Origin of the sequence: Bradyrhizobium sp. INPA03-11B (assembly GCF_040446015.1) — a bacterium.
GTDB lineage: Bacteria > Pseudomonadota > Alphaproteobacteria > Rhizobiales > Xanthobacteraceae > Bradyrhizobium > Bradyrhizobium macuxiense_A.
Window position 1 is genome coordinate 1 of the sequence record NZ_JASGSR010000034.1, and the last position, 54428, is coordinate 54428.

Sequence of the window (54428 nt, forward strand, 5' to 3'; positions counted from 1 at the left end):
GGGAGATCTGCCTCCTCAACGGCGACAACATCCCATTCATCGCGCGCCGCTCAAAGACTTCTTCAACAGCCTGCTAGCTCGCATTCCCGCGCCACCTGGACGGACGCCGGCGCCCGGTCGCGCGCGAACGGCACCAGCAGCAATCCTGCGATCGCCACGCAGGCAAGCATCGCCCATGCCTCGTTGACGGTGAGCGCGAGCGACGCCCGTTCGACCAGCGGCCGGACGAACGCCACCGTGGCATCGTCCGGCGGCCCCGGCGGACGGTTGATCAGCAACATCGGATCGAGCCCGATCGCCTGTGCCGCGTTCACATCGCCTGCGAGCAAGCGTGCACGAAAATCCTCGCCATAGATCGGGCTGCGCCCGAAGAGGATCGTGTCGATCAGGGCGATCCCGATCGCGCCACCCAGATTGCGCATCAGGTTGAACAGTCCGCTGGCGTCGGCAATTTCGGCCTCCGGCAGGCTGCCCAGCGCAAAACGCGTCGGCGGCAGCAGGCAAAACATGATCGCGACGCCGCGCACGACCTGCGGCCAGAGCATCTCGCCGAAATCGGCCGTACGTGGCTGGAAGGCGCTCAATCCGAGACCGAGCGCGAACAAGGCAAAGCCCGTGCCGGTCAACACCAGCGCGCCGACGCGACTTTCGAGGAAGGCCGCCAGCGGCGCGGCGACGAGCTGCGCGGCTCCCGTGACCAGCATGATGGTGCCGATCTCGAAGGCGTCATGGCGGCGGACAAAGCCGAGGAATACCGGCATCAGATAGGTCGATCCGTAGAGGCCGATGCCGAGGCAAAAGCTCAAGGCGCAACCGATCGCGAACGAGCGCCGCCGGAACAGGGTCAATTGCGCGATCGGATCCGCCGCGCGGAGCGTGCGCCGGATCAGCAGCGCCATCCCGGCAATGCTTCCGATCAGCAGGCTGAGGCAGAGCATCGAGGCCCAGCCGCGCTGCGGCGCTTCCTTCAGCCCGATCATGAAGCTTGCAAGGACCGCTGCGAGCAGGATCAGCGACGATTTGTCCAGCCTTGAGAACGCGCGAAGGTGCATCCCCTCCTTCGGAAGCAGCAACGGCGTGACCAGGGCCGCAATTATCCCCGGAACCAGATTGATCAGGAACAGCCACGGCCACGACCAGGTTTGCGTGATCCAGCCGCCGACAACGGGTCCAACGGTCGGCGCGAGCACGGCGACGGCGCCGCCGATCGTGGTGGCGACCGGATGCAGGCGCGCCGGAAACAGCGTGAACACGGCGGAGAATACCGCCGGGATCAGAACGCCGCCGGAGAATCCCTGCAGCACGCGGAACGTCAGCAGCACGGCGAAGCCGCCGCTGAAGGCGCAGCCGACGGACGCGACGATGAACAGGCTGACGGCGATGACGAACAGCCATCGCAGCGATAGCGCATGGGTGAACAGTCCGGTCAGCGGGATCGCGATCACCTCGGCGATCAGATAGGCGGTCTGGATCCAGCTCATTGCCGAAGGCGAGATCGCAAGCGCGCGCTGGATCGTCGGCAGCGAGGTTGCCACGACCTGGATGTCGAGGATCGCCATGAACATGCCGAGGCACATCAGCAGGAAGCCCGCCCAGGTCGCAGCCGATGGGCTGTCGGCTGGGTGATCTGCCCGCTCGCTCATGGCGTGCTGACGCGTGGCCAGTCGGAAACCGACAACGCACGGCTCTCGGCGCGAATTCGGACGGCGAGCACCGCACAATTGAGGACGGTGAAGATCAACGCCAATACGGGCAGGTGCAGTGCGAGCGGAAGCAGCGCGATTTCAGCGACGACGACGGCATAGTTGGGATGCGGAAAGTACCGGTACGGCCCGGATACGACCAGCGGCGCACCCGGCAACACGATGATCCGCGTGGTCCATCGCGGTCCGAGCGCGGCGAGGATCCACAGCCGCAAGCCTTGCAGTGCCACGAAAGCCGCTAATGCAGCCAGGTTGACATCCTGGTTGCGGCCCCAGATCCACAGCGCGGTCAGCCAGCCGGCGTGAAGCAGCACGATGAGCGGGTAGTGACCGGCGCCGACCTCGATCGCGCCTTGCGCCAACAGCCGCTCCGTGTTGCGACGGGACAGCGCGAGCTCGCCGAGGCGTTGCAGCGTGACCAGCGCAAGGATGACCGAGGCGAAGCTCACGCCGCGTGCCTCAGCGCAACGCAGCTGAGGGTGAAGCCTGGCCCGAGCGCGGTGAGCAGCGCGCGCGACGGCAAGCCCTTGGCGCGGGCGCGTTCGAGGACAAACAGCACCGTCGGGGCCGACATGTTGCCGCAAGCCGCGATGACATCGCGTTCGTGATCGAGCGTGCCCTGATCGAGCGCGAGCGCCCGCTCCAGCGCGGCGATGACCTTGGAGCCGCCGGGATGACAGAGGAAGCGGTCGACGTCATCGGTCGTCAGCTGCATCCGCGCGAGAATTTCGGCAACGGCGGGTCCAACATGGTCGCGGACGAAATCCGGAATGGTGCGCTGAAAGACCACGCCGAATCCTTCCGGATCGACCGTCCAGCCCATGATGCCGAGCGTATCCGGCCACAGCTTTTCGCCGGCCGCCTCGATCCGCGTCGCACCGCCGTCGCCGGCGCGCAGCACGATCGCCGCGGCGCCATCGCCGAACAGGCTGGCGGCAACGATATTCGCCTTGGTCAATTCATCATGGCGGACCGCGAGCGTGCAGAGCTCGAGCGCGACCAGCAGCACATTCGCGCCCGGCCGCGCTTGCGCCAGCCGCGCCGCGATCGAGAGGCCCGACACGCCGCCCGCGCAGCCGAGGCCGAACACCGGCACACGCGACACATCCGGCCGCAGGCCGAGCTTGCCGGCGACGCGCGCCTCCAGCGTCGGCGTGGCGATGCCGGTCGAGCACACCGTCACCACGGTATCGATGTCGCTGCCGGTCAGTTCGGCGCGCGCGAGCGCCTTGCCGGCGGCATCGACGAACAGCGCCTCCGCGCCTTCCAGGAACGCCTGCGTCCGCTCCGGCCAACCGCGCCGTTCGAGATACCATTCGATCGGCTTCACGCCATGGCGATGCTGGATGCCGGTGTTGGCGAACAGGCTGGAGAGCGTCTCGAACTCGGGATAGCGGTCGGCGAGAAGATTGCGCGCGGCCTGCAGGACTTGCCCTTGATGGAATAGATGCGGTGGAACCGCCGTCGCCATGGAAACAAGTGCGGCCGTCTGCTTGGTCTCGATCATCGTGGCTCCAGTTCCCCCGGTTGTGGAACCACGCGACGTGCAAAATATTTCAGGCGCCGGCGAGATAGAGGGAGCGCGGCAGTCACTATAAATTGACCCCGGCAGCGACAGCCGCGCCGTTCGGCAATCAGGACGCGGCGGCGCCCGGCTTGCGCAGCAGATTCCTGATGAAGCCGAGCGGCACCGGCGACAGCGGGCCCTGCGGCGCACGCGTGATCAGGGCCACAATGAACAGCGCCGCGATCGCGAGCCAGAAGCACAGCCAGAAGCCGTCAATGTAGGCGAGCGTGTTGGCCTCGCGCTGCACCAGCGCCGCCAGCCTGCCGACGGCCCGCGCCATCGCCGCCCCGACGCCGTGGCCGGAAAATTCACCGGCCAACCGCTTCAGCAAGTTCACGACGTCGACGTCGCCGTTCTGGACGTGCTGTCCGAGATAGTTCGAATGGATCTGCTCGCGAACGCGCAGCCACGTTCCCATCAGGGCCACGCCGATCTCGGCACCGCCGAGCCGCATGATCTGGATATAGGCCGCGAACGCCGTCGCCCGCGACGGATCCGAATTGGACAACGCCATGATGATGATCGGCAGCAGCGTGAACGCCTGCCCGATCGATGTGAGCAGGACGATGCCGACGAAATCCTCCCGTGCCCAGACGTGGCTCAGCTGCGTGCCCCAGAGATTGGCGGCCGCGAAGGCCGAGAATCCGAGCACCACGACGATGCGTGGATCGAGGTGGCGGAGCAATAGGATCGAGATCGGCACCAGCACGAACATCGGCAGCGCGCCGTAGATGAACAGCAGCACGCCCGACTGCTCCGGCCGAAGCGCGCCGATGGCGCCGAGGAAATTCGGCACCAGCGACGAATTCGACAGGCTGGTCAGCGTGTACAAGAGGATGACGATCAGCGAGAGCCCGATATTGCGCGAGAACAGCACGTTGAAATGCGCCCAGGGCCGGGGCGCCACCATCTCGTTGATCATGAAGGCGGTGATCAAGAGCCCGCCGCCGATCAAGAGCGCCATCACGGTGCCCGACGACAGCCAGTCCAGCCGGTTGCCCTGGTCGAGCCCGGCATAGACCATCGCGACGCCAGCGCCGAGCAGCAGCATGCCGCCCCAATCGGCATGGTGCAGCAGGTCGCGATTGACCGGCTCGTTCGGCGTGCCGAGATAGACCATCAGGCCCATCAGCGGCGCAATCACCACGCCCTGCCAATACAGCCACTGCCAACCGAGATGCTCGACATAGAAGCCGACCAGCGAGCTCGACGAGTCGAGCGCAAAGCCGACGCGGATCGAATACAACGCGATCGCCGGCACCCACCAGCGGATCGGCAGGTTGCGCAGGATAATCATCAAGGTCGCCGGCACGAAGGTGCCGAGCAGCATGCCGTGCGCGATGCTGAGCGCAATCAGCGACGTGTAGTCGTGCACGAACGGGATGGTCAACGAGACCACGGCATAGACCAGGCTCGGAATGCCGAGCACTCGGCGCAGGCCGAACACGGTGGCAAGCCAGGCGACCGCAGGCGCGACGAAGATCTGCGAGCCGATCGCCGCGGTCGAGAGCCACGCGCCCTCGTCGAAGGTGAGCGAGAACGCGCCGCGCAAATCAGGCAGCCCGACCGTGGTCAGGCGGCTGTCGAAATTCGCCAGGAACGCGCCGAGCAGCACGGCAACGACCGCGAACACCGGATAGCGCGCGACGTCGCCGCGCGAGACCGGACCGCTGTGACGGTCGTCATTATTTTCCGGCATTGGCGACCGCCTCACCGGTATTGATCCGCGTCACCACCGACATACCGGGCAGCAGACGTTCGAGCAACGGCTGGCCCTTGTCGAACTGGATGCGCACCGGAATGCGCTGCACCACCTTGGTGAAGTTGCCGGTGGCGTTGTCGGGTGGCAGCAGCGCGAATTGCGATCCGCTCGCCGGCGCGATGCGCTCGACGGTGCCGCGCAACCTCTGGCCCGAGAACGTATCCACGGTGACCTCGACCGGTTGGCCCGGTCTGACGTTGGTCAGCTGGGTCTCCTTGTAGTTGGCGATCACATAGACGTTCGGCAGCGGCACGACATTGACCAGGTTGGTACCGATGTTGACGTAGTCGCCCGGCTGCACCTGGCGCTCGCCGGTGACGCCGTCGAACGGCGCGGCGATCCTGGTGTATCCGAGCTTGAGCTTGGCCGATGCCAGCAGCGCCTTGGCGGCGTCGAGGTCGGCGGCGCGCTGCTTCTTGGTGCCTTGCAGGACCTCGAGCTGATGGCGCTGCGCGGCGATCACCGCGCGGCTGGCCTTCACGTCGGCCTGCGACTTGGCGTAAGCCGCAGTGGCCTGTTCAAGGCGCTGCAACGTGCCGGCATCGGTTTGCGACAACGAGTGCTGACGCTCTTCCTCCTGCCGCGCCAAAGTCTCCTGCGCCTCCGCGGACAGTCGCGACGCTTCAGCCTGCGCGATGGTCGCGTATTGCAGCTCGACCTGGTTGTTGAGGTTGTCGAGCGCGGCCTGCGCACCGACCACGCCGGCCTCGGCCTGCGCAACCTGCGCCCGGTAATCGGCAGGATCGATCTGCACCAGGAGATCGCCGGCCTTGACGCGCTGGAAATCGGAGACGGCGACCGTGAGCACCTCGCCTGAGACGCGGCTGGAGAGCTGGGTGAGTTCGGCCCGCACATAGGCATCATCGGTGGTCTGGATCGTGGCGGCGCCGACCCACGCGTTCCAGCGGCTGGTCGCGATCGCAACGAATGCAAGCGCTACGAGCACTGCGAACAGAGGGATAGCGAAGCGGCCCCAGAAGCCCTTCGTCGCAGATTTCGGCGTGGCTGGCGCTGCCGCCGGAGCGGCGGTGGTCTGGGTGGCTTGTGACGGACCGTCTTGAACCTGCTCTGCCACACCACACTCCCCTCAAGCACGCACCGAAACCAGGGACGAACCTAGTAACACATGATCACGACCATGGCTCAGACGGTCTTCTCCGGCCACCGGCAGAGATCATTGATCAGACATACTTCGCAACGCGGGCCGCGGGCGAGGCAGGTGTAGCGGCCATGCAGGATCAGCCAGTGATGGGCGTGCAGCATGAACTCCGTCGGGATCACCTTCTCCAATCCGAGCTCGACCTCGAGCGGCGTCTTGCCGGGCGCGAGGCCGGTGCGATTGCCGACGCGAAATACGTGGGTGTCGACCGCCATCGTGTGCTCGCCGAACGCCATGTTGAGCACGACATTCGCGGTCTTGCGGCCGGCGCCGGGCAGCGATTCGATCTCAGTGCGGGTGCGCGGCACCTGGCTGCCGAATTCGGCGATCAGCTTCTCGGAAAGTGCGATGACGTTCTTGGCCTTGTTGCGATAGAGCCCGATGGTCTTGATGTACTCGCGCACTTTGTCTTCGCCGAGCTCAACCATTTTCTCCGGAGTGTCGGCGACCTCGAATAGCGGCCGCGTCGCCTTGTTGACGCCGGCGTCGGTCGCCTGCGCCGACAGCACCACCGCAACCAGCAGCGTGTAGGGGTTGAGGTGCTCGAGCTCGCCCTTCGGCTCGGGATTGGCTTTGCGGAACCGGTCGAAGACCTCGTAGACCTCCTCCGCCGTCCATGGCTTGGGCTTTGCAGCTTTCTTGGCGGCCTTTGCCGGCGCTTTCTTTGCCGCGCGTTTGGACAGCGGCTTTGCCGCTTTCGCGACTTTCTTCTTCGGCGCCGACCGAACGCTTGGCGTGCTGGCGCGTTGAGAGCGGATGATTTTGGCCATGAACGGGATATACTGATACGTCATGACCGCAGGCAACGACTTTGATCCCGCGAGAGACGCCGAGGCGACCGGCACCGAGGCCGAGCCAAAACTGTTCTCGGCGCTGCTGACGCCGCATCGCTCGCTGAACCGCACCGGCTTCATCGTGCTGATGTCGCTCGTCACCGTGATCAGCTTCATCGCCGGCGCGGTGTTCTGGTGGCTGGGCGCCTGGCCGATCTTCGGCTTCTTCGGGCTCGATGTGCTGGTGATCTACTGGGCCTTCAAGGTCAATTTCCGCAGCGCCAGGGCGAGCGAGGAGATCACCGTCACGCCGTCGGAACTGCGGGTGCGCCGGATCAGCCACCGCGGCCATGTCGCCGAATGGGTGCTCAATCCGCTGTGGGTGCGGTTCGAGCAGATCTCGCATGAGGAGTTCGGTATCGAGCGGCTTTACCTGGTGTCCCGGGGCCGCCGGGTCAGCGTCGGCAGCTTCCTGAGCCCGGACGAAAAGGCTAGCTTTTCCAAAGCCTTGACCGCCGCGTTGAACACTGCCAAGCGCGGCCCCACTTACAACCCCATCACCTAAGCGCGCTTGTCGGAAATCGGGTGGTTTGGATGCGCCATGGCTCTTAAATCAGACACCATGATGACACTCGCCATACATGACCAGCGCCTGGCCAAGCCGGGCCTCCAGAACGCCGCGCTGCGCGACTACGATTCGGTGCGGCGCGCCATCGCGTTCATCTCGGAGCATTGGCGGACCCAGCCGACCATCGAAGCAATGGCCGATGCCGCCGCCGTCACGCCGGATGAACTGCACCATCTGTTCCGCCGCTGGGCCGGGCTGACGCCGAAGGCTTTCATGCAGGCGCTGACGCTGGACCACGCCAAGAACCTGCTGCGCGATTCCGCCAGCGTGCTCGACGCGGCCCTCGACTCCGGCCTCTCGGGGCCGGGACGGCTGCACGATTTGTTCGTCACGCATGAGGCGATGTCTCCCGGCGAATGGAAGACCGGCGGCGGCGGCATGACGCTGCGCTACGGCTTCCATCCGTCGCCGTTCGGCACCGCGATCGTGATCGCAACGGACCGCGGGCTCGCGGGGCTTGCCTTCGCCGATCCCGGCGACGAGCAGACCTCGTTCGCGGACATGAAGCGGCGCTGGCCGAACGCAACCTATGTCGAAGACACCGACGGCACCACCGCAATGGCGCAGCGCGTGTTCGATACAAGGTTGTGGCGGGCCGACCAGCCGCTGCGCGTCGTCTTGATCGGCACCGACTTCGAGGTGCGGGTGTGGGAAACGCTGCTCAAGATCCCGATGGGCCGCGCGGTGAGCTATTCCGACATCGCCTGCAACATCAACAGCCCGAAGGCCTCGCGCGCCGTCGGCGCCGCGGTCGGCCGCAACCCGGTGTCGTTCGTGGTGCCCTGCCATCGCGCCCTCGGCAAGAGCGGCGCCCTGACCGGCTACCACTGGGGCATCACCCGCAAGCAGGCGATGCTGGGCTGGGAAGCCGGCCAGGTGGGATTGCACTGATCGCCGCTAGAGCGAGACCGTACGGTCTCTCGCCGTCACCCTGAGGCGCTCGCGTAAGCGAGCCTCGAAGGGTCGACCGCCCGGCTGGTGGCCGTACATCCTTCGAGACGCGCTTCGCGCTCCTCAGGATGACGGATCACACGTTGCCTACCCCGCCAGATCGACCTTCGACGCAACGGTGGAATCGGCGTTGAGGCGATAGACCACCGGCGCGCCGGTGGCGAGTTCGCGCTTGAGGATCTGCTCCGGCGAAAGCTTCTCCAGCACCATGATCAGCGCGCGCAGCGAGTTGCCGTGGGCGGCGATCAGCGTGCGCTGGCCGCGCAGCACGCCGGGCAGGATCTCCTGCACATAATAGGGCAGCGTGCGCGCCAGCGTGTCCTTCAGGCTTTCGCCGCCGGGCGGCGGCACGTCGTAGGAACGACGCCAGATCAGCACCTGGTCCTCGCCCCATTTCTTGCGGGCATCGTCCTTGTTGAGGCCGGAGAGATCGCCGTAGTCGCGCTCGTTGAGCGCGAGATTCTTCGTGGTCGGCAGTCCGGTCTGGCCGATCTCCTCCAGCATCAGCTTCAGCGTGTGCTGCGCGCGGGTGAGGTCGGAGGTGAAGGCAACGTCGAACGACAGGTCCTGCGCCTTCAGCTTGCGGCCGGCGTCCTTGGCCTCACGGATGCCCTGCTCGGTGAGATCAGGGTCCTTCCACCCGGTGAACAGGTTCTTCAGATTCCAATCGCTCTGACCGTGACGAACGAGCACAAGAAGTCGATCACTCATTTCAGATTCCGTTTCGCGTTAGCTGGATTTGATCTCGACGAGCGATCTCAGTCACTCAACCCGAGAACGTCGGTCATCGAATACATGCCGGGCTTCTTGCCGTGCGCCCACAGCGCCGCCTTCAGCGCGCCCTGCGCGAACAGCGCGCGATCCTCGGCATGATGGGAGAGCGTGATGCGCTCCGAGGGGCCGGCAAAGATCACGCTGTGATCGCCGGCCGCGGTGCCGCCGCGCAGCGAGGCAAAGCCGATGTCGCCGGCACGCCGTGCGCCGGTCAGGCCGTCGCGGCCCCGCGCCGAGTGCTGATCGAGCGCGATCTTGCGGCCGGCGGCGGCGGCTTCGCCGAGCATCAAGGCGGTGCCCGACGGCGCATCGATCTTCTGCTTGTGATGCAGTTCGAGAATTTCGATGTCAAAGGTCTGGTCGAGCGATTGCGCGACGCGCTTGACCAGCGCCGCAAGCAGATTGACGCCGAGGCTCATATTGCCCGACTTCACCACGATGGCGCGGTTGGTGACGCTGCGGATCACCGCGTCGTCGGACGGCGACAGGCCGGTGGTGCCGATGACGTGCACGAGGCCGCGCTCGGCCGCGATCGCGACATTGGCGATGGTGGCGGCCGGCACGGTGAAATCCAGGATGCCGTCGGCGCCCGCCGACATCGACCACAGGTCGGCCGACAGTTTGACGTCATTGGCGGGAAGGCCGGCGAGCACGCCGGCGTCCTTACCGAGCAGTTCCGAGCCCGGCGCTTCCAGCGCGCCGACCAGCACCGCCCCCGGGGTTTCGGAAATCACCCGGGTCAGCGTACGGCCCATCCGGCCGCCGGCACCCGCAACGATCAAACGCATGTCAGCCATGGCTCACCTCTCCACGCGATATAGCGAGCCGTGGCAGTTCCGGCAACCGAACCGGCCGCCCGCCGGTCAGGGCTGCGGGCCGTCATAGCCCTCGATGATGATGAGGTCGGCGATCGAATGCGGCTGCCGGACCTTGATGTTGGCCTGGTATTCCGGGGAATTGTAGCAGGCCATCGCGGTTGCGTAGTCGGGGAATTCGATCACGACGTTGCGGGAGCGGCTCTGGCCCTCGACGCAGTTGAGCTGGCCGCCGCGGACCACGTAGCGGCCGCCGAATTTCTTGAAGATCGCAAGGTTGGCGACCGCGTAGGGCTTGTAGCCCTCGTCGTTGTGAACGTCGACGCGTCCGATCCAGTATCCCTTCGCCATCTGTGTTCTCCCGTGTTGTTGGTTCAGGCGAGCGCCTGGGCGATCTCGGTGTGAATGGCTTCGGCGGCGGCCTTCGGATCGGCGGCTTCCATTACCGGGCGGCCGACCACCAGATAGTCGGCGCCGGCGGCAATCGCGCGGGCCGGCGTCATGATGCGCTTCTGGTCGCCGGTCGCCGAGCCCGCGGGGCGGATGCCAGGGGTCACCAGGTTCATCTGATCGCCGACGATCTTGCGCAGGGCAGCGGCTTCCTCGGGCGAGCTGACGAGGCCGTCGACACCGAGCGCCTGCGCCTGCCTGGCACGCGCTTCGACGAGATCGGAGACGTTGAGGCGATAGCCCGCGGCGTGAAGGTCGGCATCGTCGTAGGACGTCAGCACCGTCACCGCGAGGATCTTCAGGCCGGAGCCGGCGCGGGCCTCGACCGCTGCCTTCATGGTCTGCGGATAGGCATGCACGGTGAGGAAAGTCGCGCCGAGCGAGGCGACGCTCTCGACGCCGCGCGCAACGGTGTTGCCGATGTCATGCAGCTTGAGATCGACGAAAACCTTCTTGCCGCTGCCCGCAAGCTGCTTCGCCAGCGCGAGACCGCCGGCGTAACCAAGCTGATAGCCGATCTTGTAGAAGGTGACGCTGTCGCCGAGCCTGTCGATCATCGCCTCGGCCGCAGCGACCGACGGCACATCGAGCGCCACAATCAACCGGTCTCTCGGCGCGATCCCTGGAGCGATCTTGGCTGGCTGCATGTCACCTCACATCATGCGTTGGGAATGGTCGATCAGCTGCCGCACCAGCGCGCGCATCGTGTCGATGTCGCCCTGGTGCTTCAGGTGATCCATGTCGTCATAGGCCTGCTCGGCGAATGACAGCGCGAGCTGGTTCGGGATCACGGCGGCGTGGCACGCCGACAGGATCAGGCGCAGCGCCGCCAGCGCGCGCGTGCCGCCGAGCCGGTTGCCGGATGCCGCGGCGATCGCGAACACACGCTCGCGGAATACCTGACCGCGGGCCTCGTGCGGATCCTGCACGCGGCTCACCCAGTCGATGGTGTTCTTCACCAGCGCCGGCACCGAGGAATTGTATTCCGGCGTCACGACCAGCACGCCATGATGGGCGCCGATCATCCGCTTCAGATTGACGGCGTGCTGCGGCACGCCCGATTTGGCCTGCAGGTCGCCGTCATAGATCGGCAGCGGAAAATCGCCGAGCGAAATGCGGGTGACGTCGGCCCCCAGCAGCGCGAGCTCGTGCGCCAGCACGGCTGCCAGCTTCGCATTGAGCGAGCCTGATCGAAGCGATCCCGGGATCACGAGGATTTTCAGCGCGGACATTCTGCAATCGCGGTTAGGGCGCGTGCCCGGCACGATTGCACCGAGCGGTCAGCCCTTGCGATACACCCAGACCCGCGCGGGCGGAAGGTTCATCCAGATCCGCTCCGAGGCCTCTGTGGACACGCCGGGCAGCGATTTCGGAATCGGGGGCGCCACCGAATAGGTGAACTGGACGAAGGGCGCGCCCGGTGCGAGCGCAATGAAGGCGTCGCGGATCAGCTTCAGGCGGGTCAACATCGGCTTGGTGACGAGCGGCAGGCCGGAGACCACGGCCGAGGCCGGAGACTTCATGACGTCCCACAACGTGTCGCGAAGCCTGTAGGCGTCGCCCTGGACCACCTTGGCCTGCGGATAGCGTTCGCGCAGCAACGCGCAGAAGCCGGGATTGTACTCAACCAGGACGAGACGCTTCTGGTCGACGCCGTGCTCGATCAGCGCGTTGGTGATCGCCCCGGTGCCGGGCCCAAGCTCGATGACCGGCCCTTCGGCTTCGGGATCGACATATTGCGCCATGGTGCGCGCGAGCAGCCGTCCGGACGGCATCACCGCGCCCATATGCAGCGGCTTCTCGATCCATGAACGGAGGAAACGAACCTCGTCGTCGAGACGGAGGGGCTTCTTCGACGCACGCACGGACGATTGCAGAGGCATGTCGCTACCAGGCGGGACCGCGCACAATCGAGCGGTTGTCAGAAAACAGTCATAAACACGTATAGATCGAAGTCGTTACGGTCAAGCATAACGACTGCGGCTAGACGGAGCGGCTCCCGAAGAAGTCCTTGACCTTAGAGAAGAAACCCGCTGCCTCCGGCTGGGTTGCGCCGGACGAGAGTTTTTCGAACTCCATCAGCAATTCTTGCTGCTTCTTGGTCAGATTCTGCGGCGTTTCGACCACGACCTGGACATACATGTCGCCGGTCTGACGCGAGCGAAGCACGGGCATACCCTTTGATGCGATGCGGAATCGCCGGCTGGACTGGGTGCCGGCCGGCACCTTCACCTTGGTCTTGCCCTTGTCGATGGTCGGCACCTCGAACTCACCGCCGAGCGCTGCGGTCACCATCGAGATCGGCACGCGGCAGTGCAGGTCGGCGCCGTCGCGCTGGAAGAACTGGTGCGTGGTCAGCGACAGGAAGATGTAGAGGTCGCCGGGCGGTCCGCCGCGGACGCCGGCCTCGCCTTCGCCGGCGAGCCGGATACGGGTGCCGTCCTCGACCCCCGGGGGAATGTTGACCGACAGCGTGCGCTCGCGCGTCACCCGGCCGGAACCGGCGCAGGAGGCGCAGGCGTCCTCGATCATCTGACCGCGGCCCTGACAGCCGGGGCAGGTCCGCTCCAGCGTGAAGAAGCCCTGGGCCTGCCGGATACGGCCGGCGCCGCCACAATGCGAGCAGGTCTTCGGCTTGGTGCCGGCCTTGGCGCCGGTGCCGGAGCAGGATTCGCAGGTGACCGAGACCGGGATCTCGATCTGCGCGGTCTTGCCCTGGAAGGCCTCCTCGAGCGTGATCTCCATGTTGTAGCGCAGGTCGGCGCCGCGCTCGCGGCCGCCGCTGCCGCGGCGCTGCCCGGCCATGCCGAACAGATCCTCGAAGATGTCGGAGAAGGAGGAGGCGAAGCCGGCGCCGAAGCCGGGGCCGCCACCGCCCATGCCCTGCTCGAAGGCGGCATGGCCGAAGCGGTCATAGGCGGCGCGCTTGTCGCCGTCCTTCAGCACCTCATAGGCTTCGTTGATTTCCTTGAACCGGACTTCGCTGGTGGCGTCGCCCGGATTCTTGTCCGGATGCCATTTCATCGCGAGCTTGCGGAAAGCCGATTTCAGCTTGGTCTCGTCCGCGTTCCGCTCGACCTCGAGGGTCTCGTAATAGCAGCGCTTGGTGGACATCCTTCAATTCCGTCCGAAGTTCATCGCGATCGCCGAAGATTGCGCCAGAGAATGCGCCGAGAATCGCGTCAAGGATTGCGCCTGTCTGGAAGATGCAGCGATCGCCTTAAAGAAAAATGACCCCCACTCCTCCGAGACGCTTGGCGTGCTCATTGGTGTGAGGGTCATGATCGCAAATCCGCTTAAGCAGACTTCTTGCTGTTCTTGTCGTCGTCGACCTCGGTGAACTCCGCGTCGACAACGTCATCCTTCGCAGCGTCCTTGGCCGCATCGGCCTCGGCCTGCTGCTTGTACATGGCCTCGCCGAGCTTCATCGAAGCCTGCGCCAGCGTGTTGGTCTTGGCCTTGATCGCCTCGGCGTCGTCGCCCTTCAGCGCTTCCTTGAGGTCGCTGACGGCGTCTTCGATCGCACGGCGCTCGGTGTCGGCGATCTTCGAACCGTGTTCGGCCAGCGCCTTCTCGGTCGAATGAACCAGGCCGTCGGCATGGTTCTTGGCGTCGACGGCCTCGCGGCGCTTCTTGTCCTCGGCCGCGTTGACCTCGGCGTCCTTGACCATCTTGTCGATGTCGGCCTCGGACAGACCGCCGGATGCCTGGATCCGGATCTGCTGTTCCTTGCCGGTCGCCTTGTCCTTGGCCGAGACGTTGACGATGCCGTTGGCGTCGATGTCGAAGGTCACCTCGATCTGCGGCATGCCGCGCGGAGCCGGCGGAATGCCCATCAGGTCGAACTGGCCGAGCATCTTGTTGTCGGCCGCCATTTCACGCTCGCCCTGGAAGACGCGGATGGTCACGGCGCCCTGATTGTCTTCGGCGGTCGAGAACACCTGGCTCTTCTTGGTCGGGATCGTGGTGTTGCGGTCGATGATGCGGGTGAACACGCCGCCCAGCGTCTCGATGCCCAGCGACAGCGGGGTCACGTCGAGCAGCAGCACGTCCTTGACGTCGCCCTGCAGCACGCCGGCCTGGATCGCAGCGCCGATCGCGACGACTTCGTCCGGGTTGACGCCCTTGTGCGGCTCCTTGCCGAAGAACTGCTTCACGACTTCCTGGATCTTCGGCATGCGGGTCATGCCGCCGACCAGCACCACTTCGCCGATCTCGCCGGCGGTCAGGCCGGCATCCTTCAGCGCCTTGCGGCACGGCTCGATGGTCTTCTCGACGAGATCGGCCACCAGCGCCTCGAACTTGGCGCGGGTCAGCTTCATCGTCAGATGCTTCGGACCGGTCTGGTCAGCCGTGATGAACGGCAGGTTGATTTCGGTCTGCGTGGTCGACGACAGCTCGATCTTGGCCTTTTCAGCGGCTTCCTTCAGACGCTGCAGCGCGAGCTTGTCGTTGCGCAGGTTGATGCCCTGCTCCTTCTGGAACTCGTCGGCGAGATAGCCGACCAGGCGCATGTCGAAGTCTTCACCACCGAGGAAGGTGTCGCCGTTGGTCGACTTCACCTCGAACACGCCGTCGCCGATCTCGAGGATCGAGACGTCGAAGGTGCCGCCGCCGAGGTCGTACACGGCGATCGTGCCGGACTTCGACTTGTCGAGACCGTAGGCGAGCGCGGCAGCCGTCGGCTCGTTGATGATGCGCAGCACTTCGAGGCCGGCGATCTTGCCGGCGTCCTTGGTGGCCTGACGCTGCGCGTCGTTGAAATAGGCGGGAACGGTGATGACGGCCTGCTCGACCTTCTGGCCGAGATGCGCCTCAGCGGTCTCCTTCATCTTCTGCAGGATGAAGGCCGAGACCTGCGAGGGCGAATAGGTCTTGCCGTCGGCTTCGACCCAGGCATCGCCGTTCGATGCTTTGACGATCTTGTAGGGAACGAGCTTCTTGTCCTTCTCGACCATCGGGTCGTCATAGCGGCGGCCGATGAGGCGCTTCACCGCAAAGAACGTACGCTCGGGATTGGTCACCGCCTGGCGCTTCGCCGGCTGTCCGACGAGGCGCTCGCCGTCGTCGGTGAAGGCAACGATCGACGGCGTCGTCCGCATGCCCTCGGCATTCTCGATCACCTTGGCGTTCTTGCCATCCATTACGGCGACGCACGAATTCGTGGTGCCGAGGTCGATCCCAATGACCTTACCCATGATTTTGATATCCTCTTTGCTACGGCAGGTTGGTTGGGCCCTGACGGCGCTCCGTACCGAACCCCCAGACGTTCACATACTCGCGATATTGCGACGGTGAGCCTGATATAGGAGAGAGGGTCCTGCCCGCAAGGACTGGACGCAACGTTGAGGCCTGAAAAGACTGACGTTTGAAAGATTGTGTCAGCCCGACTGCGGCGCCGGTTCAAGCCCGATCCAAGTTAACAAATCGGCAATGATGGGGCGGGCCGTCGACCGCAAACGTTCGCGGCACGGCGTCAGCGCTGTTGAGTGAACGCTCACAAACGTCGTATGCGAGAGCGGCGCACGGGTCGAGGGCGCGCTGTTTGGCCGCTGGCGGCCGTTCGTTGGAAACGTCGGGAAACTGGAAAGTGCCAGCCAATCGGGGCGAAAAGCCCACGGAATCGAGCCTGTGGGCCCGGAGCGGAGATTTGGCGGCCTGTTGCAGGGTCATCAAAACCGCTAAAAGCGGTCCGACTGAAAGAGGCCATCCAGCCTTGCACCGGCCCCGTTGCGCGGCCACCAAGCAAAACCGGTAGATCCCCCATGACGCCTTTTCGAGTTCTCGTTGCGGTTGCCTTGCTGATTGCTGCCACCTGTCGTGGCTTTGCCGCCGACGTGGTGTTTCCGCCGGGTGCGCATGTCGGGATGAAACCGCTGGTGGGCCTCGTCCGCGCCAAATCGTTCATCGGCTTCGAGACCGAGGATCAGGGCGTCAAGGTCCTGATCGCCGACCTGCCCGCGGACGCCTACAACGAGGTCGTGACCGCCTTCAAGGCCAACCCGGCCGGCACCGGAAACATCAAGCCCGAGAGCCTCGAGACGCCGGCCGGCCTCGCCTACTACACCGTGGAGAGCGCGCGCGACGGCGCCAGCAATGTGCGGCGCTATTCCATGATCCTGCCGGGGCCGACCTTCTCCGGCTATGTCGCGGTGCAGGTGCCGGAGAACGCGAGCAAGATCTACACCGACGCCGCGGTCCGGCAGATGTTCGCCTCGGCCCAGATCCGCAATGAGGTGCCGGTCGACGAACAGCTCGCCATGATGCCGTTCAAGGTCACCGAGCTCGGCAGCTTCAAGAACATCCGCATGCTGGCGCCGGGCGCAGCGCTGCTGATGGCCGACGGCGACGACAAGGTCCTCGAGACCAAGCCCTTCATGCTGCTTGGCGTCATCGCCTCGGCCCCGGCCACGCCCGACGACCGCGGCCGCTTTGCCCAGCAGATCGCGACCACAATCCCCGGCGTGCGCGACGGGCGGATCACCATGTCCGAACCGATCCGGATCGACGGCCAACCCGGCTTCGAGACCAGGATCGACGCCGTCAGCGGCAAGGACAACACCCCGGTGACCATCGTGCAGTGGCTGCGGTTCGGCGCGCAAACATCGGTGCGGGTCATCGGCAGCTCGCCGCGCACCGATTGGGAGAAGGCCTTCCCGCGCTTCCGCGCGGTGCGCGACGGCATCCAGCCGCGCGGCTGATCGGCCGTTCGCAGCCCGGTCGGAAAAATCCCACTTTCGTCGTTCGCCGAACGGAACTAGCCTCCTCGCGCTGTATCACGCAAAGCGAGGAGGGGCGCGATGTTGGATCGACGACGGATCGTTGCAGGCCTTGGTACGATGGCGCTTGCGACGCTGGTTCCAAGAAGTCTCTGGGCCGCCACCATCAAGCCCGACGACGGCTCCGCGCTGCTGGTGATCGACGTCCAGAACTGCTTCCTGCCCGGCGGCAGCCTCGCGGTGAAGGACGGCGAGCAGGTCGTGCCCGTCATCAACAAGATCGCCAAGAGCTTCGCCAATGTGGTGATGACGCAGGACTGGCACACGCCGGGTCACGTCTCGTTTGCCTCGGTCCATGCAGGCAAGAAGCCGTTCGAGACCGTCGACCTCGCCTATGGCAAGCAGGTGCTGTGGCCCGACCACTGCGTGCAGGGCACCGACGGCGCAGGGCTGTCGAAGGACCTCGCGATCCCGCAGGCCGAGCTGATCATCCGCAAGGGTTTTCACAAGGACGTCGACAGCTACTCCGCCTTCACCGAAGCCGACGGCAAGACCACCACCGGGCTTGCCGCCTATCTGAAGGCGCGCAACGTCGAGCGGGTTTTCGTGGCCGGACTCGCCACCGATTTCTGCGTGGCATGGACCGCGCTCGATGCGCGCAAGGCCGGCTTCGAAACCTATGTGGTGGAGGATGCCTGCCGCGGCATCGACACCCAGGGATCCCTGGCCAAGGCCTGGGCCGACATGGACGAGGCCGGCGTCAAGCGCATCCAGTCCTCGGATATCGCGTAAGCCGCCGCCTCCTGCGAGGACTGCATGGCAGAGTTCGCGGCACCCGTCGCATTTGAGTTCGTGCAGCGCGCCCCGTCACTGCGCACGGCAGGGCTGATTGCTGCGATGACCGGCTATCGCGAGACCGCGGCCGGCCGGTTCGCGCAGCGGCAGACCGCGCCGCTGATCGTTCCGCTGATCATCAGCTTCGGCACCCCGTTCCTGATCGCGCTCGGGCGGGAGCCGCAAGCGAGCGACCGCCAGCACAGCTTTGCTGCCGGTCTATATGCAGGACCGGTCTACATCGAGTCCGATGGCCACGCCGCCTGCGTGCAGGTGGATTTCACCCCGCTTGGGGCCTACAGCTTCTTCGGCGGCGCCGTGACCGAGCTGGCTGGGCGCATGATCGAACTCGAGGACGTGCTCGGCCGTGATGGCTATTGGCTGCGCGAACGCCTCCGCGCCGAGACCTGCTGGCAGCGCCGCTTCGACCTGATCGAGGACTTCGTGCTTCGCCGCGCCGGCCACGCGCCATCTGACGAAGTCGCGTTCGCCTATCGAAGACTGGCGCACTCGGCCGGTGCCATCAGCATCACGGCACTCGCCGGCGAGATCGGCTGGAGCCGCAAGCATCTGGTCGGCCGGTTTCGATCAGAGCTCGGCATCGCGCCCAAATCGCTGGCGCGCATGATGCGGTTTCATCGGGCGAGCCGGCTTGCGCAAAGCGGATCCAGGCTCGGATGGGCGGGGATCGCGGCGGAAAGCGGCTATGCCGACCAGGCCCATCTCGCCCGCGAGTTCGTCGCGTTCGCAGGGGAACCGCCGACCGCCTGGGCACGTCGCCAGGCGCTGACCAACGGCCGGCTGGTTCGTGTCGAGGACTGGTAACAAACCTTCAAGCCGAAGCCGGATTGTCTCGTGCAGAGTGGCGCCATCAGCCAAGGAGGCCACGGCCATGACGCACGATATCGAACCGCCCCGCATCTACCCGACCCTGCGCTGCAAGGACGCCGCGGCGATGATCGCCTGGCTGACGACCGTGATCGGATTCACCGAGCACGTCGTCTATCGCAACGGCGGCGTGATCCACCATGCCGAGCTTGCCTATGGTTCCTCGCTGCTGATGTTGGGCCAAGCTCGCGACGATGCCTATGGCAGGCTGGTCGGAGACCTCAGCGGCCGCCGCACCGATTCGATCTACATCGCCGTCGACGATCCCGACGCCCTGCACGCGAAGGCGAGGGCTGCGGGTGCCAAGATCGAAATGGAACTGCGCGACACCGAATACGGCAGCCGTGATTTCGCCTGCCGGGACCCGGAAGGAAATCTCTGGAGTTTCGGCACCTATTGGCCGAAAGCGCATGAGAAGCCGCTGCCGTGAAGCCACGACAGCGCGCTTAGGTTCGCGGATTGGACGGATCAGACCGTGATGTCGGCGCTCGGTGCAGCCTTGGCGCCGCCCTTGGAGACGCCGACCAGCGCCGGACGCAGAATGCGCTCGCCGATCATGTAGCCGGCCTGCACCACCTGGACCACCGTGCCCGACGGCACCGACGCGTCAGGCACCTCGAACATCGCCTGCTGGAAGTTCGGGTCGAACTTCTCGCCGATCGGATCGAACTTCTTGACGCCGTTCTTCTCCAGCGCGTTGAGCAGCGAACGCTCGGTCAGCTCGACGCCTTCGATCAGCGCCTTCAGGCCGGGATCGGCGGCTTCCTTGGTCTCGGCCGGCACGGCGTCGAGCGCGCGCTGCAGATTGTCGGCGATATCGAGCACGTCGCGGGCGAAGCCGGTGATGCCATAGGTCTTGGCGTCGGCAACCTCGCGGCGGGTGCGCTGACGGAGGTTCTCCATCTCGGCCAGCGTGCGCAGCGTGCGGTCCTTCGCCTCGGCGAGTTCCTTGGTCAGCGCCTCGGCCGACCCCACCTCGGGATCGTCAGGCATGATGTAGGGCTTCGAGACCACGGGCTCACCCGTCGGCGCCGAATTCTCGGTGTTGTCATTGGCCCGGTTCGGATCGGTCATGGCTTGCCTTCTCGAAAACTCGCGTCGGTTCAAATCTTGGGGATTGGCTGCCCGGCATATCGTGCTTTAGGCGGCGAAAATCAAGCGCAACATACCGGTTTCGGGCACAGGGATCTCCGGTTGGGGTGAACGAAACCCATCAAATGAAAGCGAAATCCGCACCAGTCAACCGCCCAGCATCTTGCTGACGATGCGCGCGGCATAATCGACGGTCGGGATCACCCGTGCATAGTTCAGCCGCGTCGGCCCGATCACGCCGAGCACGCCGACGATCCGGCCCTGGGCGTCACCGTAGGGCGCGATGATGGTCGAGGAACCCGACAGCGAGAACAGCTTGTTCTCCGATCCGATGAATATCCGCACGCCCTCACCGCGCTCGGCGCGGCCGAGCAGGTCGATCACGCCGCGCTTGGTCTCGAGATCGTCGAACAGCGACTTGATCCGCTCGAGATCGTCGAGCGCGTGCAGGTCCTCGAGCAGATTGGCGTGACCGCGCACGATCAGCTGGCGGTCCTCGTTCTCGCCGCCGGACCAGCTCGCGATGCCGGCCGCGACGACCTTTTGCGTGAGCTGGTCGAGCTCGGCGCGATTTTGCGTCAATGCCGTCTCGAGCTCGAGCCGTGCTTCGGCCAGCGTCCGGCCGCGGATCCGCGCATTGAGGAAATTGGTGGCTTCGGTCAGGGCCGAAGATGGAACGCCCGGCGGCAGCGCCAGCACGCGGTTTTCGACCTGGCCGTCTTCGCCGACCAGCACGACCAGCGCCTTCTCAGGCTCCAGCCGCACGAATTCGATGTGCTTCAGCCGTGCATTCGACTTCTGCGTCAGCACCACAGCCGCGGCACGGGTCAGCCCAGACAGCCGCGTCAACGCTTCGCCAAGCGCCGCCTCGACGGATTGCGCACGGCCGACGGCGGCAAGCTGGGTCTGGATCGACTGGCGTTCGGCCTCGGTGAGGTCGCCGACCTGCATCAGGGCGTCGACGAAGAAACGCAGGCCGAGCTCAGTCGGCAACCGGCCGGCCGAGGTGTGCGGCGCATAGATCAGGCCGAGCTGCTCGAGATCCGACATCACATTGCGGACCGAGGCCGGCGACAGCGGTAATGCGATCAGGCGCGAGATGTTGCGCGAGCCGACCGGCTCGCCGGTCGCGAGATAGCTTTCGACGATTTGACGAAAAATGTCGCGCGAGCGCTCGTTGAGCTGGGCGAGCCCGGCATGCGGGGCAATCAGGCCAATCGGATCGTGGTGAGTCACACTCCAGTCCCTCACAATTACTGCCTAATTTGTCGATCCGGAGGGCCGGTGACAAGCGTGCATTCGGCCTTCTGGTACCGGACCAATCCGGAGCCGAAAACCCTTGCCAAAACCCTCGCCAAGACCCTTGCCGCTGCCCCCTGCCCCTCCTACAAGCACGCCCAGCCATATCTGTCGGATTTTTGGAGGATTTCATGCGGCCAAGCCGCCGTGCGCCCGATGAACTGCGCCCCGTGTCGCTGGAACGCGGCGTCGTCAAATATGCCGAGGGTTCCTGCATGGTGAAGTTCGGCGACACCCATGTGCTGGTGACCGCAACGCTGGAAGAGCGGTTGCCGCCGTGGCTGAAGGGCCAGGGCCGCGGCTGGGTCACCGCCGAATACGGCATGCTGCCGCGCGCCACCCTGGAACGCACCCGCCGCGAGGCCTCCGCCGGCAAGCAGGGCGGCCGCACGGTCGAGATCCAGCGGCTGATCGGCCGCTCGCTGCGCGCCGCCGTCGATCTCGAAGCGCTCGGCGAGCGCCAGATCACGGTCGATTGCGACGTGATCCAGGCCGATGGCGGCACCCGCACCGCCTCGATCACCGGTGCCTGGGTGGCGCTGGCCGACTGCATCAACTGGATGAAGACCCGCAACATGCTGAAGACCAACGTGTTGCGCGACAATGTGGCGGCGATCTCCTGCGGCATCTACCAGGGCACGCCGGTGCTCGACCTCGACTATGCCGAGGATTCCGAGGCCGACACCGACGCCAATTTCGTCATGACCGGCGATGGCCGCATCATCGAGGTGCAGGGCACCGCCGAGAAGACGCCGTTCTCGGAAGGTGAATTCCTGGCGCTGATGGCGCTGGCGCGCAAAGGTGTCGCGCGTCTGGTCGACTTGCAAAAGATCGCGGTCGCGTAGTCTGATTGGTCATGCATCGCCGAATCACCGGAAGGCTCGTCATCGCCACCCATAATCCCGGCAAGCTTGCCGAGATGCGGGAACTGCTGGCGCCGCATGGCGTCGAGGCGGTGTCGGCGGGCGAGCTCGATCTGGCTGAGCCCGAGGAGACCGGCGACAGCTTTCGCACCAATGCGGCGATCAAGGCGATCGCGGCGGCCAAGGCGACCGGACTGCCGGCCTTCGCCGACGATTCCGGCCTCGTGGTCGACGCGCTCGACGGCGCGCCCGGCATTTACTCGGCGCGCTGGGCCGGCGAAGGCAAGGATTTCATGGCGGCGATGACGCGGATCGAGCGGCTGCTGCAGGAGCGCGGTGCCACTGCGCCGGAGCAGCGCAAAGCACATTTCGTCTCCGCGCTGTGCGTGGCCTGGCCGGACCATCACCTCGAAGAGGTCGAGGCCCGGGTCGATGGAACCCTGGTTTGGCCGCCGCGCGGCACCGCCGGATTCGGCTATGATCCGGCTTTCCTGCCGGATGGGTACACGCGGACCTTTGGCGAGATGAGCAGCATCGAGAAGCACGGCCTGCCGCCGCTCGGGCTCGGCCTGTCACATCGCGCCCGCGCCTTCGTGAAGCTCGCGGAGATCTGCCTTGAGCCACGCTGACCGAGAAGCTTTCGGCGTCTATGTGCACTGGCCGTTCTGCCTGTCGAAATGCCCGTATTGCGACTTCAACAGCCACGTGCGGCATGCGCCGGTTGACGAGGCCCGCTTCGTGCGCGCGTTCGCCCGCGAGATCGAGACCACGGCGGCGCGGGTGCCGGGGCGCGAGGTGTCCTCGATCTTCCTCGGCGGCGGCACGCCGTCGCTGATGCAGCCGCAGACCGTCGGCGCGGTGCTCGATGCGGTCGGCAAGCATTGGCAGGTCGCGCGCGACGTCGAGGTCACGCTCGAGGCCAATCCGACCAGCGTCGAGGCGACGCGCTTTCGCGGCTATCGCTCAGCCGGCGTCAATCGCGTCTCGCTCGGCGTGCAGGCGCTGGATGACGCTTCGCTGAAGGCATTGGGCCGCCTGCACACCGCGCGCGAGGCGCTCGACGCGGTTGCGATCGCACGCTCCGCATTCGACCGCTACTCGTTCGATTTGATCTACGCCCGCCCCGACCAAACGCCGCGGATGTGGGCCGATGAATTGAAGCAGGCGATCTCGGAAGCGGCCGAGCATCTGTCGCTCTATCAGCTCACGATCGAGGAAGGCACGCCGTTCTTCGGGCTGCATGCCGCCGGCAAATTGCAGACTCCGGATGAAGCGACCTCGCGCGCACTCTACGACGTGACGCAGGAGGTCTGCGCCCGCGAGGGATTGCCGGCCTATGAGATATCCAACCACGCCCGCACTGGGGCGGAGTGCAAGCACAATCTGGTCTATTGGCGCGGCGAGGAATATGCCGGCATCGGCCCCGGCGCGCATGGAAGACTCGACATCGATGGCATCAGGCACGCGACCGCGACCGAGCGGCGCCCCGAGGCGTGGCTGCTGAATGTCGAGGAGCGCGGCCACGGCGTCGTCACCGATGACAGCCTCAACAGCGAAGAGCGTGCCGACGAATTCCTGCTGATGGGGCTGCGGCTCGCCGAAGGCATCGATCCCAAACGTTATGCGCAGCTCTCCGGCCGAAAGCTCGATCCGCACCGGATCGCGATGCTGCGCGAGGAAGGCGCGATCGCCGTCGATGCCGACGGACGGCTGCGCGTGACCAAGTCAGGCTTCCCGGTGCTCGACGCCGTGGTCGCAGACTTGGCTGCCTAGGCACCCGCTGCCGAAATATCGAAAACAACCCCATGCAAAGTGGCCGGCACGTGCCGGCGCTCGACAAGGCAGCTCGACCGGTTGACGAAAATTAAGCCCCAAAGCTCTTCGGCGAACCTGCAACCGGCGTGCTGCCGCCGGACGCCACCTTCATGACCGCAAGGCCGCGCTCGTTGGTGCCGTCGGAGCGAAAGCGGAACAGGCCGTCGATGCCGGCAAAGCCGGACGGATTGGTCAGCGTCTCCGGTGCGAAGCGCTGCGCCCCTTGCGTGCGCGCCAGCGCCGCCATCAATGCCACGGCATCATAGGCGAGCGTTGCGGTGCGCACCGGCTCGCCGCCGAACTTGGCGCGATAGCGGCTGGCGAAGCTGCGGAAGCCGGACGGGTCGGGTGCGGCGTAGAGACCGCCCTGCAAGACGGGGCTCGCGAACACCCGCGGATTGTCCCACAGCCCGGTGCCGAGCAGCTGGATGTTGCGCAGATTGGCGCCCGCCGCGGTCAATGCATCGGCGGTCGCGACCACCGAATCGCCGTCGTCGGCAATCAGCAGCGCATCGGCCTGGCCGAGCGCCTGCGCCACGGTCCGCGCCGGCGTCGCGCGATCGGCGCCATATTTCTCGAAGGCGACGACGCGGCCATTCTTGCGGCCGACCGCCTGCTTGAATGCGGCCTCGACCACGTTGCCATAGGCGTTGTCGGGCACCATCGCGGCGAATGAGCGCTTTCCGATCCCGGAAGAATAATCAACGATCCGGTTGATGTCGGACTCCGGCAAGAAGCTCAGCAGATAGACGCCGTGCCCGGCGACGCTCGAATCGGTGGAGAATGCGATCACCGAGGTTCCGCGCGGCCGCGTCAGTTGCGCGACGGCCGGCACCGAGCCGGCGAACAGCGGCCCGAGGATGATCTCGGCGCCTTCGGACAGTGCCTGCTGGGCACCCTGCGATGCGCCCTGCGGGCTGCCGCCGTCGTCCTTGATCAGGAGCTGGATGTTCGGGTTCTGGAATTCCGCGAGCGCCATTTCGGCGGCGTTGCGCATCGACTGCGCCGCGAGCCCGGCATTGCCGGACGCCGACAGCGGCAGGATCAATGCAATTTTGACCTGCCCGGTGCCGACCGCCTGCGGCTGCTGTTGCGGGCCGGCGGGACCACCTTCCGGGTTGCTGGAGAATTGGCTCAAGCTCTGCTGGATGCCGGAACAGGCCGCGAGCAACGGCGCGCCCACGAGCAGGCCGAGCGCCGTCCGCCGGGTCGCGCCCGACGGCGGGGAGTTGCGGTGATGCGGGCCTTCCATCGTCTCTCTTCTCTTGGCCGACCAGGATCGGCCAGGACTCCATCGACCTCAGATGAGGCGGGTGGATTTGGGCATATTGTCGGCGAATAGTTAACTAAAACAAAAGGATTATGGCCCCGCGGCGCCCTTGCCGCGGCTCCCGTTTCCCTCAGCAACCGCCTACCGTCATCGCGGTTTCCGGATGTGGCGCTAGCGCTCCCGTCCATCTAGATTGGCATTATGCGCGCAAAAGCCAGTTCCCTCCACCATTCCGATGCCACGACAGGTGCTGCGGCCAGAAGCTTTTCGATCGGCGGCCAGCAGCTGGCTGCGCCAAAGGCCAGGCCCGGGCTCCATCTGGTCGCGACCCCGATCGGAAACCTCGCCGACATCACCCTGCGCGCGCTGGAGACGCTGGCGGGTGTCGACGTCATCGCCTGCGAGGACACCAGGATTACGCGCCGGCTGACCGAACGTTACGCGATCTCCGCCGAGCTCGCGCTTTACCACGAGCATAATGCCGCCCAGGCCCGGCCCAAGATCCTGGAGCGGTTGGCGCAGGGCGCCTCGATCGCGCTGGTGTCCGACGCCGGCACCCCGCTGATATCGGACCCCGGCTTCAAGCTGGTGCGCGAAGTCTGCGCCGCCGGGCATGCCGTCGTCGCGGTGCCCGGGCCATCGTCGGTGCTGACGGCGCTGTCGGTGGCGGCGCTGCCGACCGACCGGTTCTTCTTCGAGGGATTTCTGCCGGCGAAGGAGCATGCGCGCCGCGCGCGGCTCAATGAACTCGCCCGGATCGATGCGACGCTTGTGATGTTCGAATCCGGCAATCGCGTGCAGGACACGCTGCGCGATCTCGCCGCGATCATGGGCGATCGCCATGCTGCGATCTGCCGTGAGCTGACCAAGCTGCACGAGGAGGTCAAGCGCGCGCCGGTCGCCGAGCTTACGGCGAGAGCGGACGCGCTGGAGACCCGCGGCGAGTTCGTGCTCGTGATCGGGCCGCCGGCCGACGATGCCGGGGTGATGGACCCCGATGCGCTCGACGATCTCCTGCGCGCGCAGCTCGCGCGCGGCAGCGTCAAGGATGCGGTGGCGCATGCGGTCGAGCTGTCGGGCCGGCCGCGCCGCGAGGTCTACGCCCGCGCGCTTGAGCTTGCCAAAACCATCGGGGACGGCGATGGCCAAGACTGACAGCGCGAAGACTGACAGCGCCTCGCCCGAACGCGTCGCCGCATTCCGCACCGGCCTCTCGGCCGAAAGCCGCGCCGCGGCCCTTCTGATCGCCAAGGGCTATCGCATCCTCGCGAAACGCTTCCGCACCCCCTATGGCGAGATCGACCTGGTGGCGCGGCGGCGCAATCTCGTCGCCTTCGTCGAGGTCAAGGCCCGGGCCAGCCTCGATGACGCCGCCTATGCGGTGACGCCGCGCCAGCAGCAACGCATCGTCAATGCCGCCCAGGCCTGGCTGATGGCGCATCCCGAACATGCCGAATTTGACCTCAGATTCGACGCCGTGCTGATTGCGCCGAGGAGCCTGCCGCGCCATCTGTTAGCGGCATTCGACGCTAGCCCTAATTAACCTCAAGACCTCGCGGGACACGCCTATGAAATTGAAGATCGCCGTCCAGATGGATCCCATCGCGCGCATCAACATCCGCGGCGATTCGACCTTTGCGCTGCTGCTCGAAGCGCAGAAGCGCGGCCACGGCATTTCCTACTACACGCCCGACAAGCTGTCGCTGCGCGGCGACGAGTTGGTGGCACCGCTGCAGTCGCTCACCGTGCGCGACGAGGTCGGCAGTCACTTCACGCTGGGCGAGCCGAAACGCGAGGCGCTCAACGGCTTCGACGTCGTGCTGCTGCGGCAGGACCCGCCGTTCGATCTCGCCTACATCACCTCGACCCATTTGCTCGAGCGGATCCATCCGAAGACCCTGGTGGTCAACGATCCGGCCAGCGTGCGCAACGCCCCGGAAAAGCTGTTCGTGATGAATTTCCCGCAGCTGATGCCACCGACCCTGATCTCGCGCGACCTCGACGAGATCAATGCGTTCCGCGACGAGCACGGCGCCGTCGTCATGAAGCCGTTGCACGGCCATGGCGGCGCTGCGGTGTTCCGCGTGATGCCGCAGGACATGAACTTCGGCTCGCTGTTCGACATGTTCTCGGTCACCTTCAAGGAGCCCTGGGTGATCCAGCGCTTCCTTCCCGAGGTGAAGCATGGCGACAAGCGCATCATCCTGGTCGACGGCGAGTTCGCTGGCGCCGTCAACCGTGTGCCGGCAGCGGACGATCTGCGCTCCAACATGGTGCGCGGCGGCGCGGCCAAGGCAACCGAGCTCTCGGATCGCGAGCGCGAAATCTGCGCCACCGTCGGGCCCGCACTGCGCGAACTTGGCCTGATGTTCGTCGGCCTTGATGTGATCGACGGCAATCTGACCGAGATCAACGTCACATCGCCGACCGGCATCCGCGCCATTGCGCGGCTCAACGGCCCCGACGTCGCGGCCAAGATCTGGGATACCATCGAGAAGAAGCGCGCCGCGAAATAATCCTCCTCCCTTGTGCGTTGCACATGCAGGTTGAACTCTCGCGCATGATCGCCCGAAAAGATCATGCCCAAACAAAGCGCTAAAGCGCGATGACGATGAATCACGATCGCATCGCGCGTTAGCCGAGAGTTCGGCTGCGCTTGCGTTCTCCTTATTCTTCTTGCCAGCTTGCGCAGGCGCGGGCAGCATCCTCTTGCCTGTGTCAGGTCAAGCGGCGGGCCAAACGCGGGCAACAACGCGACAAACTCATAAAAATTGTGGAGGAAGACGTTATGACGCTCAATGTCTCACGACGATCCTTGCTCGCGCTCGGTGCCGGTCTCGGCGCCAGCACACTCCTCGGCGGCACTGCGCAAGCGCGCGCGCCGAAACTCGGCACACAGACTCCCTATTGGCACCGCTTCGTGCTCGGCGATGCCGAAGTCACCGTCGTCTCCGACGGTCCGCTTCCGCTCGGCGATCCCTCCGGCACCTTCACCGGCGTGCCGAAGGAAGAAGTGAAGAAGATGCTCTCCGACAACTTCCTCTCGCCCGACAATGTCGTGCTCGAGCAGAATTCGCCGATCGTCAACACCGGCGACAGGCTGATCCTGTTCGATACCGGCATGGGCACGTCGAAGGCGTTCGGTCCGACCACCGGGCGGCAGCAGAAGAGCATGCAGGAAGCCGGCATCAAGCCGGAGGACATCGACGCCGTGGTGCTGTCGCACGCGCACATCGATCACATCGGCGGCATTGTCGGCGCCGACAACAAGCCGCTATTCCCGAATGCGCAGTACTACATCGCGCAGAGCGATCTCGATTTCTGGACCGACGAAGGCAAGATGGGCAGTCCGTTGAAGGACTTTGTCGTGCACGCCCGCAAGAACCTGCTGCCGGTGCGCGACCGCATCGTGTTCTTCAAGGACGGCCAGGAATTCCTGCCCGGCGTGCAGGCGATCGCGGCGCCCGGCCACACCGTGGGCCACACCATCTTCATGGTGAGCTCCGGCGGCAAGTCGTTCGCCTTCCTCGGCGACCTCTCGCATCACGCGGTGCTGCTGCTGGAACGGCCGCGGATGGAATTCTCCTACGACACCGACCCGAAGCAGGCGGCGGCCTCGCGGGTCAAGCTGCTGGAGATGCTGGCCGCGAACAAGACGCCTGTCATGTCCTATCACTTCGCCTGGCCGGGCTACGGCCACGTCGCCAAGGCCGGCGAGGGCTTCCACTACTATCCCGAGCCGATGCAGATGAATCTTTAACAGAAAGCGTGTCGGAGGCGGCCAGCCGGCCGCCCCCGATGCATTTTGCGAACCCATCCGAGGCGGTGCGACAACGATCTCAACCGTGAGCGGTCATGCCGCTGTATCCGCTTTTTCAGTGGTGGTAGTTGAGCGTTTCGAGTCCTGTCGTACGCGAGTACCGAGATGCCGCTCAAAGATTTCCTTCAGTTCGTTGCTCCGCGCGTCTAACGCTGTGCGGACATCGGCAATACTGTGCCCATTCCGCAGTCCGTGCATCAGTGTCGATACAAGCAGTCGGTTGATTTGCATGGAGAGTTTGATACGACGGAATTGACCACGTACTCCCATAACAACGATAAACTTCAAATCGACTCGAAGAAGGCCTGCCCACGCCTTTAGGCGGATCACAGCAAGCGCGGTGCGGTTAAGATGTCTCAGATCCGGTGCGTTACGATAGCGGACAATGCGTCGAACGCCGTGGACGTAACATGCAAGCCCGTGGTGTAACTTGGCGAGACTGCCGGGAAGCTCCTCCGCGTGAGACAGCCACTCTTCGGAGAAGCGGTCGCGATCTTTTTCGGGGAGACCACGCACAGCACGCATAACAAGCCAGCGAGTGATCCGAGGCGCATTGGCAATGACTTCCTGCGCGAGCAGCGACACGCCAACGCCGATTATTATTTCCGTTACGATTGCCATGCGAGAGCGCCTTCCCATTGGAGCGGCGCGAGTGCCTCCCTCGCTGCACGCTGGCCTGCACCAGTTATGGTGTAATAGCGTCGGCGGGGACGACCCTCTTGCGAAGGCTCGATTTGCTCCCACTCGCTTAAGAACCAACCAGCCTCCTCCAAGCGCACGAGGAGCGGGTAGAGAGTCCCAGAGCCGATTCTTGTCGCTTGGTGAATTTCCGCACCTGAACGAGGCCGCGAAACGTCGCCCATAAAGAACCTCAGCACCTTAAGGGTCGGCCCCGAAAGCCGAACATTCTTTGCCATCACTTATGTCTCCCGATCGTGCGGCCCTTTTTGGCCCATACTTGATAATCGATATAGGGCTATGTCGATTTTCGTACAAGGGTGGTCTTCGGAGATTTCCGAGCCAGATTTCCCTGACATCAGCAGGGAACGGCGCCAACCGGCCACACTCAGAGGCATGCCGCTGAGGCAACCTCGGGTGGCAGCCGCAAACTGACGCTTTCCATCGAGCCGGACCCGCCACTCCGGATGTTCTCTTAATGTTCTTGCGCTGGAGGGCCCGCTCCGCTACCTTGGGTGGCGGAAGATAGGGGCAGCATGGTCCAGCGGGTTTCCACCGTCGCTTTCGAGGGGATCGAGGCTCGCGCGGTCGACGTGCAGGTGCAGGTCGCGCCCGGGCTGCCGGCGTTTGCGATCGTCGGCCTGCCCGACAAGGCGGTGTCGGAGGCGCGCGAGCGGGTGCGCTCGGCGCTGATTGCCTCCGGCCTCGCGCTGCCCGCCCGCCGCATCACCGTCAACCTCGCCCCGGCCGACCTGCCCAAGGAGGGCAGCCATTACGACCTGCCGATTGCGCTCGGCCTGATGGCGGCGATCGGGGCGATCCCGCCGGATGCGCTCAGCGGCTTCACCGTGCTCGGCGAACTCGGGCTCGACGGCTCGATCGCACCGGTGGCGGGCGTGCTGCCGGCGGCGATCGGCGCCAATTCGCGCGATGAGGGATTGATCTGTCCGGCCGCCTGCGGCTCGGAAGCCGCCTGGGCGAGCCCGGACATCCAGATCATCGCGGCTCACTCGCTGATCCAGATCGCCAATCACTTCAAGGGCACGCAGGTGCTGTCGCGGCCGCAGCCGAAGGTGCATGAGCGCGAGGAAGCGCTGCTCGATCTGCGCGACATCAAGGGCCAGGAGAGCGCCAAGCGCGCGCTCGAGATCGCGGCCGCCGGCGGGCATCATCTGCTCATGATGGGCTCGCCCGGCGCCGGCAAGTCGATGCTGGCGGCGCGGCTGCCGTCGATCCTGCCGCCGCTGTCGCCATCGGAGCTGCTCGAAGTCTCGATGATCGCCTCCGTCGCCGGCGAGATCCGCGACGGCGCGTTGACGGCGCGGCGCCCGTTCCGCAGCCCGCATCATTCCGCCAGCATGGCCGCGCTGACCGGCGGCGGCATGCGCGCGAAGCCGGGCGAAATCTCGCTCGCGCATCAGGGCGTGCTGTTCCTCGACGAATTGCCGGAGTTCGATCCGCGCGTGCTGGATTCGCTGCGCCAGCCGCTGGAGAACGGCGAGGTTTCGGTGAGCCGGGCCAACCATCGCGTCACCTATCCGGCGCGCTTCATGCTGGTCGCGGCGATGAACCCGTGCCGCTGCGGCCATGCCTATGAGCCCGGCTATTCCTGCAAGCGCGGCCGGCTCGACCGCTGCACCGCCGACTACCAGATGCGGATTTCCGGCCCGCTGATGGATCGCATCGATCTCAGGATCGAGGTGCCCGCCGTGACCGCGGCCGATCTGATCCTGCCGCCGCCGGCGGAAGGCTCGGCCGAGGTCGCCGCGCGCGTCGCGGCCGCACGTGACATCCAGCTCGCGCGTTATGCTGCCGCCGGCATGCCGCAGGTCCGCACCAATGCGGAGGCGCCGAGCTCGCTGCTCGAGACCATCGCGCGGCCCGATGCGCAGGGACAGAAGCTGCTGCGCGAGGCCGCCGACACCATGCACCTCACCGCGCGCGGCTATCACCGCGTGCTGCGGGTGGCGCGCACGCTCGCCGATCTCGACGGCGCGGAGACGATCGGCCGGCTGCACCTCGCCGAAGCGCTGTCCTATCGTGCATTGGCCGACGATTTGCGCCGCGCGGCCTGACGCGAACCTGAGCCTGTTTCAATTCGTGGCTGAGTAGCACGTGTCAACGTGACGGTAACCACTCTCATTTACGCTCCGCAAACCATAAGCACCGCGGTCCGCGGCACGCTTGGGTCGAGCGAGTTGTGTCATGTTGCGTATGAAGGTTCTGGCCTCGGTGGTCCCCCTTGCCGTGGCCGCGGTGTTTGCCCGCGCTGAATTGCTGCCGGGTCCCCGGCCCTGCATCGAGGTGGGCGGCGCCACGATGCAGATCGCGTCAGTCCCCTGGCAGGCGCAGTTCAACGTCAGCTTCACCGACGATCCCGGCCTTGCCACCGTCCGGGTTCAGATCGCCGACAGCGCCGATGCCGCCGACTTCACCGTGATCGATGACATCGACGATGCCGAGGCCGGCGCCTGCGAAAGCAACGCAGTGCCGCAGCTGATCGGGATTTCCAGCGAGCCGACCGCAACCGGTCCTGTCATCTATCTTACCCACGACGGTCCGTTCGATTACCGCGTCTATGTGCAGTCGAAGACGTTCTCGGCGCGCGATGCCGCGGCCCTGATCGTCAGCGCCCGCGGCGGCCATCGCCGCGTTGAGGCGGCTTCGCTCGCGCCTGACCAGAATTTTCCGCGCCGGATCATGGCGGAGTTAACCTCCCGCTAACCCTGTTCCGAGGGCAGCGCGAAACAGCCACTAACCTCAAGCACTTTGCAAGGTCGCCGACGCATCGTCATCATTAGATCGGGCTATCTCAGGACCACCATCGATGGGGCGTTTCTTCCGGATCAAGCTACGCCTTCGCCGCTTCCTGCGGCGCCATTCCTGGGTCGCGACGATCGTCCGTTCGTTCACGATCTTCTCGATCGCATTCGGCAGCGCCTTCGGGTTCATCTCCGGCGCCCTCTCGCCGCACAGCGGCTACGATCCCAATGCATTCGCGATTGGCGTCAGCTTCCTGTTTGCACTCGCCTGCCTCTGGATCGTGACGCTCGGCATCCGGCTGCGGCTGATGCGCAGAAGGCTGCGCACCATCGCCATGCACAATGAGGCGATGGCCGACCGCAACTGGGAACTGCAGGAGGCCGAGCAGCGCGCCTCCACCCTGTTCGAGGCGCAGGACGATTTGATCGTGCTGCGCGACCTCGACGGCCGCATCACCTATGCCAACGACGCCTATTGCGAGCTGGCGCAGATTTCGCGCAGCGAACTGATCGGCAGCACCGCCACGCTCAAGGTGCTCGAGCAGGGCGACACCGCGCTCGAATCCAGCGGCACAAGGGTCTACGACCAGAAGATCGAGGGACCGCTCGGGCCGCGCTGGATCGCCTGGCGCGAGGGCCTCGTGCGCAACGATGCCGGCGCGCCCGCGGAGATGCAGTGTGTCGGCCGCGACGTCACCGACCGCACCGAGAGCGAGCGCGCGCTGACCGAGGCGCGCGATCAGGCCGACGCCGCCAACCGCGCCAAGTCGCGCTTCCTGGCGATGGCGAGCCACGAGATCCGTACGCCGCTGAACGGCATCATCGGCATGAGCGGGCTCTTGATGGACACCCAGCTGACGCCGGAGCAGATGACCTACGTCAAGGCGGTCAAGACATCCGGCGATGCGCTGATGGCGCTGATCGAGGAGCTGCTCGACTATTCCAAGATCGAGGCCGGCAAGATCGATCTCGAAAACCGCCCCTTTGCGCTGTCCGGCCTGATCGAGGACATCACCGAGCTGCTGGCGCCGCGCGCGCAGACCAAAGGCATCGAGATCGCCGCCTATGTCGACGAGCGATTGCCGATCCAGGTGACCGGCGACGCGGCGCGGCTGCGTCAGGTGCTGCTCAATCTCGCCGGCAATGCCATCAAGTTCACCGCGACCGGCGGCGTGGCGCTGATCGTCGAGCCCGGGATCTGGCCGAACGAGATCAGCTTCCTGGTTCGCGACACCGGCATCGGCATCGCACCGGAGGCGCAGCAGCGCATCTTCCGGGAGTTCGAGCAGGCCGACGATCGCATCGCGCGCAGCTATGGCGGCACCGGCCTCGGCCTGTCGATCAGCGACCGCATCGTCAAGCGCATGGGCGGCCGCATCACGCTCGCCAGCACGCCCGGTTCAGGCTCGACCTTCGAGGTGTCGATCCCGCTGGCCGCCGCCGACACCGGCGAGGCCAATAGCTTCACGGCGCCTGATCTCGCCGGCCAGTCGATCATGCTGGTCGCGCCGCACAGCATCGAGGCTTCGCTGATCTCGCGGCGGCTGCAACGCTGGGGCGCGCAGACCTGCATCGTGTCGGATGCCAATGTCGCCGAGGCGCTGCTGCCGGAGCGGAGCTGGCACACCGTCCTGATCGATCACACGCTCGGACCCCAGACGATGGAGGCGTTCGCCATCGCTGCCCGCATCCATGCAACCCATCGCATCGTGATGGTCACGCCGTCGACCCGGCAGGACCTCGCGGCGTCCGAGACGGCGATGTTCACCGGCTATCTGGTCAAGCCGCTCCGCGCGTCGTCACTTGCCGCACGCCTGACCGCGTCACCCGAGATCGCCGCGCCAAGCCTTGTGAGCGAGGCAATCGCCGAGCCCACCGCTACCGCGCCGGCGGCTGCGGCACCGGACAAGGGGCTCTCGATCCTGGTCGCGGAAGACAATGAGATCAACGCGCTCTTGATGCGCTCGCTGCTCACCCGGCTCGGCCACAACGTGGTCATCACGACCAATGGCGAGCAGGCGATGGAATCCTGGCTCTCGGCGACGTCGGCCGGCACGCCCTATGACATCGTGCTGATGGACATCCAGATGCCGCGCCTCAACGGCATCGAGACCACCAAGCAGATCCGCGCCCAAGAATCCGGCGGGCTGGCCGCCCAGTCCGGACGCCGGACGCCGATCCTGGCGCTGACCGCCAACACGCTGGTGGAGGATCGCTACGCCTGCTTCGAAGCCGGCATGGACGGCTTCCTGATCAAGCCGCTCGACCGCGAGAAGCTGGAAGAAGCCCTCGCAGGCCTCGCCGCCGGGCGGCATATCGCGGCGTAAGCGACAAAATCTCCGCCGTCGTCCCTGCGAAAGCAGGGACCCATAATCACTGAAGCTAGTTTGGCGATCGGTTGCGGCCACAGCCTGCGAATCGCAAACGGCTGTGGTTATGGGTCCCCGCTTTCGCGGGGACGACAGCAGTGATGTGGCAAGCTTGAGTGGCTAAGAATTACAGCCGCCGCAACGCGACCGACTGCACCACATGATCGGCGCCCTTCTTCAGGATCAGCGTCGCGCGCGGGCGGGTCGGCAGGATGTTGTCCTCGAGATTGGCGAGGTTGGTGCGTTCCCAGATCGCGATCGCGGTTGCGGTGGCTTCCTCGTCCGACAGCAGCGCGTAGCGGTGGAAGTAGGACCTTGGATCGGTGAACGCGGTGTCGCGCAGCGCCAGGAAGCGCTTGATGTACCACTCCCGCAGCACGGCTTCGTCGGCGTCGATATAGACCGAGAAATCGAAGAAGTCGGAAACGAACGGCACCGCCTTGCCGTCACGCGGCAGCCGCCCGGTCTGCAGCACGTTGACGCCCTCGACGATCAGGATGTCCGGCTGGTCGATCTCGACCCATTTGTTCGGCACGATGTCGTAGGTCAGATGCGAATAGACCGGCGCGCGCACCCGGCGCCGTCCCGCCTTGATGTCGCTGAGGAACGACAGCAGCGTCGGCAGGTCGTAGCTCTCCGGAAAGCCCTTCTTCTGCATGATGCCCTGCCGCTCGAGCACGGCATTGGGAAACAGGAAACCGTCGGTCGTGATCAGGTCGACCTTCGGCCGCGGCGACCAGCGCGCCAAGAGCGCCTGCAGCACGCGAGCCGTAGTCGACTTGCCGACCGCGACCGAGCCCGCGACGCCGACGATGTAGGGCATCTTGCGATCGCGGATCGCGAGGAACTGGCGCTGCGAATAATACAGCCGCTGGGTCGCGTCGACATAGATCGAGAGCAGCCGCGACAGCGGCAGGTAGATGTCCTCGACCTCCTGCAAGTCGAGGCGATCGTGCATCGAGCGCAGGCGGTCGAACTCGCCGGGCTCGAGCGTCATCGGCGTATCGTCGCGCAGATGCGACCATTGCTGGCGCGTGAAGACGCGGTAGGGGTTGTACTGCTGGTCTGGTGCCCGGATGTCCATGAGGCCGCCCCTCTCAATGCGCTCGATCATTTGCGCCAAAGCGCAATGCGATTGAATTGAATCGTCATCGCGCTTTGCCTCCCTGTTTGAGCATGATCTCTTCGGAAAACCGCTTCACACTTTTCCGGATCATGCTCTATTCGCGCTTGCGCGACGCCTTCTCTTCCAGTCCCGACATCGAGGTACGCTTCTCCAGCGCGGCCTCGACATCCTCCAGCTTCACGCCGCGTGATTTCAGCAGAACCAGCAGGTGAAACACCAGATCGGCACTTTCCGCGATGAGATGATCGCGGTCATTCTCGACTGCGGCGATCACGGTCTCGACCGCCTCCTCGCCCAATTTCTTGGCGCAGTGCTCCGCGCCCTTGTCGAGCAGCTTGCGGGTGTAGGACGCCTCGCCGCCCGAAGCAGCGCGGGCGTCGATGGTGGCGGCCAAATCGTGGACCGTGAAACGCGACATCAACTCAACTCAAGCATGCGCACCGGCACCGCAAGGTGCCATCCCTACGTGGGGACTTAGCATTTTTGTGACAAGGAGTCCCAGATCACGCGCTAAGGCAAGGGATCAAGGTTACGGATCGAGCCGCATCGGCAGGCCGGCGCGCACCATGTGATCCTTGGCCTGGCGGATGGTGAATTCCCCGAAGTGGAAGATCGACGCGGCCAGCACGCCGGTGGCATGACCCTCGCGGACGCCATCGACCAAATGATCGAGATTGCCGACGCCGCCGGACGCGATGACCGGTACGGGGACACTGTCCGCGATCGCCCGGGTCAGCGGCAGGTCAAAGCCCTGCCGTGTGCCGTCCCGGTCCATCGAGGTCAGCAGGATCTCGCCGGCGCCGAGCGCGACGACCTCCTGGGCATATTCGATGGCGTCGATCCCGGTGGCATTCCGCCCACCATGGGTGAAGATCTCCCAGCGGTCCGAGCCGCCGGCCCGCTTGACCCGCTTGGCATCGATCGCGACCACGATGCATTGCTCGCCGTACTTCTCGGCGGCTTCCTTGACGAACTCGCGCCGGCTGACCGCCGCCGAATTGATCGAGACCTTGTCGGCCCCGGACCGCAGCAGGGTCTTGATGTCGTCGACGGTGCGGACGCCGCCGCCCACGGTCAACGGCATAAAGCAGGCCTCCGCCGTCCGCCGCACCACGTCCAGCATGATGCCGCGGTTTTCATGGGTGGCGGTGATGTCGAGGAAGGTGAGCTCGTCGGCGCCGGCGGCGTCATAGGCGATCGCGGCCTCGACCGGATCGCCGGCGTCGCGCAGATCGACGAAGTTGACGCCCTTGACCACGCGCCCGTCCTTGACGTCGAGGCAGGGGATCACGCGAACCTTGAACATGTCTCTGCCTCCTAAGCTGCGCTGCGGATCAGCTTGAGCGCGGCGGCGGGATCGAGCCGGCCGTCATAAAGCGCACGGCCGACGATCGCGCCGGCGAGCTTCTTGGCGCGCGGCTCGAGCAGCGCCTTGACGTCGTCGATCGAGGCAAAGCCGCCGGAGGCGATCACCGGGATCGAGATGCGGTCGGCCAGCGCAATGGTCGCATCGAGGTTGAGGCCCTTGAGCAGGCCGTCGCGGGCGATGTCGGTGAAGATGATCGCGGCGACCCCGGCATCCTCGAATCGCTGCGCGATCTCGAGCGCGGTCACATGCGAGGTCTCGGCCCAGCCCTCGACCGCGACGTTGCCGTCGCGCGCATCGAGGCCCACCGCCACCCGGCCGGGGAATTGCTTCGCCGCGCCCTTCACGAGCTCGGGATCGCGCACCGCGGCGGTGCCGATGATGACGCGCGTGATGCCCTTGTCGAGCCAGGCCTCGATGGTCTTGAGGTCGCGGATGCCGCCGCCGAGTTGTACCGGCATGGTGACGGCCTTCAGCATCGCCTCCACCGCATGCGCATTCATCGGCTTGCCGGCGAAGGCGCCGTCGAGATCGACGACATGAAGATATTCGAAGCCCTGCGCGGCGAAGCTCCTCGCCTGCGCCGCCGGATCGAGATTGAACACGGTGGCGCGCGCCATGTCGCCCTGCTCCAGGCGCACGCACTGGCCGTTCTTCAGATCAACCGCTGGAAAGAGAATCACGGCTTCCACTTCAAGAAATTGGAGATCAAAGCGAGGCCGAAGCGCTGGCTCTTCTCGGGGTGAAACTGAGTGCCGATCGCGGTGTCCTTGCCGACGATCGCGGTCACCGGTCCGCCATAGTCGGCGCGCGCCAGCACGTCCGCCTCGTTGGCGGCGTTGAGGTGATAGGAGTGCACGAAGTAGGCGTGGCGCCCCTTCGGCCCGAGCGGCAGCCGCTCCAGCACCGGGTGCTCGCGCACCATGTCGAGCGTATTCCAGCCCATGTGCGGGACCTTCAGGCTCTCGTCGCGCGGCTCGATCTTCACGACGTCGCCGCCGATCCAGTTGAAGCCCTCGGTGATCACGTGCTCCTTGCCGCGCGTCGCCATCAGCTGCATGCCGACGCAGATGCCGAAAAACGGCCGCGCCTTGACCCGCACCGCCTCGGTGAGCGCCTCCAGCATGCCGTCGACCGCATCGACGCCGCGGCGGCAATCGGCGAACGCGCCGACACCCGGCAGCACGATCCGATCGGCGCGATACACCGTGTCGGGATCGCGCGTCACCTTGATGGCTTGCGGATCCTCCATGCTGCGCGCGGCGCGCTCAAAGGCCTTTGCCGCCGAATGCAGATTGCCGGAGCCGTAATCGATGATTGCAACGGTCATCGCGATCCTCCTGGCTCTGGAAACAATCCGATGATGCCGCCCTGCGGCATCGGCGGGGGTTTTGAGAATGATTGACCGGGAACGTCCCGGGTCGGGGGCGGTCCGCCGCGATCGACCGACCGCTGGTCGTTGAAGCCGCCGCGATACCGCGCGGTCCAGCGCTCGAAGAAGCGGCGCTCGGCGGCTTCCACGTCGTCGGCCACGACGATGTCGAGCTGGCGCCATTTGCGCCGCGACAGCGTCCAGCGCTGCAGGGTTGCGGCCTCCAGCCCGATCAGCACCATCAGCACCAGGTCGACGAGGAGGACCGCGCCGCGGCCGATCCCGAGCTTGGTGAGCGCATAATCAATCGCGAAGGTGAGGACGAGCCAGCCGATCAGCGCCAGCCAGAGCCTGTTCCAGGCCAGCCAGATCACGCCCGCGACCGCGGCCCAGAAATGGAAGCCGTCGCGCACGAAGACGAACTTGTCGGTCGCCGCGAGATCGGCGCCGTTGGCCACGGGGGCATGCACTGTATAGACCGGCATCGAACGCTCCGCCGAGGATGGACTTCAATTTGGAGGATGATCTCCGGAAAGCCGGTGCCACCGTTTTCCGGATCAAGCTCCCGGGATCAGCCGCCGAGCTGACCCTTTGTCGAGGGCACTTCGCCCTGGGCACGCGGATCGATCGCAACCGCCGTCCGGAGCGCCCTCGCCAAACCCTTGAAACAGGATTCGGAGATATGATGGCTGTTCTCGCCATATAGGGTCTCGACGTGGAGAGTCACGCCGGCGTTCATCGCGAAGGCGTTGAACCATTCGCGCACCAGCTCGGTGTCGAACTCGCCGATCTTGTCGCGCGGGAACTCGACCTTGAACACCAGCACCGGGCGGCCGGAAATGTCGATCACGACGCGCGACAGCGTCTCGTCCATCGGCATGTGGATCGAGGCATAGCGGGTGATGCCGGCCATGTTGCCGAGCGCCTGCTTGACGGCCTGGCCGAGCGCGATCCCGACGTCTTCGGTGGTGTGGTGGTAGTCGACATGGAGATCGCCATCCGCCTTCACCGTGATGTCGATGCGCGAATGCCGGGCCAGGAGGTCGAGCATATGGTCGAAGAAGCCGATCCCGGTCGAAACCGTGGATACGCCTGCTCCGTCGAGGTTGACCGTCACCTCGATGTCGGTCTCCTTGGTCTTGCGCTTGATGGTTGCCGTGCGCATGAAAATTAAGCTTTCCCGTGCCGAAAACGCCGGTCTTTTAACAGGCTGATGTCACCTTCGCTACTGCGGGATGACCCCGAAACGCCCCAACTTCGGGCCATGGTGACCTAAATTCCTTGCCAAATCGGCCCCGATTGTAACCCCCTGCCCGACCGCCTAAATCTGCCCGGAGGAGAGGTAACCTATGCAAGCATCCCAAAATGAGCTGCCGGTCTGGCATGGCACCACGATCTGCACCGTCCGCAAGGGCGGCAAGGTGGTGATCGGCGGCGACGGGCAGGTCTCGATCGGCCAGACCGTGATCAAGGCCAACGCCAAGAAGGTTCGCCGGATCGGCAAGGGCGACGTCATCGGCGGCTTTGCCGGCGCCACCGCCGACGCCTTCACCCTGTTCGAGCGGCTCGAAAGCAAGCTGGAGCAATATCCGGGGCAGCTGACCCGGGCGGCCGTCGAGCTCGCCAAGGACTGGCGCACCGACCGCTATCTGCGCCGGCTCGAGGCCATGATGATCGTGGCCGACAAGGACGTGTCCCTGGTTCTGACCGGCACCGGCGACGTGCTGGAGCCCGAATCCGGGGTCATGGCGATCGGTTCCGGCGGCAATTACGCCCTCGCCGCGGCCCGCGCGCTGGTCGACACCGACAAGGACGCCGAGACCATCGTCCGTCGCGCCCTGGATATCGCCGCCGATATCTGCGTCTACACCAACCGGAACGTGACGATCGAGACGATCGGCGGCTGAGCATGGCCGGCCGCTACCATTTCCGCCCGATGACGACAGCCGACCTGCCGCTGATCAAGCAGTGGCTGGCATCGGCGCATGTCCGGGAGTGGTGGGGCGATCCGGCCGAGCAATATGCGCTGGTCAGCGGCGACCTCGACGAGCCGGCCATGGACCAGTTCATCGTCGCCGCCGATGGCGGCGATTTCGGCTACCTCCAGTGCTACGACCTGACGGCATGGAATTCCGGCTTCGGCGCCCAGCCTGTGGGCGCCCGCGGCATCGATCTCTTCATCGGCGAACCGGACATGGTGGCCTGTGGACACGGCTCGGCGCTGATCCGCGCCTTTGCCGAGGAACGGCTGGCGCAAGGCGCGCCACGCATCGTCACCGATCCCGATCCGGCCAATGCGCGGGCGGTGCGCGCCTACGAGAAGGCCGGTTTTCAAAAGATCGGCATGGTCGATACGCCCGACGGGCCGGCGCTGCTGATGGTCCGCGACGCATGACGGTCACGCCAAAACCCGACGCCGGCGTTTCAGCGTGGCAATGGCTTGCGATCGCCGCCGCGCTGCTCGCACTGCAGGCGGCACTGCTCTATGCGATGGGCCGTTTGCCGATCTGCGCCTGCGGCTATGTCAAGCTCTGGCACGGCACGGTGCAGAGCTCGGAGAACTCGCAGCACATCGCCGACTGGTACACGCTGTCGCATGTGGTGCATGGCCTGCTGTTCTACGGCCTGACGTTCCTCGTGCTGCCGCGGCTCACCTGGCCGGGGCGGCTGATTGTCGCGATGCTGATCGAGGGCAGCTGGGAGCTCGTCGAAAACTCCAACTGGATCATCGAGCGCTACCGCGCCGGCACGATCTCGCTCGACTATTACGGCGACACCATCGTCAACTCGGTGTCGGACACGCTCGCGATGGTGTTCGGCTTCCTGCTGGCACGCAAACTGCCGATCGCCGCGACGGTTGCGCTCGGCGTTGTGTTCGAAATCGTAATGCTGCTCCACATTCGCGACAATCTGACACTGAACATCATCATGCTGATCCACCCGTTCGAGGCGATCAGGCAGTGGCAGGCCGGGCCGCCCCTTCTATAGACTGCCGCTTGCCGAGACCGCCATTTCAACCTAGCTAAAGCCAATGACTCACTTCTCCCCCCGCGAAATCGTTTCTGAACTTGATCGCTTCATCGTCGGCCAGACCGACGCCAAGCGCGCCGTGTCGATCGCCTTGCGCAACCGCTGGCGGCGGCTGCAGCTGGCCGGTTCCCTGCGCGAGGAGGTTCTGCCCAAGAACATCCTGATGATCGGGCCGACCGGCGTCGGCAAGACCGAGATCGCGCGGCGGCTGGCCAAGCTCGCGGGCGCCCCGTTCCTCAAGGTCGAAGCCACCAAGTTCACCGAGGTCGGCTATGTCGGCCGCGACGTCGAGCAGATTGTCCGCGACCTCGTCGAAGTCGCGATCGCGCAGACCCGCGAGCGCAAGCGCAAGGACGTCCAGGCCCGCGCCCAGCTTGCCGCCGAAGAGCGCGTGCTGGATGCGCTGGTCGGCCCGGGATCGAGCCCGGCGACGCGCGAATCGTTCCGCAAGAAGCTGCGCGCCGGCGAGCTCAACGACAAGGAAATCGAGATCGAGACGCAGTCGTCCGGCAGCGGCATGCCGATGTTCGAAATCCCCGGCATGCCCGGCGCCCAGATGGGCGCGATCTCGCTCGGCGATATCTTCGGCAAGATGGGCGGACGCAGCAAGACCCGCCGCCTGACCGTGGAAGGCTCGCACGAAATCCTCGTCAACGAGGAATCCGACAAGCTGCTCGACACCGACCAGCTGGTACAGGAGGCGATCAACGCGGTCGAGAACAACGGCATCGTGTTCCTCGACGAGATCGACAAGATCTGTGTGCGCGAGAACCGCGCCGGCGGCGACGTCTCCCGCGAGGGCGTGCAGCGCGATCTGCTGCCGCTGATCGAGGGCACCACGGTCTCGACCAAGCACGGCGCGGTCAAAACCGACCACATCCTGTTCATCGCTTCGGGCGCCTTCCACATCGCCAAGCCATCGGACCTGCTGCCGGAGTTGCAGGGCCGCCTGCCGATCCGCGTCGAGTTGCAGGCACTGACCCGCGACGACATGCGCCGGATCCTGACCGAGCCGGAGGCGTCGCTGATCAAGCAATATGTCGCGCTGCTGAAGACCGAGGGCGTCACGCTCGACATCACCGACGGCGCGATCGACGCGCTGGCTGACGTCGCGGTCGCCGTGAACTCCACGGTCGAGAATATCGGCGCGCGGCGGCTGCAGACCGTGATGGAGCGGGTGCTGGACGAAATCTCCTTCACCGCGCCGGATCGCCACGGCGAAACCATCCAGGTCGACGCCGACTACGTGACCAGGCATGTCGGCGACCTCGCCAAGAACGCCGATCTCAGCCGGTTTATTTTGTAACCGCGTCGCTCTCCGCCGTCGTCCCGGCGAAGGCCGGGACCCATAACCACCGCTGCCTGCAGTGACAAGACTCGGGCCGACATTCCCTCTAGAACTGCGTTCGGTGGTTATGGGTCCCGGGTCGCGCTTCGCTTGCCCGGGACGACGAGAGTGGGCGATCGATGAATCTGCGAATGTGGCAAAACCCCTGGCGCTTGATGCTGGCCGTCAACGCGGCCGTGCTGGTCGGGGTGTTCCTGCACAAGATCGCGCTGCCGCCGTTCGTCCCCTACATCCATTTGCTGGTCGACTATCACTACGGCTTCACCAAGCGCGCGCTGGTCGGCGCGATCGTGTCGCTGTTCACCGACAGGGTGCCGGTCTGGCTGGTGTTCGCGCTGGCCGGCGCGATCTGGCTGCTGACGCTCGGGCTGTTCGTCAAACTGTTCCGCCGCACATTCGGCTTCGACGATGCGCATTGGCCGCTGTTCGTCTTCATCGCGGGATCGCCGTTCTTCCTGAAGAACTTCATGCACACGCTCGGCCATTTCGACATCTATGGCTGTGCGCTGGCACTCCTTCTGCTGCTGATCCCGGCGCGCTCGGTCTTGTACGTTCTGATTGCAGCAACGTTCTCGATCGCGCTGATCCTGGTCCACCACATCTTCGTCCTGATGTATGTGCCGACCATCGCGGCAATCGTCGTGCAGCGCTTCTATCTGATGCAGAGCGCGACGCCGCGAAACATCGCGGTGGGACTTGCGGCGCTCGCCGCAGTCGGCATCCTGTTCCTGGTCGCGCAGTTCGAAGGCACGGTCGACGTGCCCTATGACGAATTCATCCGTCACCTGCAAAGCCGGATGGCCGATCCGTCCCGCACCGACCTGCTTCAGTTCGGCTACATCTGGTACCAGCCGCTGTCGAAAGAGTTCGCCGACACCTGGGCGCGGATGCCTTCGAACATCCTCGGCGTCCCGGTGTTCGCGCTGCTGATCTGGCTGCATACGCCGCTGTGGCGCTATTTCGCGCGGCTGATCGGCGCGCTGGCGAACGAGCTGCATCGACGGATCGTGCTAGCCGCGCTCGTCATGATCAGCGCCGGCTATGTCGTGATGTTCGTCACCGTGTTCGATTATTCGCGCTGGATCTCGAACTGGGCGGTCTGCATGTTCCTGATGCTGCATGCAGTGAAGACGCTGCCGGCGTCGAAGGACGTGCCTGTGATCCCCGCGGACGACCGCAAGACGACGGTTCTCGGCTGGATCGTCACACTGATCCCGCGCGTCGGGATCGTGCGTCCATTCTGATCTTCCAGATCATGCTCAGCGCGCGCGCCGGACGCGCACATAGAGCGCGCCCTCGCCGCCATGGCCGATATGCGCCTCCTCGAAGCCCACCACCAGCGAGCGGAATTCCGGCAGGCTGAGCCATTCCGGCACCTGGCGGCGCAACACGCCGCGTTCGGACTCGAGGCCCCCGACTTTGCCCTTGCCGGTGATGACGAGCACGAAGGTGAGCCCGTCAGAATGCGCGCGCTGCAGGAAGGCGAACAGCATGCGATGCGCGCGCATCTGGGTCATGCCGTGCAGATCGAGCCGCGCATCGATCTGCTGCCGGCCGCGCGACAGCTTTGCACGGTCGCGGCGGCCGATCGGCGCCAGCGGCGGCACCTGCGGACGCGGAGCCGGCGCGGCCTTGACCGATGTCGCCGGCTTGACCGGGATCGGTTTGGCTGCGGCGTGATGGGTGGCCGGATCAGCCGCGACGGCGTGGGCTTTCGCAGCGGCCGGTTTCTTGCGCAGCGGCTTGACCTGTTTCGCCACGCTCTCCCACAGCGCACGCTCTTCTTCGCTCAGCGCGCGCTTGCGCCGCGACGGAGCGGATAGATCAGGGATCGGCGCGGGTCGTTTCATTGCTCGCGGTGATGGCGATAGCGCCTGTAGCGCCGCTTCTCCGGTTGCTGCGGAATGTCGGGCCGGGCGACCGGCAACGGCACCGGTTCTGCCACAGGTGCGGCCTGCGCGACAGGGGTTGTCGCCGGAGAAGCGGCGGGCGCCGCATCCTTCGCGGCCGCGCTCTTGGTAGCGCTCTTGGCCACGTCCTTGCTGCCAGCCTTGGCGACCGTCGCCGTCGGCACATCAGCGGGCTTCGCCGCCGGCTTGTCCTTTGCCGGATCGGTCTGCGGAAACAGCTTTGCGATCTTGGCGGACGGCCGCTCGTCAGGGATCGGCAGCTTGTGGCCGCGTGCCACCGGATCGAGACCCTTCGGGACCAGCATCACGAACTGCATATTGTGCCGCAGCCGGCCCGAGACCTTTCCGGCGTCGGCGCCGGCGCCGAAATAGAGATCGGCGCGTGCCGGGCCGACGATCGCCGATCCCGTGTCCTGCGCGATCATCAGCCGGTGGAACGGCGTTTTCGACTGCTCGGATTCGATCGGCAACTGGCCGGCGATGAAGAACGGCGTGCCGTAAACATGCAGCGCCTTGTCGACCGCGATCGAGCGGCCCGGCGTCAGCGGCACGCCCTGCGCGCCGACCGCTTCGTCCTTGTCCGACAGCGGCACCTCGCGGAAGAACACGTAGGCGCGGTTCTGCCGCCGCACCTCGTTGGCGCCCTCAGGGTTCTGCTCCATCCATTCCCTGATCTTCTGCATCGACATCTGATCCCTCGGGATGATGCCGCGGTCGATCAGGACGCGCCCGACCGCCGTATACGGATAGCCATTATGCGCATCGTAATTGATGCGCAGCGTGGTGCCGTCGTCGAGCTTGATCCGCGCCGAACCCTGGATCTGCGCGAACAAGAGATCGGTCTGGCTCTTCAGCCAGCAGATCTCGAGGCCGCGGCCGGCGATCGCGCCGTCCTCGATCTGGGCGCGGTCGTAATAGGGCACGAGCTTGCGCCGGCCGATCTTGCGATACACCGGGCCGCTGTTGGGCAGGCCGACCGACGCCTGCGTCTTGCCGCGCACGAACAGGTTGGACGGCCGGCGGTAGACCGGAACATTGTAGACGTCGGTCTGCGTCTTCGAGCCGTCGAGCACCGGTTCGTAATAGCCGGTGACGAAGCCGGCATCCTCGCCGAGCCGCGAGATGCGCAGCGGCACGAAATTCTGCTCGAAGAATTCCTTCGCCCTGTCATTGCCCTTGGCGCCGTCGCCGGGATCGAGCCCCTTGGCGATCCGGCAGGGATCGCGCAGCGAACTGCCGAGCGCTTTCGACTCCGCGGGCGCACCCTGCTGGGCGGCGATCGGCTTGCAGCTGGTGCGAAAAGCCCTGTAGGCGGCGAGATGATCGTCGTCGCCCCAGCCGGCGACATTGGCCCAGGCGAGCGGCTCATACTGGCTGCCGCTGACCTGCAGCGGCAATTCCAGATTGGGATAAGGGATTGGGTGGGTATGCTCGTGCCGAGGCGGCGGGTGCCGGCTCGACCTGTAGCGCGCGGCGATCGCCGCGGTGGAGCACACAACCGCGAGCGCGCAGCACGCGATCGCGAGGCGCCCGTAGCTGAGATGTCTAGTGAGCGCTTCCAGTGCCAACCAGCTTCCAATTCGGATCGCGGGAAGTCGAGTCGCGGGCGAATGTCCAGATGTCGGTGATGTCGGCGACCTTGTCCGGGCTGCCGTCGACGATGGTCCCCGCCTTGTCGCGGGTGACCGAGATCATCTGCGACACGAAACGGACGGTCAGCTGGGTCGAGCGATCGCGCGTCTCCGCGCTGACGATCTCGGCCTTGTCGATCGAGACGAACCGCGTCTCGGTCTTCTGCTCGTGCTTCTCGCGATCCTTGATCGCGGCCTCGAAGCTCTCATAGACCTCAGTGGACAGCAGGTCGCGCAGCGCGCGGCGATCGCCATTGGCGAAGGCCAGCACGATCATTTCATAGGCGGAGCGGGCGCCCGACAGGAAATGCCGCGGATCGAACGAGGAATCCTGGGCGGCGACCGCATCGAGACCCTGCGCCAGCGGCGTGCCGGGCTCGGCGATACCCTTCCAGCGTTCGGTCGGCTCGACCGGCTCGGCAGGCGCGGCCGGAGCCGGCTGATCAATCACCGATCCCGGGATCGGCACGACGTTGTTATCCTGGCCGCGCTGCAGGACGTTGGGTGCTGCACGATCATACGGCGGCCGCTCGCTTCCCGTGCGCTGTCCGAGAACGCTGCGCAGGCGCAGGAAGATAAACACAGCCAGCGCCAGGAAGATGATGGTGTAGATATCCACGTCGGGTTCGCTTTCTGGTCTCTGCCGGCAACGGGCCGGCCATCAAAGCGTTCCCGGTCGGGAACGGCAGAGATTACATCACCGATTTAGTCCGCAGCATGTAGGCACGAAACTATGCCCGGCCAATGGCGCTTTTTGGCACGGGCAAGTGTAGCGCGTTTTAACCCCGGGGGGAAACCCGTTCCTTTCAGGAAATCGCGCATCTTCAATAATTTAGGAAGCCGTTAAGAGATTGGGCGGAGTTGCGCTCGCGCGCCTTTCGCCGCAGATTTGGCAGCAAGGCGAGGCGGCGCGCGCGCTCGTCGTCCTTGTGGACCGAGCCGGGCCTATGATAGCCACTCGCCCGGCATCGGCATTTCCAAACCTTAACGCGTGCCGTCGGACATCCTGTCCATCGAGCGCTGCTCCAGGAGACATTTCATGACCAATGGCAACGGCGCCCCCGTCGAACAGCCCGCTCCCCAGCTCAACGTGCTGGCGCAGTACACCAAGGACCTGTCGTTCGAGAACCCGAACGCGCCGGCCTCGCTCGGCCAGCAGCAACAGCAGCCGGCGATCAACATCCAGATCAATGTCGGCGCCAACAACTTGTCCGAGAACGAGTACGAGGTGGTCCTCTCGATCGAGGGCAAGGCCGAGACCGGCGGCAAGGTGATGTTCAGCTTCGATCTCGCTTATGCCGGCGTCTTCCGGATCGTGAACGTGCCGAAGGAGAACCTGCACCCGCTGGTCATGATCGAATGCCCGCGCCTGCTGTTCCCGTTCGCCCGCGAGATCGTCGCGACCTCGGTGCGCGACGGCGGCTTCCCGCCCTTGCTGCTCGACCCCGTCGACTTCGTCGGTCTCTACCGTCAGAACATGGAACGCCAGGCCGCCGCCCAGGCCGCATCCGGCGCCAAGCCGAGCTGATCCCTAGGATCGAGAAATAACACTCGGGGAAGTGCAATCCGTCATCCTGAGGAGCCCGCGCTTGCGGGCGTCTCGAAGGATCGACTGCCCCGCCGGTGGCCGTGCATCCTTCGAGGCTCGCTCCGCTCGCGCCTCAGGATGACGGTTATGGAGGGCTCAGGCCGCCGGGGCTGCGGCAGGCGCTGGCGGCGGCAAATAATCGTTCCAGATCGGCTTGTCGCCGAGCGTGGCAACGAACGCCCGGTGGGCTTCCCGGTCCTCCTCGCTGACCCGCGCCACAAGCGGGGTCTCGCGCTGCCGCCGCGGCGAATCGCCATAGCCGCCCGCCCGCGCATCCGATGTTTCCGACGCCAGGATGAGCTGCGACTGCCGTGCCCCGATCAGGTCGATATAGACCTCGGCCAGCAGCTCGGCGTCGAGCAAGGCGCCGTGCTTGGTGCGGCGGGAATTGTCGATCTGATAGCGCGAGCAGAGGTCGTCGAGCCGGTTCGACACGCCGGGATGCTTGCGCCGCGCCAGCAGCAGCGTATCGACCAGGCGATCCTTGGGGATCGCCTTCCGCTTGATGCGGTCGAGCTCGGCGTTGATGAAGCTGATGTCGAAGGACGCGTTGTGGATCACCAGCGGCGTATCGCCGATGAAGGCCAGGAACTCTTCGACCACTTCAGTGAACAGCGGCTTGGAAGCCAGGAACTCGGTCGACAGGCCATGCACCGCGAACGCTTCCGCCGGCATGTCGCGTTCGGGATTGATGTAGACGTGATAGGTCTGTCCGGTCGGCATGCGGTTGAAGATCTCGACGCAGCCGATCTCGACCAGCCGGTCGCCGCGCAGCGGATCGAGGCCAGTGGTTTCGGTATCGAGAACGATTTCGCGCATGACGTGAGATGATCCGGAACGCGGGCGAATCAGGCCCGCCGCTGCGGCATCTTAGCAACCTCGGCCAGAATGTCGCGAATGCGCGCCCGCACCGGATCAAGCCCGTGCGAGGTATCCACTATGAAATCGGCGCGCTTGCGCTTCTCGGCATCCGGCATCTGCTTGGCGATGATGGCGTCTAGCTTGGCGGCATCCATGGTGCCGCGCGCCAGCACCCGCTCGCGCTGCAGTTCCGGTGAGGTGGTGACGACGACGACCGCATCGACGCGCTTCTCGCCGCCGGTCTCGAACAGCAGCGGTATGTCGAGCACGACGATGGGCGCGCCGGCGGCCTCCGCGTCGGCGAAGAATTTCTGGCGCGATGCGCCGAGCATCGGATGCACGATCTGCTCGAGCTGTTTGATCGCCACCGGGTCTTGCACCACGCGTGCTGAAAGTTTTGCGCGGTCGACCTTGCCGCCGACGGTGGTGCCGGGAAAGGCGGCCTCGATCGCCGGCGCGGCTTCGCCTTCGTAGAGCTGATGCACGGCCGCATCGGCGTCATACACCGGCACGCCGGCCTCCATGAACAGTTTGGCTGTGGTGGATTTCCCCATCCCGATCGAGCCGGTCAGTCCCAGAATCAGCATTTGATCAACATCGGTTCAGCATCTCTCCGTCGCCGCGCCTCGGCACCTTCACACCGCGAGCAGCTTCTCGCGGCGCAGGAATGCGAGCAGCGACAATAGCGGCAGGCCGAGAATGGTGAAATGGTCGCCTTCGATCCGCTCGAATAGATGCACGCCGAGACCTTCGAGCTGGTAGGCGCCGACGCTGGTCGTCACCGCCTTCCCGGCCTGGTCGAGATAGGCCTCGATCTCGCCGGCAGCGAGCCGCCGCATCGTCATCCGGGCGACGCTCACATCGTCAAACAGGGCCTTGCCATCGCATGCGACCGAAACCGCCGAGTACAGCGCGTGGGTCTGTCCGGCGAGCAGGCCGAGCTGTTCGGCAGCCTGCGCACGGCCGGCAGGCTTGCTGAACATCTGCTCGCCCAGCGCCAGCGTCTGGTCGGCACCGACGACATATTGTCCCGGCCTTTGCCTCGAGATGAACAGCGCCTTCTCGCGCGCCAGGAGCGATGCGATCTCTTCCGGCGCCGAAAGGCCGGAATTCTTTTGCATCGCGCGTTCGTCGATATCGGCCGGCAACGCCTCGAAATCGAGACCGGCGTTTTCGAGCAACATACTTCGCGCACGGCTTTGCGACGCAAGGATCAGCTTTTGGGGGCCGCGCCAGATGCTCATGACGAGACAATCATTCCGACGGCCGGGCGCGCTGGCGGTCATTATAGAGCTTCAAGATCGCGGCGGCCGTCTCCTCGATCGAGCGACGCGTCACGTCGAGCAAGGCCCAGTTGAACTTCGCGCTCAGCCGCCGCGCAAAGGCAACCTCGTCTGCCACGGCCTGCTTGTCGATGTAGGTATCGTTGTCGCGGTCGCCCATCGTGAGCAGGCGGTTCTGCCGGACCTGGATCAAGCGCTCGGGCGTCGCATGCAGACTGACAACCAGCGGCTTCTTCAGGGTCTCGAGCTGGTGCGGCAGCGGAATGCCCGGCACCAGCGGCACGTTTGCCGTGCGGATGCCGCGGTTGGCGAGATAGATCGAGGTCGGTGTCTTTGACGTGCGCGACACCCCGACCAGCACGACGTCGGCTTCCTCGAGGCCTTCGACATGCTGACCGTCGTCATGGATCATCGTGTAATTCAGCGCGTCGATCCGGCTGAAATATTCCGCGTTCAGCACATGCTGCGCGCCGACACGGCCGGTCGTCGCGGCACCCAGATACGCCTCGAACAATTGCATCACCGGCCCGATGATCGAGAGGCTCGGAACGTTGATTTCCTTGCACTTGGCTTCGAGCCGGCCGACCAGATCCTTCTCCAGCAGCGTGAACAGCACAATGCCTGGCGATTCCTCGATCTCGTCGAGCACGCGATCGAGCTGTTTCTGGCTGCGCACCAAGGGATAGACGTGCTCGACCGCGGTCACGTTGGCGTATTGCGCGGCGACCGCGCGCGCCACGGTGATCAGCGTCTCGCCGGTCGAGTCCGACACCAGATGCAGGTGGAAATAATTGGAAGTCGTCGGCACCAGAGCCCCTGTCTATCCTGTGAATCCCTGTGGAGGTCGGGGAGGAGAATCCGGGTCCGCCGCCGGGCCCGTGAATATCTCATCCCTTTCTTCACAGCACCCCGCAAAAGGATAAGTCGACGTCATGGCAGCGATGATAGTGAACCGGTGTGGATTTGTCTCTTCATAAGCTGGCCATAGAACCGCGCAACCAATTGAGCGGAGCGGCGGATTCCGGATATCCGCTGCCGCCTGCCGGAATGTTGAGGGATGTGAACAAGCCCGCAAGAACGGCTGGATCGCATTGCATGAGTCAAATTCACTGCCATTAAGACTCAAACCTTAGATTCTAAAATTAATTAGGTTTAGGAGAGCCGTGTGTGCGGATATGTATCCGTCCCTCGCTTGCGAAGCTTTGCACGCAAGGCTGAGCCCACCTGAGTTGTTTCTGCCGAGCTGTTCCCCACCGAGCTGTTCCCTGAAAGGCATCGCCGCGATGTTGTATGACTGGATCAAGGCCCTGCACATCGTTGCGGTCATCTCCTGGATGGCGGGCATGCTCTATCTGCCGCGGCTGTTCGTCTATCATTGCGAGGCCGAGGCCGGCTCGAAGCAGTCCGAGACCTTCAAGGTCATGGAACGGCGGCTTTTGAAGGCGATCATCAATCCCGCGATGATCGTGACCTGGCTTGCCGGGCTTTATCTGGCCTGGGCCGGACACTGGTACCTATCGGGCTGGTTTCACGTCAAATTTACGTTGGTGCTCATCATGTCGGGTATCCACGGCTTTTTGTCCCGTTGCGTGAAAGATTTTGCCGCCGACCGGAATCGGAGAACCCAGAAATTCTACCGCATTATCAATGAGGTGCCGACGCTCCTGATGATCCTGATCGTGATCATGGTGGTGGTGAAGCCGTTCTAGACATTGCGATGCCTAAGACGCATGCTTCAGTCCTTCTTGCGAAGGACGGATCGATTTTCTATATAGGTTTTATCCCACCCCACGCAGGCGGATGTGGTCGCGTTTCGGTTCTTTTCGGGCCGGCGCCGCATCAGGTTTGAAAGCCCAAACGGCACTTTCCTGGCTGAGACCTGCGGACCTTCCTTTGGCGTCCGCTTTTTCCAAGCCACCTCGCACCCCTTCCCTACTTACTTCCTCACAGGACTACCCCAATGCGGGAAATCAAACTCCAGGACCTCAAATCTAAAACGCCAGCCGAGCTCGTCTCGTTCGCGGAAGAGAACGGGGTCGAGAATGCCAGCACCATGCGCAAGCAGGAGCTGATGTTCGCAATTCTCAAGCAGCTCGCGATCGCCGAGACCGACATTATCGGTGAAGGCGTCGTCGAGGTGCTGTCAGACGGCTTCGGCTTCCTACGTTCGCCCGACGCGAACTATTTGCCCGGCCCCGACGACATCTACGTTTCGCCGTCGCAGATCCGCCGTTTCGGCCTGCGCACCGGCGACACGATCGAAGGCCATATTCGCAGCCCGAAGGAAGGCGAACGCTATTTCGCGCTGCTGAAGGTCAACACGCTCAATTTCGAAGACCCGGAAAAGTCGAAGCACAAGGTCAATTTCGACAACCTCACGCCGCTGTTTCCCAATCAGCGTTTCCGCATGGAGCTTGAGGATTCCACCAAGAAGGACCTTTCCGCCCGCGTGATCGACATCGTCGCGCCGATCGGCAAGGGCCAGCGCGCGCTGATCGTGGCGCCGCCGCGCACCGGCAAGACGGTGCTGATGCAGAACATCGCGCACTCGATCACCGCCAATCATCCCGACTGCTATCTGATCGTGCTTCTGATCGACGAACGTCCGGAAGAAGTCACCGACATGCAGCGTTCGGTGAAGGGCGAGGTGGTGTCGTCGACCTTCGACGAGCCGGCCGTGCGCCACGTCCAGGTCGCCGAGATGGTGATCGAGAAGGCCAAGCGCCTGGTCGAGCACGGCCGCGACGTCGTGATCCTGCTCGACTCGATCACCCGCCTCGGCCGCGCCTACAACACCGTCGTGCCGTCATCCGGCAAGGTGCTGACCGGCGGCGTCGACGCCAATGCGTTGCAGCGTCCGAAGCGCTTCTTCGGTGCGGCGCGCAACATCGAGGAGGGCGGTTCGCTGACCATCATCGCGACCGCGCTGGTCGATACCGGCAGCCGCATGGACGAAGTCATTTTCGAAGAGTTCAAGGGAACCGGTAACTCCGAACTGATCCTCGACCGCAAGGTTTCGGACAAGCGGACCTTCCCGGCGATCGACATCGCGCGCTCCGGCACCCGCAAGGAGGAGCTCATCACCGATCCGCAGGTGCTCAAGAAGATGTACGTCCTGCGCCGGATCCTCAATCCGATGGGCACCATGGACGCGATCGACTTCCTGCTCGACAAGCTCCGGAACACGAAGAGCAATTCGGAATTCTTCGATTCCATGAACACCTGAGAATACGGCCGAAAAGGAAAGGGCGCTCCGCACAAGCGGGGCGCCTTTTTTCATGCTGCGGATTTGCTGCAGCAAAGTGCAGCATGAATCGAGCTCGGCCAGTGCGCCGAATATTCATGTAACTGACTGATATAATTTATATTTATGCTTTATGTTTCTGACGCTAGCCGGCAGAACCGCAGCAAAATTGCTGCTTGGCTGCTGCAACGAAACTCGACCATGCTGCACTGCAGCATACCCACGATATTGCGTGCGAAACGGAAGCGGCATTGCCTTTGCCGATTGGCTTGGGAAGAAATAGACAATGCATCCGCGCGACCAAACCATCTTCGCTTTATCCTCCGGACGGCCGCCGAGCGCGATCGCCATTGTGAGGCTGTCTGGCCCAATGGCCGCGTCGGTCATTGAAGGACTGGCGGGCAAGGTGCCGGTTCCGCGAATGGCGACCCGCGCGCTGCTCCACAATTCAAACCATCAACCGATCGATGACGCGGTCGTGCTCTGGTTCCCAGGCCCGGCGAGCGCGACCGGCGAGGACGTTGCCGAATTTCATGTCCATGGTGGACGCGCGGTGCTGTCGGCGCTGTTCGATGCCATCGCGGAATTCGACAACGTCCGGCCGGCCGAGCCCGGCGAGTTCACCCGGCGGGCGTTCGAGAACGGCAAGCTCGACCTGACCGAGGCCGAAGGTCTCGA

At 65.0% G+C, this 54428-nt stretch carries 59 protein-coding genes (1 of these 59 running past the window's edge); 25 read left to right on the forward strand and 34 right to left on the reverse strand.

The genetic code is table 11. The features are described from left to right. Positions 1–62: 62 nt before the first annotated feature. The 6 genes from QMZ05_RS16510 to nth form a co-directional block, all read right to left on the reverse strand. Positions 63–1643, reverse strand: coding sequence for a DHA2 family efflux MFS transporter permease subunit (locus QMZ05_RS16510; protein WP_353701713.1), 1581 nt, complete (start codon positions 1641–1643; stop codon positions 63–65). Further along, positions 1640–2152, reverse strand: coding sequence for an isoprenylcysteine carboxylmethyltransferase family protein (locus QMZ05_RS16515; protein ID WP_353701714.1), 513 nt, complete (start codon positions 2150–2152; stop codon positions 1640–1642). The genes QMZ05_RS16510 and QMZ05_RS16515 overlap by 4 nt, the downstream gene beginning before the upstream one ends. Continuing rightward, entirely contained in the window at positions 2149–3210 is a 1062-nt protein-coding gene (locus QMZ05_RS16520; protein WP_353701715.1) for a type III polyketide synthase, read from the reverse strand. The genes QMZ05_RS16515 and QMZ05_RS16520 overlap by 4 nt, the downstream gene beginning before the upstream one ends. A gap of 127 nt (positions 3211–3337) precedes the next feature. Further along, positions 3338–4969 (reverse strand): MFS transporter, encoded by a 1632-nt coding sequence (locus QMZ05_RS16525; protein ID WP_353701716.1) that lies wholly within the window; start codon positions 4967–4969, stop codon positions 3338–3340. Further along, entirely contained in the window at positions 4956–5993 is a 1038-nt protein-coding gene (locus QMZ05_RS16530; protein WP_353701766.1) for an HlyD family secretion protein, read from the reverse strand. Before QMZ05_RS16530 ends, QMZ05_RS16525 begins: the two co-directional genes overlap by 14 nt. 182 nt (positions 5994–6175) lie before the next feature. After that, positions 6176–6961 carry an endonuclease III gene (nth, locus tag QMZ05_RS16535; RefSeq protein WP_353701717.1) on the reverse strand — a complete coding sequence of 262 codons (786 nt, stop codon included), beginning with the start codon at positions 6959–6961 and terminating at the stop codon, positions 6176–6178. A 22-nt stretch (positions 6962–6983) separates the two neighbouring features. On the opposite strand from nth, the gene QMZ05_RS16540 reads away from it, so the two are divergent. Both QMZ05_RS16540 and QMZ05_RS16545 read left to right on the forward strand, forming a co-directional pair. Next, positions 6984–7529: a DUF2244 domain-containing protein gene (locus QMZ05_RS16540; RefSeq protein WP_353701718.1), complete on the forward strand. Its 546-nt coding sequence runs from the start codon at positions 6984–6986 to the stop codon at positions 7527–7529. Positions 7530–7586: 57 nt separating this feature from the next. After that, the gene (locus QMZ05_RS16545; RefSeq protein ID WP_353701767.1) at positions 7587–8483 is read left to right on the forward strand and encodes a bifunctional helix-turn-helix domain-containing protein/methylated-DNA--[protein]-cysteine S-methyltransferase; all 897 of its coding nucleotides are present in this window, start codon (positions 7587–7589) and stop codon (positions 8481–8483) included. A gap of 147 nt (positions 8484–8630) precedes the next feature. Here the strand turns inward: QMZ05_RS16545 and QMZ05_RS16550 are convergent, their stop codons facing one another. The 8 genes from QMZ05_RS16550 to dnaK all read right to left on the reverse strand — a co-directional run bounded on the left by QMZ05_RS16550 (position 8631) and on the right by dnaK (position 15780). Then, complete coding sequence (locus QMZ05_RS16550; protein ID WP_353701719.1) at positions 8631–9254, reverse strand: 2,3-bisphosphoglycerate-dependent phosphoglycerate mutase; 624 nt, start codon at positions 9252–9254, stop codon at positions 8631–8633. 47 nt (positions 9255–9301) lie between these two features. Next, positions 9302–10114 carry a 4-hydroxy-tetrahydrodipicolinate reductase gene (gene dapB, locus QMZ05_RS16555; RefSeq protein ID WP_353701720.1) on the reverse strand — a complete coding sequence of 271 codons (813 nt, stop codon included), beginning with the start codon at positions 10112–10114 and terminating at the stop codon, positions 9302–9304. Positions 10115–10180: 66 nt separating this feature from the next. Continuing rightward, positions 10181–10483 (reverse strand): DUF1330 domain-containing protein, encoded by a 303-nt coding sequence (locus QMZ05_RS16560; protein ID WP_050424071.1) that lies wholly within the window; start codon positions 10481–10483, stop codon positions 10181–10183. 23 nt (positions 10484–10506) lie between these two features. Next, a complete protein-coding gene (pyrF, locus tag QMZ05_RS16565) occupies positions 10507–11229 on the reverse strand; it encodes an orotidine-5'-phosphate decarboxylase (RefSeq protein WP_353701721.1) in 723 nt (240 codons plus the stop codon). A gap of 6 nt (positions 11230–11235) precedes the next feature. Then, positions 11236–11814 carry an NAD(P)H-dependent oxidoreductase gene (locus QMZ05_RS16570; protein ID WP_353701722.1) on the reverse strand — a complete coding sequence of 193 codons (579 nt, stop codon included), beginning with the start codon at positions 11812–11814 and terminating at the stop codon, positions 11236–11238. A gap of 48 nt (positions 11815–11862) precedes the next feature. Next, positions 11863–12465 (reverse strand): rRNA adenine N-6-methyltransferase family protein, encoded by a 603-nt coding sequence (locus tag QMZ05_RS16575; RefSeq protein ID WP_353701723.1) that lies wholly within the window; start codon positions 12463–12465, stop codon positions 11863–11865. Positions 12466–12565: 100 nt separating this feature from the next. Continuing rightward, positions 12566–13696, reverse strand: a complete 1131-nt coding sequence (gene dnaJ, locus QMZ05_RS16580; protein WP_353701724.1) for a molecular chaperone DnaJ — start codon at positions 13694–13696, stop codon at positions 12566–12568. A gap of 182 nt (positions 13697–13878) precedes the next feature. After that, positions 13879–15780, reverse strand: a complete 1902-nt coding sequence (gene dnaK, locus QMZ05_RS16585; protein ID WP_026192053.1) for a molecular chaperone DnaK — start codon at positions 15778–15780, stop codon at positions 13879–13881. A gap of 567 nt (positions 15781–16347) precedes the next feature. Here dnaK and QMZ05_RS16590 point away from each other — a divergent pair. The 4 genes from QMZ05_RS16590 to QMZ05_RS16605 all read left to right on the forward strand — a co-directional run bounded on the left by QMZ05_RS16590 (position 16348) and on the right by QMZ05_RS16605 (position 19453). After that, positions 16348–17283: a hypothetical protein gene (locus QMZ05_RS16590; protein WP_353701725.1), complete on the forward strand. Its 936-nt coding sequence runs from the start codon at positions 16348–16350 to the stop codon at positions 17281–17283. 99 nt (positions 17284–17382) lie between these two features. Beyond that, positions 17383–18093, forward strand: a complete 711-nt coding sequence (pncA, locus tag QMZ05_RS16595; protein WP_353701726.1) for a bifunctional nicotinamidase/pyrazinamidase — start codon at positions 17383–17385, stop codon at positions 18091–18093. Positions 18094–18117: 24 nt separating this feature from the next. Further along, on the forward strand, positions 18118–18960 hold the full coding sequence (locus QMZ05_RS16600) for an AraC family transcriptional regulator (RefSeq protein WP_353701727.1): 843 nt from the start codon (positions 18118–18120) through the stop codon (positions 18958–18960). Between the two features lie 67 nt (positions 18961–19027). Next, on the forward strand, positions 19028–19453 hold the full coding sequence (locus tag QMZ05_RS16605) for a VOC family protein (RefSeq protein WP_353701728.1): 426 nt from the start codon (positions 19028–19030) through the stop codon (positions 19451–19453). A gap of 38 nt (positions 19454–19491) precedes the next feature. On the opposite strand, the gene grpE is transcribed toward QMZ05_RS16605, so the two are convergent. Both grpE and hrcA read right to left on the reverse strand, forming a co-directional pair. Beyond that, entirely contained in the window at positions 19492–20097 is a 606-nt protein-coding gene (grpE, locus tag QMZ05_RS16610; protein WP_146986222.1) for a nucleotide exchange factor GrpE, read from the reverse strand. 165 nt (positions 20098–20262) lie between these two features. Further along, a complete protein-coding gene (hrcA, locus tag QMZ05_RS16615) occupies positions 20263–21351 on the reverse strand; it encodes a heat-inducible transcriptional repressor HrcA (RefSeq protein WP_016841498.1) in 1089 nt (362 codons plus the stop codon). Positions 21352–21545: 194 nt separating this feature from the next. Between hrcA and rph the strand changes: the two genes are divergently transcribed. From rph to hemW, 3 genes are read left to right on the forward strand one after another with little or no spacing between them, the layout of a single operon-like run. Continuing rightward, positions 21546–22259: a ribonuclease PH gene (rph, locus tag QMZ05_RS16620; RefSeq protein ID WP_016841497.1), complete on the forward strand. Its 714-nt coding sequence runs from the start codon at positions 21546–21548 to the stop codon at positions 22257–22259. Between the two features lie 11 nt (positions 22260–22270). Continuing rightward, positions 22271–22906 carry an RdgB/HAM1 family non-canonical purine NTP pyrophosphatase gene (rdgB, locus tag QMZ05_RS16625; protein ID WP_146986221.1) on the forward strand — a complete coding sequence of 212 codons (636 nt, stop codon included), beginning with the start codon at positions 22271–22273 and terminating at the stop codon, positions 22904–22906. Beyond that, a complete protein-coding gene (gene hemW / locus QMZ05_RS16630) occupies positions 22893–24050 on the forward strand; it encodes a radical SAM family heme chaperone HemW (protein ID WP_353701729.1) in 1158 nt (385 codons plus the stop codon). Before rdgB ends, hemW begins: the two co-directional genes overlap by 14 nt. Before the next feature lie 91 nt (positions 24051–24141). Here hemW and QMZ05_RS16635 read toward each other — a convergent pair whose 3' ends face one another. Further along, entirely contained in the window at positions 24142–25344 is a 1203-nt protein-coding gene (locus tag QMZ05_RS16635; RefSeq protein ID WP_353701730.1) for a penicillin-binding protein activator, read from the reverse strand. Between the two features lie 219 nt (positions 25345–25563). On the opposite strand from QMZ05_RS16635, the gene rsmI reads away from it, so the two are divergent. The 4 genes from rsmI to QMZ05_RS16655 all read left to right on the forward strand — a co-directional run bounded on the left by rsmI (position 25564) and on the right by QMZ05_RS16655 (position 29122). Further along, complete coding sequence (gene rsmI / locus QMZ05_RS16640) at positions 25564–26517, forward strand: 16S rRNA (cytidine(1402)-2'-O)-methyltransferase (protein ID WP_353701731.1); 954 nt, start codon at positions 25564–25566, stop codon at positions 26515–26517. After that, a complete protein-coding gene (locus QMZ05_RS16645; RefSeq protein ID WP_353701732.1) occupies positions 26504–26905 on the forward strand; it encodes a YraN family protein in 402 nt (133 codons plus the stop codon). Before rsmI ends, QMZ05_RS16645 begins: the two co-directional genes overlap by 14 nt. Before the next feature lie 25 nt (positions 26906–26930). After that, entirely contained in the window at positions 26931–27878 is a 948-nt protein-coding gene (gene gshB, locus QMZ05_RS16650; RefSeq protein WP_353701733.1) for a glutathione synthase, read from the forward strand. A 272-nt stretch (positions 27879–28150) separates the two neighbouring features. After that, positions 28151–29122: an MBL fold metallo-hydrolase gene (locus tag QMZ05_RS16655; RefSeq protein WP_353701734.1), complete on the forward strand. Its 972-nt coding sequence runs from the start codon at positions 28151–28153 to the stop codon at positions 29120–29122. A gap of 93 nt (positions 29123–29215) precedes the next feature. Here the strand turns inward: QMZ05_RS16655 and QMZ05_RS16660 are convergent, their stop codons facing one another. Together QMZ05_RS16660 and QMZ05_RS16665 are read right to left on the reverse strand one after the other, a co-directional pair. Beyond that, positions 29216–29803, reverse strand: coding sequence for a hypothetical protein (locus QMZ05_RS16660; RefSeq protein ID WP_353701735.1), 588 nt, complete (start codon positions 29801–29803; stop codon positions 29216–29218). Beyond that, the gene (locus QMZ05_RS16665; protein ID WP_353701736.1) at positions 29791–30099 is read right to left on the reverse strand and encodes a helix-turn-helix transcriptional regulator; all 309 of its coding nucleotides are present in this window, start codon (positions 30097–30099) and stop codon (positions 29791–29793) included. Before QMZ05_RS16665 ends, QMZ05_RS16660 begins: the two co-directional genes overlap by 13 nt. Before the next feature lie 297 nt (positions 30100–30396). On the opposite strand from QMZ05_RS16665, the gene QMZ05_RS16670 reads away from it, so the two are divergent. From QMZ05_RS16670 to QMZ05_RS16680, 3 genes are all read left to right on the forward strand, one after another. Beyond that, positions 30397–31935 (forward strand): YifB family Mg chelatase-like AAA ATPase, encoded by a 1539-nt coding sequence (locus QMZ05_RS16670; protein ID WP_353701737.1) that lies wholly within the window; start codon positions 30397–30399, stop codon positions 31933–31935. A 130-nt stretch (positions 31936–32065) separates the two neighbouring features. Beyond that, positions 32066–32584 (forward strand): hypothetical protein, encoded by a 519-nt coding sequence (locus QMZ05_RS16675; protein WP_353701738.1) that lies wholly within the window; start codon positions 32066–32068, stop codon positions 32582–32584. Positions 32585–32687: 103 nt separating this feature from the next. Then, positions 32688–34949, forward strand: coding sequence for a response regulator (locus QMZ05_RS16680; RefSeq protein ID WP_353701739.1), 2262 nt, complete (start codon positions 32688–32690; stop codon positions 34947–34949). 169 nt (positions 34950–35118) lie between these two features. On the opposite strand, the gene coaA is transcribed toward QMZ05_RS16680, so the two are convergent. From coaA to hisB, 7 genes are all read right to left on the reverse strand, one after another. Beyond that, the gene (gene coaA / locus QMZ05_RS16685; protein WP_146986584.1) at positions 35119–36075 is read right to left on the reverse strand and encodes a type I pantothenate kinase; all 957 of its coding nucleotides are present in this window, start codon (positions 36073–36075) and stop codon (positions 35119–35121) included. Positions 36076–36211: 136 nt separating this feature from the next. Then, positions 36212–36535, reverse strand: coding sequence for a phosphoribosyl-ATP diphosphatase (locus QMZ05_RS16690; protein WP_353701740.1), 324 nt, complete (start codon positions 36533–36535; stop codon positions 36212–36214). A gap of 111 nt (positions 36536–36646) precedes the next feature. After that, positions 36647–37423 carry an imidazole glycerol phosphate synthase subunit HisF gene (hisF, locus tag QMZ05_RS16695; protein ID WP_028335794.1) on the reverse strand — a complete coding sequence of 259 codons (777 nt, stop codon included), beginning with the start codon at positions 37421–37423 and terminating at the stop codon, positions 36647–36649. 11 nt (positions 37424–37434) lie between these two features. Continuing rightward, the gene (gene hisA, locus QMZ05_RS16700) at positions 37435–38166 is read right to left on the reverse strand and encodes a 1-(5-phosphoribosyl)-5-[(5-phosphoribosylamino)methylideneamino]imidazole-4-carboxamide isomerase (protein ID WP_353701741.1); all 732 of its coding nucleotides are present in this window, start codon (positions 38164–38166) and stop codon (positions 37435–37437) included. Continuing rightward, on the reverse strand, positions 38163–38813 hold the full coding sequence (hisH, locus tag QMZ05_RS16705; protein WP_353701742.1) for an imidazole glycerol phosphate synthase subunit HisH: 651 nt from the start codon (positions 38811–38813) through the stop codon (positions 38163–38165). The genes hisA and hisH overlap by 4 nt, the downstream gene beginning before the upstream one ends. After that, positions 38810–39340: a DUF2628 domain-containing protein gene (locus QMZ05_RS16710; protein WP_353701743.1), complete on the reverse strand. Its 531-nt coding sequence runs from the start codon at positions 39338–39340 to the stop codon at positions 38810–38812. Before QMZ05_RS16710 ends, hisH begins: the two co-directional genes overlap by 4 nt. Before the next feature lie 86 nt (positions 39341–39426). Continuing rightward, positions 39427–40020, reverse strand: coding sequence for an imidazoleglycerol-phosphate dehydratase HisB (hisB, locus tag QMZ05_RS16715; protein ID WP_021078165.1), 594 nt, complete (start codon positions 40018–40020; stop codon positions 39427–39429). A 184-nt stretch (positions 40021–40204) separates the two neighbouring features. On the opposite strand from hisB, the gene hslV reads away from it, so the two are divergent. The 5 genes from hslV (at position 40205) to QMZ05_RS16740 (ending at position 44477) form a co-directional block, all read left to right on the forward strand. Further along, a complete protein-coding gene (gene hslV / locus QMZ05_RS16720; RefSeq protein ID WP_024583062.1) occupies positions 40205–40762 on the forward strand; it encodes an ATP-dependent protease subunit HslV in 558 nt (185 codons plus the stop codon). A gap of 2 nt (positions 40763–40764) precedes the next feature. Next, complete coding sequence (locus tag QMZ05_RS16725) at positions 40765–41250, forward strand: GNAT family N-acetyltransferase (RefSeq protein ID WP_353701744.1); 486 nt, start codon at positions 40765–40767, stop codon at positions 41248–41250. Then, positions 41247–41843 carry a DUF2585 domain-containing protein gene (locus QMZ05_RS16730; protein WP_353701745.1) on the forward strand — a complete coding sequence of 199 codons (597 nt, stop codon included), beginning with the start codon at positions 41247–41249 and terminating at the stop codon, positions 41841–41843. Before QMZ05_RS16725 ends, QMZ05_RS16730 begins: the two co-directional genes overlap by 4 nt. A gap of 43 nt (positions 41844–41886) precedes the next feature. Further along, on the forward strand, positions 41887–43191 hold the full coding sequence (gene hslU / locus QMZ05_RS16735; RefSeq protein WP_353701746.1) for an ATP-dependent protease ATPase subunit HslU: 1305 nt from the start codon (positions 41887–41889) through the stop codon (positions 43189–43191). Positions 43192–43352: 161 nt separating this feature from the next. Beyond that, positions 43353–44477 (forward strand): hypothetical protein, encoded by a 1125-nt coding sequence (locus QMZ05_RS16740; protein ID WP_353701747.1) that lies wholly within the window; start codon positions 43353–43355, stop codon positions 44475–44477. A 15-nt stretch (positions 44478–44492) separates the two neighbouring features. Here the strand turns inward: QMZ05_RS16740 and QMZ05_RS16745 are convergent, their stop codons facing one another. Genes QMZ05_RS16745 through QMZ05_RS16755 form a run of 3 tightly spaced genes read right to left on the reverse strand, consistent with a single transcriptional unit; the run spans position 44493 to position 47393 of the window. Beyond that, a complete protein-coding gene (locus QMZ05_RS16745; protein WP_353701748.1) occupies positions 44493–45083 on the reverse strand; it encodes a Smr/MutS family protein in 591 nt (196 codons plus the stop codon). Then, a complete protein-coding gene (locus QMZ05_RS16750) occupies positions 45080–46711 on the reverse strand; it encodes an MltA domain-containing protein (protein ID WP_353701749.1) in 1632 nt (543 codons plus the stop codon). The genes QMZ05_RS16745 and QMZ05_RS16750 overlap by 4 nt, the downstream gene beginning before the upstream one ends. Beyond that, positions 46689–47393, reverse strand: a complete 705-nt coding sequence (locus QMZ05_RS16755; protein ID WP_146986203.1) for a Tim44/TimA family putative adaptor protein — start codon at positions 47391–47393, stop codon at positions 46689–46691. Before QMZ05_RS16755 ends, QMZ05_RS16750 begins: the two co-directional genes overlap by 23 nt. A 420-nt stretch (positions 47394–47813) precedes the next feature. On the opposite strand from QMZ05_RS16755, the gene secB reads away from it, so the two are divergent. After that, complete coding sequence (gene secB, locus QMZ05_RS16760; protein ID WP_050425358.1) at positions 47814–48302, forward strand: protein-export chaperone SecB; 489 nt, start codon at positions 47814–47816, stop codon at positions 48300–48302. 156 nt (positions 48303–48458) lie between these two features. Here the strand turns inward: secB and dnaQ are convergent, their stop codons facing one another. Genes dnaQ through QMZ05_RS16780 form a run of 4 tightly spaced genes read right to left on the reverse strand, consistent with a single transcriptional unit; the run spans position 48459 to position 51314 of the window. Then, positions 48459–49181 carry a DNA polymerase III subunit epsilon gene (gene dnaQ / locus QMZ05_RS16765; protein ID WP_353701750.1) on the reverse strand — a complete coding sequence of 241 codons (723 nt, stop codon included), beginning with the start codon at positions 49179–49181 and terminating at the stop codon, positions 48459–48461. Positions 49182–49210: 29 nt separating this feature from the next. Continuing rightward, on the reverse strand, positions 49211–49810 hold the full coding sequence (gene coaE, locus QMZ05_RS16770) for a dephospho-CoA kinase (protein WP_353701751.1): 600 nt from the start codon (positions 49808–49810) through the stop codon (positions 49211–49213). A 48-nt stretch (positions 49811–49858) separates the two neighbouring features. After that, the gene (locus QMZ05_RS16775; RefSeq protein ID WP_353701752.1) at positions 49859–50467 is read right to left on the reverse strand and encodes a Maf family protein; all 609 of its coding nucleotides are present in this window, start codon (positions 50465–50467) and stop codon (positions 49859–49861) included. A gap of 10 nt (positions 50468–50477) precedes the next feature. Beyond that, on the reverse strand, positions 50478–51314 hold the full coding sequence (locus QMZ05_RS16780) for a pyruvate, water dikinase regulatory protein (protein ID WP_074129995.1): 837 nt from the start codon (positions 51312–51314) through the stop codon (positions 50478–50480). Between the two features lie 478 nt (positions 51315–51792). Here QMZ05_RS16780 and hemJ point away from each other — a divergent pair, with 478 nt between their 5' ends. Both hemJ and rho read left to right on the forward strand, forming a co-directional pair. After that, entirely contained in the window at positions 51793–52215 is a 423-nt protein-coding gene (gene hemJ / locus QMZ05_RS16785) for a protoporphyrinogen oxidase HemJ (RefSeq protein WP_353701768.1), read from the forward strand. 251 nt (positions 52216–52466) lie between these two features. Beyond that, positions 52467–53732 (forward strand): transcription termination factor Rho, encoded by a 1266-nt coding sequence (rho, locus tag QMZ05_RS16790; protein WP_021078151.1) that lies wholly within the window; start codon positions 52467–52469, stop codon positions 53730–53732. Between the two features lie 114 nt (positions 53733–53846). Here rho and QMZ05_RS16795 read toward each other — a convergent pair whose 3' ends face one another. Further along, positions 53847–54101 carry a hypothetical protein gene (locus QMZ05_RS16795; RefSeq protein WP_353701753.1) on the reverse strand — a complete coding sequence of 85 codons (255 nt, stop codon included), beginning with the start codon at positions 54099–54101 and terminating at the stop codon, positions 53847–53849. Between QMZ05_RS16795 and mnmE the strand changes: the two genes are divergently transcribed. After that, positions 54037–54428, forward strand: the beginning of a protein-coding gene (gene mnmE / locus QMZ05_RS16800; RefSeq protein ID WP_353701754.1) for a tRNA uridine-5-carboxymethylaminomethyl(34) synthesis GTPase MnmE. The gene runs 934 nt beyond the window's last position; 392 of the gene's 1326 nt are visible here — the first part of the coding sequence; the start codon lies at positions 54037–54039; its stop codon lies off the right edge, out of view. The genes QMZ05_RS16795 and mnmE overlap by 65 nt on opposite strands.

Excerpts from the sequence above, each read along its gene's own strand:
- rph (WP_016841497.1), top strand. The coding sequence starts at position 21,546 with ATGCGGCCAAGCCGCCGTGCGCCCGATGAACTGCGCCCCGTGTCGCTG.
- QMZ05_RS16655 (WP_353701734.1), top strand. The coding sequence starts at position 28,151 with ATGACGCTCAATGTCTCACGACGATCCTTGCTCGCGCTCGGTGCCGGT.
- dnaK (WP_026192053.1), bottom strand. The coding sequence starts at position 15,780 with ATGGGTAAGGTCATTGGGATCGACCTCGGCACCACGAATTCGTGCGTC.
- dnaJ (WP_353701724.1), bottom strand. The coding sequence starts at position 13,696 with ATGTCCACCAAGCGCTGCTATTACGAGACCCTCGAGGTCGAGCGGAAC.
- QMZ05_RS16725 (WP_353701744.1), top strand. The coding sequence starts at position 40,765 with ATGGCCGGCCGCTACCATTTCCGCCCGATGACGACAGCCGACCTGCCG.
- QMZ05_RS16600 (WP_353701727.1), top strand. The coding sequence starts at position 18,118 with ATGGCAGAGTTCGCGGCACCCGTCGCATTTGAGTTCGTGCAGCGCGCC.
- QMZ05_RS16710 (WP_353701743.1), bottom strand. The coding sequence starts at position 39,340 with ATGCCGGTCTATACAGTGCATGCCCCCGTGGCCAACGGCGCCGATCTC.
- QMZ05_RS16550 (WP_353701719.1), bottom strand. The coding sequence starts at position 9,254 with ATGAGTGATCGACTTCTTGTGCTCGTTCGTCACGGTCAGAGCGATTGG.
- QMZ05_RS16680 (WP_353701739.1), top strand. The coding sequence starts at position 32,688 with ATGGGGCGTTTCTTCCGGATCAAGCTACGCCTTCGCCGCTTCCTGCGG.
- QMZ05_RS16575 (WP_353701723.1), bottom strand. The coding sequence starts at position 12,465 with ATGCCTCTGCAATCGTCCGTGCGTGCGTCGAAGAAGCCCCTCCGTCTC.
- dapB (WP_353701720.1), bottom strand. The coding sequence starts at position 10,114 with ATGGCTGACATGCGTTTGATCGTTGCGGGTGCCGGCGGCCGGATGGGC.
- dnaQ (WP_353701750.1), bottom strand. The coding sequence starts at position 49,181 with ATGCGCGAAATCGTTCTCGATACCGAAACCACTGGCCTCGATCCGCTG.
- QMZ05_RS16675 (WP_353701738.1), top strand. The coding sequence starts at position 32,066 with ATGTTGCGTATGAAGGTTCTGGCCTCGGTGGTCCCCCTTGCCGTGGCC.
- nth (WP_353701717.1), bottom strand. The coding sequence starts at position 6,961 with ATGGCCAAAATCATCCGCTCTCAACGCGCCAGCACGCCAAGCGTTCGG.
- coaA (WP_146986584.1), bottom strand. The coding sequence starts at position 36,075 with ATGGACATCCGGGCACCAGACCAGCAGTACAACCCCTACCGCGTCTTC.
- QMZ05_RS16740 (WP_353701747.1), top strand. The coding sequence starts at position 43,353 with ATGAATCTGCGAATGTGGCAAAACCCCTGGCGCTTGATGCTGGCCGTC.
- hslV (WP_024583062.1), top strand. The coding sequence starts at position 40,205 with ATGCAAGCATCCCAAAATGAGCTGCCGGTCTGGCATGGCACCACGATC.
- rsmI (WP_353701731.1), top strand. The coding sequence starts at position 25,564 with ATGCGCGCAAAAGCCAGTTCCCTCCACCATTCCGATGCCACGACAGGT.
- QMZ05_RS16520 (WP_353701715.1), bottom strand. The coding sequence starts at position 3,210 with ATGATCGAGACCAAGCAGACGGCCGCACTTGTTTCCATGGCGACGGCG.
- QMZ05_RS16510 (WP_353701713.1), bottom strand. The coding sequence starts at position 1,643 with ATGAGCGAGCGGGCAGATCACCCAGCCGACAGCCCATCGGCTGCGACC.
- QMZ05_RS16570 (WP_353701722.1), bottom strand. The coding sequence starts at position 11,814 with ATGTCCGCGCTGAAAATCCTCGTGATCCCGGGATCGCTTCGATCAGGC.
- QMZ05_RS16660 (WP_353701735.1), bottom strand. The coding sequence starts at position 29,803 with ATGGCAATCGTAACGGAAATAATAATCGGCGTTGGCGTGTCGCTGCTC.
- coaE (WP_353701751.1), bottom strand. The coding sequence starts at position 49,810 with ATGCTGATTCTGGGACTGACCGGCTCGATCGGGATGGGGAAATCCACC.
- QMZ05_RS16645 (WP_353701732.1), top strand. The coding sequence starts at position 26,504 with ATGGCCAAGACTGACAGCGCGAAGACTGACAGCGCCTCGCCCGAACGC.
- QMZ05_RS16560 (WP_050424071.1), bottom strand. The coding sequence starts at position 10,483 with ATGGCGAAGGGATACTGGATCGGACGCGTCGACGTTCACAACGACGAG.
- QMZ05_RS16635 (WP_353701730.1), bottom strand. The coding sequence starts at position 25,344 with ATGGAAGGCCCGCATCACCGCAACTCCCCGCCGTCGGGCGCGACCCGG.
- grpE (WP_146986222.1), bottom strand. The coding sequence starts at position 20,097 with ATGACCGATCCGAACCGGGCCAATGACAACACCGAGAATTCGGCGCCG.
- hisH (WP_353701742.1), bottom strand. The coding sequence starts at position 38,813 with ATGACCGTTGCAATCATCGATTACGGCTCCGGCAATCTGCATTCGGCG.
- QMZ05_RS16525 (WP_353701716.1), bottom strand. The coding sequence starts at position 4,969 with ATGCCGGAAAATAATGACGACCGTCACAGCGGTCCGGTCTCGCGCGGC.
- QMZ05_RS16545 (WP_353701767.1), top strand. The coding sequence starts at position 7,587 with ATGATGACACTCGCCATACATGACCAGCGCCTGGCCAAGCCGGGCCTC.
- QMZ05_RS16730 (WP_353701745.1), top strand. The coding sequence starts at position 41,247 with ATGACGGTCACGCCAAAACCCGACGCCGGCGTTTCAGCGTGGCAATGG.
- rho (WP_021078151.1), top strand. The coding sequence starts at position 52,467 with ATGCGGGAAATCAAACTCCAGGACCTCAAATCTAAAACGCCAGCCGAG.
- QMZ05_RS16665 (WP_353701736.1), bottom strand. The coding sequence starts at position 30,099 with ATGGCAAAGAATGTTCGGCTTTCGGGGCCGACCCTTAAGGTGCTGAGG.
- QMZ05_RS16590 (WP_353701725.1), top strand. The coding sequence starts at position 16,348 with ATGACGCCTTTTCGAGTTCTCGTTGCGGTTGCCTTGCTGATTGCTGCC.
- QMZ05_RS16795 (WP_353701753.1), bottom strand. The coding sequence starts at position 54,101 with ATGGCGATCGCGCTCGGCGGCCGTCCGGAGGATAAAGCGAAGATGGTT.
- gshB (WP_353701733.1), top strand. The coding sequence starts at position 26,931 with ATGAAATTGAAGATCGCCGTCCAGATGGATCCCATCGCGCGCATCAAC.
- QMZ05_RS16745 (WP_353701748.1), bottom strand. The coding sequence starts at position 45,083 with ATGAAACGACCCGCGCCGATCCCTGATCTATCCGCTCCGTCGCGGCGC.
- QMZ05_RS16540 (WP_353701718.1), top strand. The coding sequence starts at position 6,984 with ATGACCGCAGGCAACGACTTTGATCCCGCGAGAGACGCCGAGGCGACC.
- pyrF (WP_353701721.1), bottom strand. The coding sequence starts at position 11,229 with ATGCAGCCAGCCAAGATCGCTCCAGGGATCGCGCCGAGAGACCGGTTG.
- hslU (WP_353701746.1), top strand. The coding sequence starts at position 41,887 with ATGACTCACTTCTCCCCCCGCGAAATCGTTTCTGAACTTGATCGCTTC.
- secB (WP_050425358.1), top strand. The coding sequence starts at position 47,814 with ATGACCAATGGCAACGGCGCCCCCGTCGAACAGCCCGCTCCCCAGCTC.
- QMZ05_RS16670 (WP_353701737.1), top strand. The coding sequence starts at position 30,397 with ATGGTCCAGCGGGTTTCCACCGTCGCTTTCGAGGGGATCGAGGCTCGC.
- rdgB (WP_146986221.1), top strand. The coding sequence starts at position 22,271 with ATGCATCGCCGAATCACCGGAAGGCTCGTCATCGCCACCCATAATCCC.
- QMZ05_RS16775 (WP_353701752.1), bottom strand. The coding sequence starts at position 50,467 with ATGAGCATCTGGCGCGGCCCCCAAAAGCTGATCCTTGCGTCGCAAAGC.
- QMZ05_RS16605 (WP_353701728.1), top strand. The coding sequence starts at position 19,028 with ATGACGCACGATATCGAACCGCCCCGCATCTACCCGACCCTGCGCTGC.
- hisF (WP_028335794.1), bottom strand. The coding sequence starts at position 37,423 with ATGTTCAAGGTTCGCGTGATCCCCTGCCTCGACGTCAAGGACGGGCGC.
- hisB (WP_021078165.1), bottom strand. The coding sequence starts at position 40,020 with ATGCGCACGGCAACCATCAAGCGCAAGACCAAGGAGACCGACATCGAG.
- pncA (WP_353701726.1), top strand. The coding sequence starts at position 17,383 with ATGTTGGATCGACGACGGATCGTTGCAGGCCTTGGTACGATGGCGCTT.
- QMZ05_RS16690 (WP_353701740.1), bottom strand. The coding sequence starts at position 36,535 with ATGTCGCGTTTCACGGTCCACGATTTGGCCGCCACCATCGACGCCCGC.